51 protein-coding genes, 1 tRNA gene and 1 pseudogene (1 of these 53 running past the window's edge) are annotated in these 57,671 nt (G+C 49.7%); 29 read left to right on the forward strand and 24 right to left on the reverse strand.

Translation table 11 applies throughout. The features are described 5' to 3' along the window. Positions 1-150: 150 nt before the first annotated feature. The 3 genes from IYN85_RS00005 to IYN85_RS00015 all read right to left on the reverse strand — a co-directional run bounded on the left by IYN85_RS00005 (position 151) and on the right by IYN85_RS00015 (position 3,619). The gene (locus tag IYN85_RS00005) at positions 151-756 is read right to left on the reverse strand and encodes a DUF402 domain-containing protein (protein WP_196156815.1); all 606 of its coding nucleotides are present in this window, start codon (positions 754-756) and stop codon (positions 151-153) included. Positions 757-866: 110 nt separating this feature from the next. Continuing rightward, the gene (gene fusA / locus IYN85_RS00010) at positions 867-2,957 is read right to left on the reverse strand and encodes an elongation factor G (RefSeq protein WP_196156816.1); all 2,091 of its coding nucleotides are present in this window, start codon (positions 2,955-2,957) and stop codon (positions 867-869) included. 323 nt (positions 2,958-3,280) lie between these two features. Further along, positions 3,281-3,619 (reverse strand): hypothetical protein, encoded by a 339-nt coding sequence (locus IYN85_RS00015; protein ID WP_196156817.1) that lies wholly within the window; start codon positions 3,617-3,619, stop codon positions 3,281-3,283. Here IYN85_RS00015 and IYN85_RS00020 point away from each other — a divergent pair. Next, positions 3,618-4,199, forward strand: coding sequence for an alpha-ketoglutarate-dependent dioxygenase AlkB (locus IYN85_RS00020; RefSeq protein ID WP_196156818.1), 582 nt, complete (start codon positions 3,618-3,620; stop codon positions 4,197-4,199). The two genes, IYN85_RS00015 and IYN85_RS00020, sit on opposite strands and share 2 nt — an antisense overlap. A 23-nt stretch (positions 4,200-4,222) precedes the next feature. Here the strand turns inward: IYN85_RS00020 and IYN85_RS00025 are convergent, their stop codons facing one another. After that, entirely contained in the window at positions 4,223-4,825 is a 603-nt protein-coding gene (locus IYN85_RS00025; protein ID WP_196156819.1) for a hypothetical protein, read from the reverse strand. Between the two features lie 229 nt (positions 4,826-5,054). On the opposite strand from IYN85_RS00025, the gene IYN85_RS00030 reads away from it, so the two are divergent. Continuing rightward, positions 5,055-5,921 carry an acyl-CoA thioesterase II gene (locus IYN85_RS00030; RefSeq protein WP_196156820.1) on the forward strand — a complete coding sequence of 289 codons (867 nt, stop codon included), beginning with the start codon at positions 5,055-5,057 and terminating at the stop codon, positions 5,919-5,921. Next, a complete protein-coding gene (locus tag IYN85_RS00035) occupies positions 5,918-6,520 on the forward strand; it encodes a UbiX family flavin prenyltransferase (RefSeq protein ID WP_196156821.1) in 603 nt (200 codons plus the stop codon). Before IYN85_RS00030 ends, IYN85_RS00035 begins: the two co-directional genes overlap by 4 nt. Here the strand turns inward: IYN85_RS00035 and IYN85_RS00040 are convergent. Next, positions 6,514-7,740, reverse strand: a complete 1,227-nt coding sequence (locus IYN85_RS00040) for a multifunctional CCA addition/repair protein (protein ID WP_196156822.1) — start codon at positions 7,738-7,740, stop codon at positions 6,514-6,516. The genes IYN85_RS00035 and IYN85_RS00040 overlap by 7 nt on opposite strands. Positions 7,741-7,831: 91 nt before the next feature. Continuing rightward, positions 7,832-9,589: a conjugal transfer protein TraF gene (gene traF, locus IYN85_RS00045; RefSeq protein WP_196156823.1), complete on the reverse strand. Its 1,758-nt coding sequence runs from the start codon at positions 9,587-9,589 to the stop codon at positions 7,832-7,834. A gap of 347 nt (positions 9,590-9,936) precedes the next feature. On the opposite strand from traF, the gene IYN85_RS00050 reads away from it, so the two are divergent. Further along, positions 9,937-10,533 (forward strand): LPP20 family lipoprotein, encoded by a 597-nt coding sequence (locus tag IYN85_RS00050; RefSeq protein WP_230390364.1) that lies wholly within the window; start codon positions 9,937-9,939, stop codon positions 10,531-10,533. Between the two features lie 27 nt (positions 10,534-10,560). Further along, the gene (locus IYN85_RS00055) at positions 10,561-11,793 is read left to right on the forward strand and encodes a flagellar assembly protein T N-terminal domain-containing protein (RefSeq protein ID WP_196156825.1); all 1,233 of its coding nucleotides are present in this window, start codon (positions 10,561-10,563) and stop codon (positions 11,791-11,793) included. Position 11,794: 1 nt separating this feature from the next. On the opposite strand, the gene IYN85_RS00060 is transcribed toward IYN85_RS00055, so the two are convergent. Genes IYN85_RS00060 through IYN85_RS00080 form a run of 5 tightly spaced genes read right to left on the reverse strand, consistent with a single transcriptional unit; the run spans position 11,795 to position 18,200 of the window. Next, positions 11,795-12,643 carry a symmetrical bis(5'-nucleosyl)-tetraphosphatase gene (locus IYN85_RS00060; RefSeq protein WP_196156826.1) on the reverse strand — a complete coding sequence of 283 codons (849 nt, stop codon included), beginning with the start codon at positions 12,641-12,643 and terminating at the stop codon, positions 11,795-11,797. Between the two features lie 5 nt (positions 12,644-12,648). Next, entirely contained in the window at positions 12,649-13,428 is a 780-nt protein-coding gene (gene rsmA, locus IYN85_RS00065) for a 16S rRNA (adenine(1518)-N(6)/adenine(1519)-N(6))-dimethyltransferase RsmA (protein WP_196156827.1), read from the reverse strand. Then, the gene (gene pdxA / locus IYN85_RS00070) at positions 13,421-14,416 is read right to left on the reverse strand and encodes a 4-hydroxythreonine-4-phosphate dehydrogenase PdxA (RefSeq protein ID WP_196156828.1); all 996 of its coding nucleotides are present in this window, start codon (positions 14,414-14,416) and stop codon (positions 13,421-13,423) included. The genes rsmA and pdxA overlap by 8 nt, the downstream gene beginning before the upstream one ends. Continuing rightward, positions 14,416-15,627 (reverse strand): peptidylprolyl isomerase, encoded by a 1,212-nt coding sequence (locus IYN85_RS00075; RefSeq protein WP_196156829.1) that lies wholly within the window; start codon positions 15,625-15,627, stop codon positions 14,416-14,418. Before IYN85_RS00075 ends, pdxA begins: the two co-directional genes overlap by 1 nt. 20 nt (positions 15,628-15,647) lie before the next feature. Then, entirely contained in the window at positions 15,648-18,200 is a 2,553-nt protein-coding gene (locus IYN85_RS00080) for an LPS-assembly protein LptD (RefSeq protein WP_196156830.1), read from the reverse strand. 117 nt (positions 18,201-18,317) lie between these two features. On the opposite strand from IYN85_RS00080, the gene djlA reads away from it, so the two are divergent. From djlA to IYN85_RS00110, 6 genes and pseudogenes are all read left to right on the forward strand, one after another. Beyond that, positions 18,318-19,124: a co-chaperone DjlA gene (gene djlA, locus IYN85_RS00085; RefSeq protein ID WP_196156831.1), complete on the forward strand. Its 807-nt coding sequence runs from the start codon at positions 18,318-18,320 to the stop codon at positions 19,122-19,124. Positions 19,125-19,507: 383 nt separating this feature from the next. Continuing rightward, positions 19,508-19,870 (forward strand): annotated as a pseudogene (locus tag IYN85_RS00090) (GNAT family N-acetyltransferase); the annotation flags it as partial. Positions 19,871-19,918: 48 nt separating this feature from the next. After that, a complete protein-coding gene (locus tag IYN85_RS00095; protein ID WP_230390371.1) occupies positions 19,919-21,925 on the forward strand; it encodes a methyl-accepting chemotaxis protein in 2,007 nt (668 codons plus the stop codon). Positions 21,926-22,205: 280 nt separating this feature from the next. Continuing rightward, entirely contained in the window at positions 22,206-24,605 is a 2,400-nt protein-coding gene (locus IYN85_RS00100; RefSeq protein ID WP_196156833.1) for a GH36-type glycosyl hydrolase domain-containing protein, read from the forward strand. Between the two features lie 83 nt (positions 24,606-24,688). After that, entirely contained in the window at positions 24,689-26,101 is a 1,413-nt protein-coding gene (locus IYN85_RS00105; protein ID WP_196156834.1) for a phosphoglucomutase/phosphomannomutase family protein, read from the forward strand. 126 nt (positions 26,102-26,227) lie between these two features. Further along, positions 26,228-27,151 carry a CPBP family intramembrane glutamic endopeptidase gene (locus IYN85_RS00110; protein ID WP_196156835.1) on the forward strand — a complete coding sequence of 308 codons (924 nt, stop codon included), beginning with the start codon at positions 26,228-26,230 and terminating at the stop codon, positions 27,149-27,151. A 136-nt stretch (positions 27,152-27,287) separates the two neighbouring features. On the opposite strand, the gene IYN85_RS00115 is transcribed toward IYN85_RS00110, so the two are convergent. The 7 genes from IYN85_RS00115 to ftsY all read right to left on the reverse strand — a co-directional run bounded on the left by IYN85_RS00115 (position 27,288) and on the right by ftsY (position 32,722). Then, entirely contained in the window at positions 27,288-27,626 is a 339-nt protein-coding gene (locus IYN85_RS00115) for a hypothetical protein (protein ID WP_196156836.1), read from the reverse strand. 272 nt (positions 27,627-27,898) lie between these two features. Further along, positions 27,899-28,597, reverse strand: a complete 699-nt coding sequence (gene trmB, locus IYN85_RS00120) for a tRNA (guanosine(46)-N7)-methyltransferase TrmB (protein WP_196156837.1) — start codon at positions 28,595-28,597, stop codon at positions 27,899-27,901. 1 nt (position 28,598) lies between these two features. Further along, positions 28,599-28,979, reverse strand: a complete 381-nt coding sequence (locus IYN85_RS00125) for a DUF423 domain-containing protein (protein ID WP_196156838.1) — start codon at positions 28,977-28,979, stop codon at positions 28,599-28,601. Positions 28,980-29,043: 64 nt separating this feature from the next. After that, entirely contained in the window at positions 29,044-29,916 is an 873-nt protein-coding gene (gene rpoH / locus IYN85_RS00130; protein WP_196156839.1) for an RNA polymerase sigma factor RpoH, read from the reverse strand. 177 nt (positions 29,917-30,093) lie between these two features. After that, positions 30,094-31,056 (reverse strand): permease-like cell division protein FtsX, encoded by a 963-nt coding sequence (ftsX, locus tag IYN85_RS00135; protein ID WP_196156840.1) that lies wholly within the window; start codon positions 31,054-31,056, stop codon positions 30,094-30,096. Next, positions 31,056-31,733 (reverse strand): cell division ATP-binding protein FtsE, encoded by a 678-nt coding sequence (ftsE, locus tag IYN85_RS00140; RefSeq protein WP_196156841.1) that lies wholly within the window; start codon positions 31,731-31,733, stop codon positions 31,056-31,058. Before ftsE ends, ftsX begins: the two co-directional genes overlap by 1 nt. Next, on the reverse strand, positions 31,730-32,722 hold the full coding sequence (ftsY, locus tag IYN85_RS00145) for a signal recognition particle-docking protein FtsY (RefSeq protein ID WP_196156842.1): 993 nt from the start codon (positions 32,720-32,722) through the stop codon (positions 31,730-31,732). The genes ftsE and ftsY overlap by 4 nt, the downstream gene beginning before the upstream one ends. A gap of 76 nt (positions 32,723-32,798) precedes the next feature. On the opposite strand from ftsY, the gene IYN85_RS00150 reads away from it, so the two are divergent. From IYN85_RS00150 to IYN85_RS00170, 5 genes are all read left to right on the forward strand, one after another. Then, entirely contained in the window at positions 32,799-33,692 is an 894-nt protein-coding gene (locus tag IYN85_RS00150; protein ID WP_196156843.1) for a hypothetical protein, read from the forward strand. After that, the gene (rsmD, locus tag IYN85_RS00155) at positions 33,664-34,245 is read left to right on the forward strand and encodes a 16S rRNA (guanine(966)-N(2))-methyltransferase RsmD (RefSeq protein WP_196156844.1); all 582 of its coding nucleotides are present in this window, start codon (positions 33,664-33,666) and stop codon (positions 34,243-34,245) included. The genes IYN85_RS00150 and rsmD overlap by 29 nt, the downstream gene beginning before the upstream one ends. Before the next feature lie 60 nt (positions 34,246-34,305). Then, positions 34,306-35,739 carry a coniferyl aldehyde dehydrogenase gene (locus IYN85_RS00160; RefSeq protein ID WP_196156845.1) on the forward strand — a complete coding sequence of 478 codons (1,434 nt, stop codon included), beginning with the start codon at positions 34,306-34,308 and terminating at the stop codon, positions 35,737-35,739. A 62-nt stretch (positions 35,740-35,801) separates the two neighbouring features. Next, positions 35,802-36,284, forward strand: coding sequence for a pantetheine-phosphate adenylyltransferase (gene coaD, locus IYN85_RS00165; RefSeq protein ID WP_196156846.1), 483 nt, complete (start codon positions 35,802-35,804; stop codon positions 36,282-36,284). Between the two features lie 35 nt (positions 36,285-36,319). Continuing rightward, on the forward strand, positions 36,320-36,574 hold the full coding sequence (locus tag IYN85_RS00170) for a YfhL family 4Fe-4S dicluster ferredoxin (RefSeq protein ID WP_196156847.1): 255 nt from the start codon (positions 36,320-36,322) through the stop codon (positions 36,572-36,574). A gap of 43 nt (positions 36,575-36,617) precedes the next feature. Here IYN85_RS00170 and IYN85_RS00175 read toward each other — a convergent pair whose 3' ends face one another. Continuing rightward, positions 36,618-37,367 carry a substrate-binding periplasmic protein gene (locus tag IYN85_RS00175; protein ID WP_370592122.1) on the reverse strand — a complete coding sequence of 250 codons (750 nt, stop codon included), beginning with the start codon at positions 37,365-37,367 and terminating at the stop codon, positions 36,618-36,620. Between the two features lie 225 nt (positions 37,368-37,592). On the opposite strand from IYN85_RS00175, the gene IYN85_RS00180 reads away from it, so the two are divergent. Beyond that, a complete protein-coding gene (locus tag IYN85_RS00180) occupies positions 37,593-38,633 on the forward strand; it encodes a GMP reductase (RefSeq protein ID WP_196156848.1) in 1,041 nt (346 codons plus the stop codon). Positions 38,634-38,723: 90 nt separating this feature from the next. On the opposite strand, the gene IYN85_RS00185 is transcribed toward IYN85_RS00180, so the two are convergent. The 4 genes from IYN85_RS00185 to IYN85_RS00200 form a co-directional block, all read right to left on the reverse strand. Further along, positions 38,724-39,335, reverse strand: coding sequence for a CDP-alcohol phosphatidyltransferase family protein (locus tag IYN85_RS00185; RefSeq protein WP_196156849.1), 612 nt, complete (start codon positions 39,333-39,335; stop codon positions 38,724-38,726). After that, entirely contained in the window at positions 39,328-39,972 is a 645-nt protein-coding gene (locus IYN85_RS00190) for an ATP-binding cassette domain-containing protein (RefSeq protein ID WP_230390386.1), read from the reverse strand. The genes IYN85_RS00185 and IYN85_RS00190 overlap by 8 nt, the downstream gene beginning before the upstream one ends. Before the next feature lie 7 nt (positions 39,973-39,979). Next, on the reverse strand, positions 39,980-41,692 hold the full coding sequence (locus IYN85_RS00195) for an ABC transporter permease (RefSeq protein WP_196156850.1): 1,713 nt from the start codon (positions 41,690-41,692) through the stop codon (positions 39,980-39,982). Between the two features lie 77 nt (positions 41,693-41,769). Further along, on the reverse strand, positions 41,770-42,966 hold the full coding sequence (locus IYN85_RS00200; protein ID WP_196156851.1) for an ABC transporter substrate-binding protein: 1,197 nt from the start codon (positions 42,964-42,966) through the stop codon (positions 41,770-41,772). A 210-nt stretch (positions 42,967-43,176) separates the two neighbouring features. On the opposite strand from IYN85_RS00200, the gene glnE reads away from it, so the two are divergent. Both glnE and IYN85_RS00210 read left to right on the forward strand, forming a co-directional pair. Beyond that, positions 43,177-45,996: a bifunctional [glutamate--ammonia ligase]-adenylyl-L-tyrosine phosphorylase/[glutamate--ammonia-ligase] adenylyltransferase gene (gene glnE, locus IYN85_RS00205; RefSeq protein WP_196156852.1), complete on the forward strand. Its 2,820-nt coding sequence runs from the start codon at positions 43,177-43,179 to the stop codon at positions 45,994-45,996. 177 nt (positions 45,997-46,173) lie between these two features. Then, positions 46,174-47,169 carry a branched-chain amino acid aminotransferase gene (locus IYN85_RS00210; protein WP_196156853.1) on the forward strand — a complete coding sequence of 332 codons (996 nt, stop codon included), beginning with the start codon at positions 46,174-46,176 and terminating at the stop codon, positions 47,167-47,169. Between the two features lie 57 nt (positions 47,170-47,226). On the opposite strand, the gene yhbY is transcribed toward IYN85_RS00210, so the two are convergent. Continuing rightward, on the reverse strand, positions 47,227-47,541 hold the full coding sequence (gene yhbY, locus IYN85_RS00215; protein ID WP_196156854.1) for a ribosome assembly RNA-binding protein YhbY: 315 nt from the start codon (positions 47,539-47,541) through the stop codon (positions 47,227-47,229). An 82-nt stretch (positions 47,542-47,623) separates the two neighbouring features. Between yhbY and rlmE the strand changes: the two genes are divergently transcribed. The 10 genes from rlmE to infB all read left to right on the forward strand — a co-directional run. Further along, a complete protein-coding gene (gene rlmE / locus IYN85_RS00220; protein ID WP_196156855.1) occupies positions 47,624-48,244 on the forward strand; it encodes a 23S rRNA (uridine(2552)-2'-O)-methyltransferase RlmE in 621 nt (206 codons plus the stop codon). 45 nt (positions 48,245-48,289) lie between these two features. Then, complete coding sequence (gene ftsH, locus IYN85_RS00225) at positions 48,290-50,215, forward strand: ATP-dependent zinc metalloprotease FtsH (RefSeq protein ID WP_196156856.1); 1,926 nt, start codon at positions 48,290-48,292, stop codon at positions 50,213-50,215. Positions 50,216-50,341: 126 nt separating this feature from the next. Then, entirely contained in the window at positions 50,342-51,199 is an 858-nt protein-coding gene (gene folP, locus IYN85_RS00230) for a dihydropteroate synthase (RefSeq protein WP_196156857.1), read from the forward strand. Positions 51,200-51,205: 6 nt separating this feature from the next. Then, positions 51,206-52,552, forward strand: a complete 1,347-nt coding sequence (gene glmM / locus IYN85_RS00235) for a phosphoglucosamine mutase (protein WP_196156858.1) — start codon at positions 51,206-51,208, stop codon at positions 52,550-52,552. Positions 52,553-52,678: 126 nt separating this feature from the next. Further along, positions 52,679-53,428, forward strand: coding sequence for a triose-phosphate isomerase (gene tpiA, locus IYN85_RS00240; protein WP_196156859.1), 750 nt, complete (start codon positions 52,679-52,681; stop codon positions 53,426-53,428). Positions 53,429-53,436: 8 nt separating this feature from the next. Further along, a complete protein-coding gene (gene secG, locus IYN85_RS00245) occupies positions 53,437-53,781 on the forward strand; it encodes a preprotein translocase subunit SecG (RefSeq protein ID WP_196156860.1) in 345 nt (114 codons plus the stop codon). Positions 53,782-53,795: 14 nt separating this feature from the next. Further along, positions 53,796-53,882 (forward strand) — tRNA-Leu (locus IYN85_RS00250). Between the two features lie 400 nt (positions 53,883-54,282). Beyond that, positions 54,283-54,738 carry a ribosome maturation factor RimP gene (gene rimP, locus IYN85_RS00255; protein WP_370592123.1) on the forward strand — a complete coding sequence of 152 codons (456 nt, stop codon included), beginning with the start codon at positions 54,283-54,285 and terminating at the stop codon, positions 54,736-54,738. Between the two features lie 63 nt (positions 54,739-54,801). After that, positions 54,802-56,295, forward strand: coding sequence for a transcription termination factor NusA (gene nusA, locus IYN85_RS00260; protein ID WP_196156861.1), 1,494 nt, complete (start codon positions 54,802-54,804; stop codon positions 56,293-56,295). A gap of 17 nt (positions 56,296-56,312) precedes the next feature. Beyond that, a protein-coding gene (gene infB, locus IYN85_RS00265; protein WP_196156862.1) for a translation initiation factor IF-2 crosses the window boundary here: on the forward strand, positions 56,313-57,671 show its 5' portion. Its footprint extends 1,230 nt past the window's final position; the window shows 1,359 of its 2,589 coding nt (coding positions 1-1,359); the start codon lies at positions 56,313-56,315; its stop codon lies off the right edge, out of view.

Below are 57,671 nucleotides of genomic sequence, written 5' to 3' on the forward strand. Positions count from 1 at the left end.
TAATCTAAGAATTAGCGTCGGGCAGGCAATAACTGCAAAGAACAAACCCCATTATCAGAAGCTTTAGTTCGGAATACTGTAGTTTGGTGGGTCTGTAAGGCAAACATTGATTGACAGGGCAATGCCTTGGGAATTGACGTAAATCTTCTCTCAGCTGGTGATCTTTTCTTTTAAGAGGGGATTAACTCTGCTTATCAGAGAACCGTCAAATGGGTATTCAAGCCCGGTTATCTTGCTGTAAATCGATTGTAGCGAGCGTTGGATCGCTTCTGTCCATTCCCTGTTAATATATCCACCTCGTACCGCACGCAGGTATTCATCTTCGTCTTTCAGTTCTGTTGTCATATCTGGATGCACAATAATGTCCAGATCCAAGTCAAGAGTGTCAAAACCTGAGCAGACTCTTCGATAAGGCAGTTCAAAATTAACGTAATAACCCAAGAAGCGATTATCACATGCCCGCCAAAACAGCTGCACTGAATAGAAATTCGTCAAATTCTTAACAATCAAAACATGATTATGTTTCCATTGGGATTCGATCATATTCCAATGACCTGTCTGACTAATTTGCCAGCGTTGATTAGCGAACTCTGGATTGTTTAAATAGCCTTCGGTAATACAAAACCGACTGCCTTCTGCATACCAGAGGAGCGTTTGGTCTGACCTATCTTCTAGTACATCAACTTCGCGTATAGCCCAAGGTTTCTGCCCTATCATTTCTCGTAACTGAATTTTTTGTCCCTGTTTAAAGAGCATTGATGGTGGTGGTTCCTAGTTTGTTTCAGAGAGCCTTGAATATATGCTAAATCCAGGTAATAAAAAACCCGAGGGCTTTCGCGCTCGGGTTTCTAGAAAAGTAGGCTATCTTATTTGGCCGCTGCTTTACGCTCTTTCTCCTCAGCGATTACTTTTTCAGAAACGCTGGCAGGGCAAGGCAGATAGTGGCTGAATTCCATAGAGAACTGACCACGGCCTGACGTCATCGTACGCAGGTGACCAATGTATCCGAACATTTCAGACAGAGGTACATCTGCTTTAATGCGAACACCTGTCGCGCCCGCTTCCTGATCTTTGATCATGCCGCGGCGACGGTTTAAGTCACCAATAACATCACCAACGTGATCTTCAGGCGTGAACACGTCAACTTTCATGATCGGTTCAATCAACTGAGGCTTCGCCTTAGGGATAGACTGACGGAAAGCGCCCTTAGCCGCGATTTCAAAAGCGATTGCAGAGGAGTCTACCGCGTGGTAACCACCGTCGTACAATTCAACCTCAACGTCTAATACTGGGAAGCCAGCTAACACGCCTTCTTCCATCATAGACTTAAAGCCTTTCTCAACTGCAGGCCAGAATTCTTTAGGTACGTTACCACCAACAACTGTTGATTCGAACTTGAAGCCAGAACCTGGTTCACCAGGACGGATTCTGTAATCGATTTTACCGTACTGACCAGAACCACCAGACTGTTTCTTGTGCGTGTAAGAGTCTTCAACAGGCGTTGTGATCGTTTCACGGTAAGCCACCTGTGGTTGACCAACTTCCAACTCAACACCGTAGGTGCGCTTCAGAATGTCGACTTTAATATCCAGGTGAAGTTCACCCATACCTTTCAGAATGGTTTCACCAGAATCTTCATCGGTTTCAACCTGGAATGAAGGATCTTCTGCAACCATTTTACCGATCGCAATACCCATTTTTTCTGAACCGCCTTTGTCTTTAGGCTTAACCGCAATCGAGATTACAGGCTCAGGGAAGATCATCGGTTCCAGCGTGCATGGGTGCTTAGGATCACACAACGTGTGGCCTGTCTGTACGTTTTTCATGCCTACTACAGCAATGATGTCACCGGCGTGCGCAGTACTGATCTCAGTACGGTCGTTTGCGTGCATCTCTACCATCCGGCCAATACGCTCGGTCTTGCCGGTTGCAGAGTTAAGTACTGTGTCGCCCTTGTTCATGACACCTGAGTAGATGCGGATAAAGGTCAGGGCACCGAAACGGTCGTCCATGATTTTGAACGCCAATGCGCGCAATGGCTCATCAGTTGAAACCGTTGCAACTTCGCCAGTTGGTTCTCCTGTTTCGGAGTCGGTCAACTCTTGCGGATCAACTTCGGTTGGCGACGGCAGGTAGTCAACAACCGCGTCCAACACCAACTGAACACCCTTGTTCTTGAAAGCAGAACCACAGTAGGTTGGGAAGAAAGCCATCGTGCGGGTACCGGCTCGGATACAACGCTTGATGTCTTCCAGTGAAGGCATCTCACCTTCCATGTAAGCCATCATCAGGTCGTCGTCCATCTCAACTGCCGTTTCGATCAGTTTTTCATGATACTCTTCGACCTTGTCAACCATATCTGCTGGAACGTCCTGAACTTCATAGTTTTCAGGTAAACCAGAGTCATCCCAAACATAGGCTTTCTTAGTCAGAATGTCGACAACGCCCACGAAGTCGTCTTCGATGCCGATTGGCAGAGTCATAACAAGAGGGTTTGCCGCCAGTACGTTGCGAACCTGGTCAACAACACGGTAGAAGTCCGCACCCATACGGTCCAGCTTGTTCACGAAAATAACTCGAGCTACTTCAGAGTCGTTCGCATAACGCCAGTTAGTTTCTGACTGAGGCTCAACACCGCCAGATCCACAGAAAACGCCGATACCACCATCCAATACTTTCAGAGAACGGTAAACTTCAACAGTGAAGTCAACGTGCCCCGGTGTATCAATGATGTTCATACGGTGATCTTTCCAGAAACAAGTTGTGGCAGCCGATTGAATCGTAATGCCGCGTTCTGCTTCCTGTTCCATGAAGTCAGTTGTTGACTCACCATCATGTACTTCACCGGTTTTATGAATTTTACCGGTTAATTTCAAAATACGTTCAGTAGTGGTTGTCTTACCCGCGTCTACGTGAGCGAAGATACCAATATTTCTGTAATGTGATAAATCTGCCATGGCTGCCTAACTTATTAGTCGGATTAAATAGGCGCGGTAGTTTACAGGATCCTGAGAAAATTTTTAGTACTATTTTTTAATTTTACGCACCATATTATCCTGCGGAAGTGCCAGGATTCTGCGGTAAGTTGTTGTTATATAAAGGAAAGTTTATGGTTTCTTGTTTTGGAATGGCATTGCGGATAAGAAAAAAAATCAACTGATCGACGTTCAAATGCTGTTTTTGCGCGGTTTTTATCCGATTTCACTAAGTTTAAGATGGGGGGCAGGCGACTCTGGTGTCCCCCAAAATTAGCCATGAAGGCCCTGTTATCTGCTATTTTTTATGGCTTAGTGTTCAGCGATTTACCCAATTGCGCCTTCAGCGCTTCAAAGGTCGCCTGTTTGACTTCCTGTTCAAGCTCAATAGGTTGTGCGTCCGGTATTAAAGTTGATGAGTCCAGCGTCGGCGCTTCATCGCTCGATGGGTCCGTCGCTAAAGGCTGAGGCATGAGTTGAGACTCAAGATAATCAACAGCTTCAATGGATCCCTGGATTTTTTCATCATCTCCCTGCCAGTTTTCAATCCGGGAGACTAGTTTATCGATTACACTCTGAATTTCTTCAGCACTGGGTTTTTTTTCTTCAACCCAGCTTCGAGCGCTTTCGGCAGATGTGGACATGGTGACTCCAATACAAATTAACAATGATCAAACAGGCTTGGTGGAATTGTATCCCGAATGGAACCAGAATTCAGGACTGTTCGACTTATTGAAGCACCAGGTTGTGTGGCAGAGGCGTACAATCCGTCTGTTTGGTAAAACTCATCCAATCCCTCGACTGGAAAGTTGGGTAGGCGATGCAGGCGTATGTTACGCCTACAGCGGGCAAACCTATGTTGCGTCTGGGTGGCCAGATGCCTTACTGCCAATTGTTGAGTCGCTCAGGCGTCAATTTGGTTGGCAAGCCAACGGTGCGTTGTTGAATTATTACCGTAATGGCAGCGATAGTATGGGTTGGCATAGCGACGATGAGCCTGAGCTTGGTCCCAATCCTTCGCTTGCTATTCTTTCGTTGGGCGCTTCTCGGGAAATGCAATTGCGCAATATTGAGGACCCAAGTCAAAAGCTAAGCGTTAACCTAACCCCGAGTAGCTTATTGTGGATGCATGGTGCGGTACAGCACCATTGGCAGCATGCGCTACCCAAACGCGCACGCAGTGAAGAGAGGATCAGTGTGACATTTCGGAAAATTATTAGCTGAATATTCGGGTTCGTGGGCTGTAATCAGATGCCCGCGGCTATCTCATCAGCGTCACGATAAAGATCTGACATCTTGTCAAATATAGCGTTTTTGATGTTTTGTTTCTCGAAGTCAGACCGCGTGTGTAGTTCAGACAACTTGATGCGATGCAGGTGCAGGCACGGCGTATTTGAGTCAAATTCTCGTAGGTCGCCTTTTATCAATATTGGCAGGAATGGATCTGAGTCATCACCAGTTCGTACCATCTTTTTTAGTGCAAGGCGGATAGGCAAAGGAACGGGTTTTACCGTTTGGTTTTTGTATTTAACAATAACGAACAATCCACTTTTGCCGATCAATGCGCCCGGTACAATAAACAGACCCGTATCGCGCACGGCATTCGATGTAACATTGTGAAAGGTGTCATGAAAGGCATAGGGGTTTGGCAAAACAACCATCTTGCCGTTCTCTGAATTCGGGAAGTTAATGGTGTAGTTGGTATACACTTGCTCGACGGATGGCGAATAAACACACAGGCGTGATTCAAACCGCGTGACAAAGTTTTTCGCCAAGTCGCGTTGATTGAAATTTTCAAGGCTCCAGACCAGATCATTATTGGCCTGTTGTGTGTTGTGTGCGGCAGTCATCGGTTTACTCCATTCTTGCACCAACGTTAATATAGTGCTTCTGACGTGATTTGACAGCTAATTTGCGATTCATAATCGCATTTATGTGAAGTGGTCAACATGTCAAACGGCGTTCTTAGGCTATGTTGACAGTATTCCGACGCTTATCATCGGTTTTTGGTCAATATTTGGTTTTTGTCAAATTTTAATGCAGTTTTTAAACAGTGTTTGTAAGTTTACCGGAGTTCAGATGGCAGATGTAGTAAAGAATTTAATTAAGCTTTTGGAGTTAGAGTCAATTGGCGAAAGTAAGTTCCGTGGCCATTCTCAGGATTTGGGGTATGCTAAGTTATTTGGGGGCCAGGTCATTGGCCAAGCACTGTCGGCCGCATCCCAAACTCAATCTGAGCGCTCCGCACATTCCTTACACGCGTATTTTATCCGTCCTGGTGACGCTCAATACCCCATAGAATTTGATGTGGAAAACGTGCGGGATGGACGATCTTTCAGCGTTCGCCGCGTTATTGCTAGTCAATTCGGTAAACCGATTTTGGCGCTGACCGCCTCATTTCAGAAGGAAGAAGAAGGGATTGAGCATCAGATTGCCATGCCTAATGTTCCTGGGCCGGATGTGTTGGAACCGGAACTGAAACTGTTCCGTGATCACGCCAAGGAGATACCAGAGCGAGTGCGCAGTCAGTTTACCGCGGACCGCCCCATCGAATATCGTATTGTCGAAGCGCAAAACCCGTTTCGCCCTCGTCATGGCATTGCCAAGCGTCACATGTGGATCCGGTCGACATCGCGCTTGCCGGATAATCCACTGATTCATCAATCGATGCTCGCCTACACCACAGATTACGGCTTTCTCGAAACGGCGCTGATGCCGCACGGGATATCGATTGCACACCCGGGGTTGACGATTGCCAGCTTAGATCACGCGATTTGGTTCCACCGTTCTTTCCGTTTGGACGATTGGCTGCTTTATGTCGCGGACAGTCCGACCACCGGTGGCGCGCGCGGTTTTGTTCGTGGCCAGATCTTTGATCAGCAAGGCCGTTTGGTCGCGAGTACGACACAGGAAGGCCTCATTCGCTTGCAGGATGAGCATTCATGACGCCAATAACGCTCGCCATCACCGGCGCTTCCGGCGCTCCCTATGCTCGCCGGTTATTGCAGGTATTGCTTGACGGAGATTTTCATGTCCATTTATTGATTTCCAAAGCAGCACAAATGGTGATGGCTGTGGAGGATGGCGAAGCCTGGCCCGCGCATCACGAAAAACTGATCGCTCATATTCGGCAGACGATATCAGAAGGCGGGGCGTTATCCGTTTACGGCAAAGAGGATTGGATGAGTCCCGTTGCCTCCGGGTCCGGAGCACCACAAACGATGATCGTTTGTCCGTGCTCAACAGGGTCATTAGCGAGTATTGCCACCGGACAAAGTGATAATCTTATTGAGCGCGCCGCCGACGTGGTGTTGAAGGAGTCGGGGAAATTAATTCTGGTTGTCCGGGAAACCCCGTTAAGCGAAATACATATACAGAACATGCTGACCGCGAAAAAAGCCGGGGCAATTATTTTACCCGCTTCACCCGGGTTCTATCATCAACCGACACAGATCTCCGATCTGATCGATTTTATTGTTGCCCGCATACTCAAGTCAGCGGGTATTGAGCAATCGTTGCTAAAGCCTTGGGGGGCTGATCAATGAGCTGATTTTTGCAGTTGCTTTATCAGCCCGACGCGTTGTTGGTGCATCGCATCGCCAATGGCTTTTCCTTCAAACCCCTGTTCAACGAACGCCTGTGCGGATACCCCTTGGCATTGCTCCAGGCAGCGGGCCAGAAACGCTGCTTGAGGATACGGCGTACGTTCTAATCCTGAACGTCCCTGGGCATCTGCCTGGCAGGCTATGGCGAATTGTGCAATCCGCTCCGGTTGCCGGAACCCATTCAGGTTGTTGAGTAGCTTCACAACACTCGACGCTTTCAGCGCAAAAATATTATGGCAATGAGTATGGAAACGAGCCACATGCTCACATAGGGTGGCTGTTTTTACCGGCCATTTGTGTTTTTTGGCAATGCGCTTAATGAGGTCGGCTCCGGCACCTTCATGACCATGATGCGATGGCAAAATGTCTTCAGGCGTTAGGCCTTTGCCGAGGTCATGACAGAGGGTTGCCATTAACACATCGACGTCATCGGTAAGTTGTCTGGCGATGTCGAGTGCTTTCAAGGTGTGAATGCCTGTATCGATTTCCGGATGCCAGCGAAAAGGTTGCGGAACGCCGAACAGGGCATCCAATTCCGGAAAGATAATGTTTAACGCGCCGATTCGCTTCAATACCCTGAAATACTCACTGGGTGACGGGCTGGACAAGGCTCTCGAAGTCTCCGACCAAACACGCTCCGCAACCAGATGTTCCAGCTCGCCACTGTTAACCATCTCGCGCAGCAGCTGCTCTGTTTCGTCGGCAATGGTAAAACCAAGATGACAGAAACGCGCGCTGAAACGGGCGATACGCAATACCCTTAATGGATCTTCTCGGAATGCATCGGAGACGTGTCGCAGCTTGCGGTCTGCAATGTCCCGCTGACCCTGGAATGGATCTATCAATTTACCGTTCTCGTCCATTGCGATGGCGTTTATGGTGAGGTCTCGGCGCAGTAGGTCATCTTCCAGGCTGACGGTGTCATCGAATACGACGTCGAATCCGGTATAGCCATGGCCAGATTTTCGTTCGGTTCTGGCCAACGCGTATTCTTCTTTGGTGTTTGGGTGTAGAAACACCGGGAAGTCGGCGCCGACCTGTTGATAGCCCATCTCAATGAGTTGCTCAGGGTTTCCACCGACAATAACCCAGTCTTTGTCTTTCACGGGTAGGTTCAACAGAAAGTCGCGTACTGCACCACCGACGAGATATGTTTGCATAGTCTGTTTTTTAGTTTTGAAAAGTAATGAGCGACCAGTATAAACAAAAACGCCCCGAATTTCGGGGCGTTTATTTCGCTGAACCCTAAAGTTAGAAGTTCACCGAGAATTGCACCACGGCGCCAGCATCCTGAACTAAGGTTGTTGGGTCATCGAACTTCGGTTTAACCCAGGCTGACAGATCTAAACCGGTTCCAAAAGGTGTTAAGCCAATGCCTCCGGAGATTACAGAGCTGTCTGCCACGCTTAAGTTGGCGCGATAGCCGGCCCGCAACGCGGCCCAACCATAGGCGTTTAACTCACCACCGATACCGAGGTAACGTGTGGGCACCCCATACTTCAGCGGTTTGTTTTCTGTAATGTCCAGATCAATGGCAACTTTTGTGAACCGGGTTTCGTGTGCACCGCCAATACGTAACTTCGGACGAATGAGCAACTCTGTACCTGACTTACTTTCCAGCGTCCATGGAATGATGTCTTTCAACGCCACACCGGCACGGAGCCTGCCATAGAAATCCCAAGATTTAGCCGCACCAACGTCGATATTGGCAATTAGAGTAGAGGTGGAATTCTCTTGCAACAGGCTCATGGGGTCAGATTGAATTGTGCCGAGGTCATCTTCAAAAGTTGCTAAGCCAAATGTCTTTTCAAAAATATTGACAGATTGCAATTTTGGCGTGACACCAACGGCGACATACTCCCCTTGAATGGTGAATTGCCGTGCCAACGAAATCCCGATTTCGGAAATATTAGCACCCACGACATCCATCGTTGTTTCAAGTTCGTCCACTGTCGGAACATCAATGTCGGTGCTGCCCGTTGTTGAAAGGACTTCACCATTGAAGTTGATGACAGTGTCTAATTCAGTGTTTACATCGGCTTGTTCTGCTTCTACTACAGCAAAAAGGGTATCGAGTGTGTTTGCCCAGGTTTGCACGTCTGTTGCGTATGCTGCATCGCCAGCAGGACCGACTGCGTAGTCTGCACGATCGGGTACCGTTGCTACATGATCAGAAACATCTTGGTTTGCGGCTGCCAATTCGGTCATTTGATTTGTGGTATTGGTTGCATTGGTCGTTAAACCCACCAAATCATTGGAAACTCCACTCAACAGCGAGGCGTCGTTTGAGCTCAATGATAAATTCACTCCGACCACTGAGTTTGTCGATACGCTGAGCGCCATGCCCAGTTGTTTGCCAGGGAGAGCAATGTTAAGGATATCCATTCCCACCCCAAGTTGAAGTGGCTTGTCGTTTAACGACTCGATACCGTCAACGGCACCATCAACGGCGGTTGAAAGGTTGAGGGCCTGTGTTTTGGTTACATCAATTTGTGAATTCAAGGTATTGGTGTTGTTGGTTAGGCTTGTTGAAGCTGCCTGTAGATCCGGAATGTTAGTTGTATCATCAATCGTTCCATTATCTCCCGCATCCGCTAAAATTTGGTCAATTTCAGTCGCAATAGTGGTGATGTTGTTGCCTATATTTGTGAATACCGTGTCGAGAGATTCGGTAGAGCCACCGTCTCCATTCACTGCGACGTTAAACGCATCTACATCTATATTCTGGAAATCATCCAACGTGCCGCCGGTAAAAAAATCTTCTCCGGCTTTGATCAAACCCAGTGAGTCATCAACAAAAAACTTAACGGTGGGGAGTGTTAAGCCAAAATCTTTGCTGTCCTGATAGTCGGCCAATAATCCCGGGTTAAACTGAAATGCTCCCTGTGGGCGTGAAGAGGCAACGCCGGTATTTCCCATGGCGTTAGACGGCGCGTCGTTGCCAGTAAAAGGGGTCGCCATAGCGCTGCCAGCCAGTGCGATAGAGATAGACAGAATCGTTTTCTTCATAGGATTGCCTGTTAATTCATACATAGTCAGTGTGGTGAGTTTAGTCGGTGTTGGCGGGTAAGCCAAAAAAATGGCTGAAATTGTGTTGGATTCAAAAAAATTGCGAGAACGGAGAGTCATGGTGTCAATCGAGAGTTTCCTATGGCGAGTTACCGCCCCGTTTGCGGTCGCAAACTCTTTTTGAGCAATAGCACGGTTGACATTTAACGGCATTCATATCGTTTATGCCTTCAAAACAGCCCTTTCTCTATTGAACTGAATTTGTTTTCAAATTTGCTAAGGCTTTCAAAACCAACGCCGATAACTCTGTTAATACAGCCAATTGCACAGCACCAATGGAGTTATTTATGACAGTCCGCAATCTTATTATCAGCATCCTGGTGATGCTCATGGCCAGCAGTTGCAGCATTTGGCCATTCAACAGTAAGTCCAAAAAAGTGGATGAGATCGTGTCTCAGGTGCAGCAGATCAATGAAAAACTGCCACCGATGGAACCCATGGTTTTGCGGGTGACCGGTTATGGTGCGATAAACCCGACTGCACGGGGGCTGACTGAGGTACAGAAGCGACTTCTGGCCATGCGCTCGTCCAAGCTGGATGCCTACCGAACTCTGGCAGAACGCGTTTACGGTACACAAATAATCGGTAATTCGACGGTTGAAAACCTGGTCGTGCAAAATGATCAATACCGTGCCTTTGTGGATGCTCACATTCTGGGTGCCAAGGTGGTTTATTCGGAAGTGATGGCAGACGGCAGTTATGAAACGATGGTCGAAATGGTGATCGATGAGGGCTTCCGCAATTGTCTGGCGAATCAGAACAATGGCAAGCGCAACAATACCTGTGCATCTGATGCGGTGCACGATTTGGACTCTCTCACCCGCAGCAGTCTGTCCAGTCAGGGAGTCGAAGCGGCAGGTTCTGGCCTGTATTTCATCGAATAATCAACAACTCAGGATAGGAGAACCGCTATGATCCGCTTCATTCGCTTTACCGTTTGCGCGTGGTTACTGTTCTGCGTGTCCTATGCCCCATTTGGTTTCGCTGCGGACATGAATTTGGTTCAGGTCGACGCTGAAGGGATCTCGCCAATCGAATATAACGACGAAAACAGCGCCCGGTTGCGGGCCATGCGCAATGCCATTGAAAATGCCTCCATGCAAGTCAGTGCAAATGTACAGTCGACCCAGGTGATAGAAAACGGAAATTTAACCGTTGATTATCTGCGTATTAATTCTGCGGCAAAGGTTACCGATATCCGCATTATTTCCGAAGGCCGCGATGGTGACCTCTATCGTGTTCGGATTATGGCGAAGGTATCACCCGATCAGATCTGTGCCAATGTCATGGCCAACCATTATCGAAAGTCGGTCGCGATTACGGGTTTCTCGATGGAACACCCAGAGCATGCGACGCTGGGGCATCTTGGTGCCGTCGACCGTTCACTGGCCGCGCTATTGGTGAACGATCTGAATGGTCGCCAGGGCATTCGGGCACTCAGTGCCAATTACATGACTTTGTACCCGAATACGCCGAATGCGCCGACCCAGATTTCACCGCGAATGACCCTGACCCGGGCCGTAAGTGCGGCAAAAGATCTGGGCGTTCAATTTGTGGTTTCGGGTGTCATCCGTGATATGGCCATGGAAAACCCAGAAGCACCACGCGCCAGTAACTGGGACAAATGGCTTAAGCGGGTTGGCGTGACCAAAGCCAAGCGAACCCGACATTTTGTTTTTGACGTTTTCGTACACGATGGGTATTCCGGTGCACTGGTGTTTCAGAGCCGGTACCGCACTTACGGTTTGTGGAACGAGCGCAACAATACCGAAGTGGGCTTCGGGACCGCGAAGTATTTCTCCACGGATTACGGTCAACAGGTTCGTGTGTTGCTGAACCAAGCGGTGGCGGATATTCAAACCACCGTGCAGTGCCAGCCTTTTATGGCCACCATTGCGCAGGTTGACGGTAATCGGATATTCGTGTCCAGCGGTGCGGAAAGTGGTTTGCGTCCTGGGGACTTTCTGTCCGTGTACCGAACCAGTCAGAAGTTTGACCGGCAGGGGGATAGCTTTTGGCAAATTATCGATACCCGACTGGCCGCTGAAGTAAAGCAGGTGCAGCCCTATTACGCCGTTGCGGAAATGGCGATTGGTGTTGAGCGTTTGAACTTACAGGTGGATGATCTGGTCATGGCCTGGTAGTTCACTTCAGGCACTCAAATTCCAGCTCACTGAATTCTGTGATGGCGCCTTCTGTGTCGCAGCAATAGCGGACGTTGTTATCCATATCCATCAAGGTCATGTGATTTCCCCAGACATAACCGGTGTCGAGTCCAATAATATCTCCCCGATGCGTGTGCCCCATCAGTGCCGCCCAATGGCCAAACACAATACGGTGTTTGCGCTTATGCTTCCATTGGAACCACGGCTTCATGCCTTTCGGACCGTTATTGGGAGACGATTTGAACTTAAAATCCAGAGTGGCATCTTTCGCGCAAAAACGCATCCGTGTATAGGCGTTAACCACAAATCGCAAACGGTCAACGCCTTGTAGGTCGTCGCGCCAGCGGTCCGGTTGATTGCCATACATGGCTGCAAAAAATTCGCGACGACTTATTTTGTCGGCCAAGATGGCTTCCACTTCGCTGGCCAGAATGCGTGCCTGTTTGTCAGACCAGACCGGTGGTATACCGGCATGCGTCATGATTAATTTTCGCTCTTTGTCGCGCACCAATAACGGTTGTTTTGCCAGCCACTTCATTAGTTTTTTGGCGTCTTCATGCGCCAAGGTTTGCTTTATGTCGTCGTCTTTGGTTTTCAGTTTTAACTCATGAATGGCCAGCAGGTGCAGGTCATGATTACCCAGCACGGTTTGCGCACTTTCGCCTAAGTTTTTTACGAATGCCAGGCAGCCGATGGAGTCCGGTCCCCGGTTGACCAGATCTCCCGTCAGCCAGAGTTTGTCGACGGCAGGATCAAAATTGACGTGATCCAACAGCCGTTGCAATGGGTGCAGGCAACCTTGTAAATCGCCGACGGCGTATAACGTCATGTAGATTAGCCGCTGATGTGGTTGGCGATAGAGACAAAGTTTTCGATCGGCAAGGTTTCTGCTCTCGCGCTGGGTTTAATGCCCAACGCGGCAAAGCCGTCTTCATCGAGCAATCCTTTGAGATTGTTTTTCAATGTTTTGCGACGTTGCGCAAACGCCGCTTTAACGACCTTTTCAAAGGTCGCAAAATCGTTTGCCTGGTATTTGGGGGTTTTACGTGGAGTCAGTCTGACAATGGCCGACTCGACCTTAGGTGGAGGATTGAAGGCACCCGGTGGTACGGTAAACATGTATCGGGTTTCACATTGATACTGCATCATGATGCCCAAGCGGCCGTATGCGTTGTCGCCGGGGGCCGCACACAAACGCTGCACTACTTCCTTTTGCAGCATGAAGTGCATATCCAGAATGATGTCGGCATAGCTCAGTAAGTGAAACATCAGCGGTGTGGAAATGTTGTAGGGCAGGTTACCAACCATGCGCAGAGGTCTACCGTCTGCGGCCAGGGCTCGGAAATCGAACTGTAGGGCATCCGCTTCGTGAATGTGCAATCCGTCGTGGCGGAAAAACTGAGCTTTCAGAATTGGAATCAGGTCCCGATCCAGCTCGACCACATCCAAATGGCCACCTAACGCGTCCAACAGCGGTTCGGTTATAGCGCCACGACCCGGGCCAATTTCCACCAGGTGTTGGTCCGGTTTGGGTCCAATGCTGCCGACAATACGGTCAATAACGTTCGAGTCGTGGAGAAAGTTCTGTCCAAAACGTTTGCGGGCTTTATGCATGATAATTCTCTTTGTGTTTCGCCATTTCCCAGGCGGTGTTCAGGGCGACGAGCATGGAGCCTGTATCCGCCTTGCCGGACCCAGCCAGATCGAGCGCGGTACCATGATCTACCGAGGTTCGGATAAAGGGCAAACCCAGGGTAATGTTCACCGCGTTACCGAAGCCTTTGTATTTCAGCACCGGCAAACCCTGATCGTGATACATCGCTAATACGGCGTCGGCTTTGTCCAGGTAATGGGGTTGGAACAAGGTATCCGCAGGCAATGGTCCTCGGGTGGGGATGCCTTCAGCGTTTAATGCGGCTAAGGCGGGTTTGATGGTGTCGATTTCTTCACGCCCCAGGTGACCGTCTTCGCCCGCGTGGGGGTTCAAACCGGTGACCAGAATGCGCGGTGCCACGCAGCCGAATTCACGCTGCAACGCCGTGTGTAAAATGCGTGTGACCCGTATTATTTTGTCCTGAGTTATGGCTTCACTGACGTCCTTTAAGGGCAGGTGGGTGGTCACCAGTGCCACGCGCAAGCCTTCGGTTGCCAGCATCATCACGACTTCCTGAGTCTGGCTCTGATCGCGCAGATATTCCGTATGACCGGTAAAGGCCAGGCCGCTGTCGTTAATAATGCCTTTGTGTACGGGGCCTGTGACCAAACCGCTGGCTTTGCCATGCAGACAAAGTGCAATGGCTTTATCGAGTGTTTTTATGACGTACGGGGCGTTGGCGGCATTCAATTCACCAGCGCGGACCGATTCGATCAATGGCGTATGCAGCACACGCAACTCAGCAGGTTTTACCTGCGTGTTTTCAAGATCGGCTTCGCTGACGTCGACACAAGTGACAGGAACCTTGAGCGTTTGGGCACGTTCGCGTAGCAGTTGAATATCGGCAATGGCCACTAACGGTGCGCTGAAACCTGATGCCGCAAGGGCAAGCAGTACATCTGGACCGATGCCGGCTGGCTCTCCAGGTGTGACGACTAAACAGGACATTAGTTACGGAACTCAACAAAGGATTCAGCGCGCAACTCAGTTAGCCAGCGTTGCAATGATTCGCTGTATCGGCGCTGATACAGCTGGTTGCGTATCTGCTTGCGTAAAACATCGATACCGACATCGCTGGTTCGAACCTCTTCAACGCGCAAAATGTGATAGCCATAGGGTGATTCAAACACTTTGGAGACGCTGCCAACCGGGATGTTTTTGGCAACCAGAGCAAACTCCGGTACAAAGGTGTCCAGACTATTCCAATCCAAATCACCTCCGCGGCCTCGCGATCCATTGTCTTGAGAATAGGTGTCGGCCAGTTCAGCCATAGAGGCACCCATTTCAATTTGAGATTTTAAATCCGCAAGCAGCGCCTGAGCTGAATCTGCGTCGAACAACTCATTGGTGTTAACCAGGATATGGCGAATTTTATATTCCTCAATGTTGACGGACTGGACGTCTGTTTTGTTGCTCAATTGTGCAATATGGAGGGCGTTGTCGCGTTCCAACAGAACCGCTTCCCCGACTTTTAACACCGGCACCAGCGTGCGGAATAAACTGGGTACTTCTTCCAGCGAACGCATTCCCAGGTCACGGCTGCCATCGGTGTCGAGCAACGATGTTCCATTGTTCAGTTGAGTGAGTAGTTGTTGTGCCTGATCTTTCTGGTCGGCTTCGAAACGCAAATAACTCAGTTGGTATTCGGTATCTTTCAACGCCTGACCGGATTGACTGCTGAGGAAGCGGTCCACTTCGGCGTCAGAGATAAAGACCTGTCGACCGACAATTTGTTTCTGCACTTCGTTGACGGTTAGTTCACGTTTTATTTGCAGTCGAAACTGGGCAAGGTCACGGCCACTGTTTTTAACCGCATCAAGAAATTGTGTCAGTGTCATCCCTTGATTTTGCGCCAGCGTGTTTAAGGCATTATCAACCTGCGCATCGGGTATCTGCAGATTGCCTCGCTCGGCCAGTTGCAATTGCAATGACTCAAGAATCAGGGCATCCAGTATTTGCTTTTGCAGCGCCGCATCGTTCGGCAGCACACTCGGGTTGGCGCTGTACTGCTGTTTGATCATGGCGACACGTTGGTTCAGTTCCGCTGCGGTGACGACATCGTTATTGGCAACCACAACAATACGATCCAGCGTTTTCGCAAAGCTTCCGACACTGGTCAGTAGGGCGGTGGCGATCAATGCGTGTTTCAAAAAATTCATAGTTGTCATCTTATGGGTTATTAACGGTAATTAAACAGGCGACCCGAGTAACCGAAGTCGAGCCGTTGTAAAATGGATTCTATGGTGCCGAAGCCCGCACCTATGCCTTTCAACGTAAATTCAAAAAAATACTGCCGGTCCGTGTTCACCGGAAACAGTGACTGTTGATTAATGACCTCATCGACCGAGATGTCCATCATGGCCAATCGGACATTCCAGCAACAGCTGTCGATATCAACGCCGACCAACAGTTCGTTGACCTTGAAATCATCCCACACCAACACCTCACTGGTATTAACGGTGAAGCTGTCATCTGACGTAAAGGCCTGAGCTTTGCCGTAACCGATCAACCCGATGTTTTGCCGGATGGGCAGATAAGCGCCGAGCTTGATGTCGTGGTAAACACCGTCGATCTCTGTGTCGTCACTGTCTGTTAACTTGCCATTGTACTTGGCAAGTTCGAGCGTGGCGAACTGGTAGTTAGTGGGCTTATAGCTGAATTCGGTGTTGAATGCGGTCAACTGCTGCCAGTCATGGCGGTAACTGATGCTGGATGTGAGCGATAGGGTTTCGGTTGGGTACCACGCCCCGGAAGCGATCCAATCGCTGTATTCGGGTTGCCAGTTGTCTGTGCTGACGAGTTGGCTGAATCGTGAATCGGACGTCTTCTGCATCTCCTCTTCCGTGAGCTTGACACCTTTCTGGAGGGAAAAACTGGCGCGTGTCCGTTGTTGATCTTTCAGGTTATAGGTCAGGCTGGTGGACAGTCGTTGCAGGTCGGCAATGCGGTCGGTTCCAGAAAATCGGCTCGTGGTAAATAATTTGAAGCTATTATCGAAGGTGCCTTCTAAAATGGGTGCATTTTGTTCAATCAACGGGGCATAGGCATAGTAGAGCCTGGGTTTGAGTTCGTGGCGCCATTGTTCACTTTGGCTGGTGAGCGTCAGACCCTGATCGACACTGCCACGCCAGGCCAGTTGGGTGAATTCCTCTGCTCCGTAGGTATCGCTAAGGTCATAATCGAGCGAATTGCTCAGTTGATAGTTGGATGCGAAAGCTTCAACCGAGGGCGTAACGTACCAAGTATCCTGTTTAAAGGAACGGCTGAGTGATACTGCCCCGTGAATACGGTCAAATTGCGTGGCGGAGTCGAGCTCCGACGTCGACAGGTTATCGCGTACTTCTGTGGTCAAGTCTCGCTGGAAGTGGCTGTATTTAACCGTTTCATTGGCCTGTATACCCAACGGCAAGGTACGGTTTTTATCCGTTAACGCAACTTCCGGCGTTTTAATCAGACTATAATCGCCGATTTTGGCGGGTTTTTCATCCGCATCAAATTCCCATTGTTGTTGATTGAGCACAGACAGAGTGACGTTCTGACGAGACGTCTGAAAGCTTGTTGCAAGCGACGCCATGGTTTTTGTGCTGTCGACAACAGGTTGCGCGTATTTCCAGCTCAAGCTGTTTTTAAATCCGAAAATGGGGCGGTTGAGAGCGAAATATACATTCTGATAATCAACAACTTTAGTGGCCCCAGGGTTGAGCGCAATATTGAAATTTATGTCGCTGACCCAGCGGGTATTGAAGTCGTAACCTGTGCCCGCCAGCTGCCCCGATTGTTTGTGACTGACAGCCCAGCGATTCGGCGTATCGGTCGTCGCAGTATCGCTATCGTCTGCCGCAGGTGGCTGCAGTTGATAGTCCACTTCATTGATCCCATTGTGGTTCTGCGTTAAAAAACGAAACTCATTGCGGGCAAACCAACCTGTCGCCTTGCCGTATTGCAGCGTGACAGTGTCATCGTAATTCGGCGCCAAATGGAGATAGTAGGGAACAGAGTAAAGACTGCCCAACGTGGGGATCAGAAGTCCGGTGCGTGCCTGATCATTCAACGGAAATGAGACATAGGGAAAATACAGCACCGGCACGTTCAGTACTTCAAGACGTGGGTTCCAGGCTGTGGCCACATTGGTTTCATTGTCGATAATCAGTTTTGAGGATTTTATGCGCCAAGCGTTTGAGGTTGGTGCGCAACGGGTGAAGCTGACGTTCTCGGCCGTAAAAACCTGTTCGGACTGGCGTTCCAGCCGATCCGCATCACCGTGTAAATCTTGGTCATGCAGCACAAACTCCGCATTTTTTAGCAACGCATAATAGTTTTCCAGACTAATGGTGGCCTGCGTACTGCTGATGCCTGCTCCGGGTGTACGCAGAGTGACGTCGCCAGCCAGGTCACCGGTATTGCTTTGCTGATTGTAATCGACCTGTTCGGCATTGGCGTTCAGGTTCTTAGCCGTGATCTTAACGTCACCGCTGAACCGGGATTCAACCCCATTGCTGGTGGCTTGATCAAAGCGAAACTGGGTATCTTCTTGGTTGGGGTCAAGCGGCTGTGCTACGAATCCACCCGGGCAATAGGGGGCAATGCCGGCTTTCTCAGCGTCTGGCAGATCCTGCCAGGGTTGCCAATCCGTGATAACGACGGATTCCGCAGCAACGGGACTGTGCAGCGCCAGCAGAGCGACTAAAGTTGTGGTGGTGAACTGAATTCGATGCACAATGAGAAACGTCATATGAAAGGCGCGATCATATCGAAAATCAGGACTAAGCGCACAGTCAAAAGCTGTAATCCGTTAGTAAAATGTCAGATTTCCCGTTAATCTGACGCAATCGATCGATGGTTTAGCAGTATGAGAAATTGGACAGGTAAAATAATCGGCGGAGCCATTGGCTTCTACACAGGTAATTTTGTTGGCCTGGCGCTGGGTATCTTGTTGGGTAACGCTTTTGACCGGACAACGGCCAAACGTACGATGAACGAATTCAACAGCGAATCACAGGGCGTTTTACAGACCGTATTCTTTGAAGCCACCTTCTCGGTTATGGGTAAGATTGCCAAAGCCGATGGCCGGGTGAGCGAGAAGGAAATCGAGCTGGCGCGTCACATTATGGCGCGCATGGCCTTGAACGAGCAGCAACGGTTGGAGGCCATGCGGCTCTTTAATACGGGTAAATCCCCCGAATTTTCCGTCGAAAACAGTTTAACGGAGTTGGCCGACGTCATTGGGCGGCGCGCAACCTTAGCGCAGATCTTTCTGGAAATTCAGTTGCAGGCTGCCTATGCCGATGGCCAATTGTCAGTCAATGAGCGAGATGTTTTGCACACCATTTCAACACACCTGGGTATTAACAAGGTGCAGTTTGAAATTATTCATCAGCGTATCCGGGCTCAAATGCACTTCTCGCAGGGGTATCGTGAGCCCGCCTCACGTTCGGGGAGTGCGCATTTGAACGATGCTTATCAGGTGCTAGGTGTCAGTGCCGATGTCTCCGATGCGGAATTGAAAAAAGCCTATCGCCGGCTCATGAGCCAACATCATCCCGATAAGTTGGTAGCGCGAGGGCTGCCGCCAGAGATGATGTCAATCGCCAAAGAAAAAACCCAGGATATCCAGAGAGCTTACGAACAAGTGCAGAAAGCGCGCAAGGCGGCTTGATGGTTCCGTATTTTAAGCCGATAAATCTCAACCGCGATTTCGGTATCTGCCAGCAGATGCGGGCCATCAGCTATCAGGCAAGTTACGGGTCCCGAGTGTCCTGAGTCGGAAGTTCGCATGAATTCAGCGCGCCATTCAAGTTCTATAGCTAGGCGTGTCTCGCAGTCAATGGTTATTCCATTGGCAAGAGACAGAACGACGCTAGAGAGCTTGAATGTCACGCCCGAAGGGAGCTCATGGAAAACACTATTACGGCGTTGCTCTTCTTGAAAAGATCTCAATATTCTCTACGAAGAGCGTCTTGTACTAGCGCTTCCCATGAGCTCTGAAGCTATACGACCTTCCGACTCAGGGCACTAGATGGGTTTGAACGTGACTATGGCGACAGCTATCGTGAGCGGTTGCAGCAAAAGATCGACAACCTGCCCCAAGGCTGTTGCCACCTTTGGTTAGGCGATACGGTTGTTGGTCAGACCGAAGCTAAATGGATAGCGGACTCGACCGTTGGCTATATTAACTTGCTGGTCGTCAGCCCTGATTATCAACGCCAGGGCTTTGGAAGACTTATGGTCGATTACCTGGCGGATGTCTTTATAGCGGCTGGGAAAACGTCGATGCAACTCAGTGTCAGTCCCACCAATCGACAGGCCCTTGCTTTTTGCGCTGCTAATGGCTGGCAAGATGCTGGGCAACGTCCCAATTCTTCCATGCGTTTATACACCCGGTCCCTTTCAAAAAGACGATAGCTACTCAGAAGAAGTGGTGGTTTTTTGAGCATTGAGGTTGTTGAGACTATGCTTAAAAAACTCGCCTTTTTGCTGGAGCAGTACCCTGTGAAAATTAAAACCAAACTATTATTGTCGTTTATGACGACGACCTTACTCCCGGTATTGATCGTGTCTTTTATCACGGTTCGTAATGTAGTTGCGCAAGCAGAAAAGCAGTTTTTTGAAACCAGTCAGTTGGATATTTCTATCATTGATCAGACATTCAAAAACTTTTTCGATGTGATCGGGTTTAACGTGTCTTTCATGGCCGATTTCAAAGCTGTCAGCGCAACTAAGACCGGCAAGCTGACCACTTATTTCGGTGAACCGCAGCCACCCGCCGAAATCGCCATGAAGAACGGTGGGCGTGAGCAGGCTTTGTTTGAACTGTTCAGCGCTATCGGAGAAAACAATCCGATGCTTGGATACGTCTATATGGGTGACAAAGACGGTGGCTATCTGGAATGGCCGGGTACCTATGGTTACGGCGATTGGGACCCACGGACGCGTCCTTGGTTTTCAATGGGTAAAGAAGGCAATTACGAAATTGTTCGGCGCGACGGCTACTACTGGGAGCCGGATGACGCTGTTTATGTGTCGGTTTTGAAAGGCTATAAAAATGAAACCGGTGCTTTCGAGGGCGTTGTTGCGATCGACGTATCGCTTAAGTCGCTGACGGATATGGTGCAACGCATCAAGTTCGGCGAAGGCGGTTTTATTATGGTGGTCGAAGGCAGTGGCAATATTCTGGTTGACGGTGGCAATGTCGACAACAACTTCAAATCACTGCAAGAACTTGAAGCACCTTACTTCGCCATGATTGACGCAACCGATGAAGGGCTTCTGGAATTTGACATAGACGGTGAATCCTATATGGCCAACGTTTATGCATCCCGCGAACTCGGTTGGAAATTTGTTGGCTTTATGCCTAAAAAAGAAATTTTCGCTGCCGCCACCAACATGGCTTACACGACCATAATTGTCAGTTTGATCTTGGTTTTACTGTTTGTCTTCGCCGGTGCATACATTGCACGACGTATAGTAACGCCCATCAATCAGGTGAAAGACAACTTACGGACAATCGCCGAAGGCGAGGGTGACTTGACAACGCGCATTCAAGTCCGTTCCAGTGACGAAACCGGCGAGTTAGCGCAATGGTTCAACCAGTTTATTGAATCCACACAAACCTTAATACTGGCGATAAAAGACAAAGCGCTCAGCATGGAAGGCGTTTCCGCCAATACGAACATTAAAGCTAATGACATGACAGTGTCGGCCAATCAGCAGTTGGCGTCGATAGATCAGATTGTCACGGCAACCACGCAAATGTCCGCTGCGGCAAACGAAGTTGCAACAAACAGCGTCGATACAGCCTCCATTTCCGATCAGGGGCTCGGGGCGACCAAAGAAGGTAAATCGATCATTATTCGCAGCAGTCAAAGCGTTGAACATCTGGGCAACAGTATTGACGCCTCAAACAAAGTTATTCAGCAGTTAGCTCAGGAGACCGATAACATCACCAATATACTGTCTACTATTCAGCAGATTGCGGAGCAGACCAATCTGTTGGCCTTGAATGCGGCGATTGAAGCGGCGCGAGCTGGTGAGCAGGGCCGGGGTTTTGCGGTGGTAGCGGATGAAGTTCGCAACCTTGCCAAACGAACTCAAGACTCCACAGAGGAAATCAGTGCGATATTGGGCAAACTGGTGGACAGAACACAATCTGTGTCTCAAACCATGGCCAAAAGCTCTGAGGAATCACAGACGGCAGTCTCTCTTTCTGCGGAAGTGTTGAATGCTTTTGAAGAAATTGAAGCCGTTGTGGAGCGCATTCGTGATATGACGACGCAAACCGCCAGTGCCACAGAAGAGCAACACTTGGTGACGAAGGATATCAACCAAAATCTGGTCAACATCAATGAATCCGCCAACCAAGTATCTGCGCATTCCGATGAAGTTAAAATGTTGAGTGATCAACAAGCCGAATTGAGCCATGAACTGACGGCATTGGTTTCCCGTTTTCGTACTGAGTAACGCTCTAATGAATGCCCGGCGTCTGTCGGGCAGCCTTTTTTATCTCGATTTTCGATCCTGCATGAACCTCGCTCGTCTTGAGCTGTTTCTCTTTGCCAAAGCCCAGACTGGACCACGCCCCTCAATGGTGTGATCACCTAAGCCCATTTGGTTTGTGTCATTACCAACACGAGCGCGAGCACAAAAAAATAGAACCATTAAATAAATTGGTCTACAATTGGTCTTATATTTAGGTTTAAAAAACAATACCAATTCGCTAAACATGAAAAGGCCAACTCCCATGCAATACGGCTACTTTGATAACGATCAACGTGAATACGTCATTACCCGTCCGGATACGCCGGCACCCTGGACCAATTACCTGGGCACAGAAAAATTTGCCACGGTGATCTCCAATAACGCTGGTGGGTATTCCTTTTACAATTCACCAGAATACAACCGGGTCACCAAGTTCCGCCCTAACCACTCCTTCGACCGCCCGGGTCACTATGTGTACCTGCGGGATGATGTCAGTGGTGATTACTGGTCTGTGTCCTGGCAGCCTGTTGCGAAAAGTCTGGATGAAGCCGAGTACGTGGTTCGCCATGGCCTGTCTTATTCCAAATTTCAATGTGACTACAACGGCATTTTCGCCGAAAAAACACTGTTCGTACCGAAAGGCGAGGATTTGCAGATCTGGGATGTCCGTATCCGCAACGACGGTGATCTGCCGCGTAAAATCAGTGCCTTTTCTTTTGTTGAGTTTTCCTTCAGTCATATTGCTTCAGACAACCAGAATCATCAGATGAGTCTGTATTCTTCGGGCACGTCCTATCAGGACGGCGTGATTGAATACGATCTGTATTACAACACCAATGAATATGAAGGATGGTATTACCTGGCATCCAGCTTTGGCCCGGACAGCTATGATGGTTCCCGCGATGCGTTTCTGGGCGCGTATCGTGATGAGTCAAACCCGATAGCCGTCGAAAATGGGCGCTGCTCAAACACGGCCAAGACCTGTTACAACCAGTGTGGCTCGTTGCACAAGTCATTTGAACTGGGTCCGGGGGAAGAAGTACGGTTTGTTTTACTGTTGGGGTTGGGCAAAGGTATGGGGGCAAAAAAACGCGCTAAATACCAGGATTTCACTAATGTCGACCAAGCCTTTGCTGAGATCCGCAGCCACTGGGATGAGCGTGTGGCTAAATTCCAGGTTAGCTCGCCTCATTCCGCACTCGACACCATGACCAATATCTGGACGTTGTATCAGGCCGAAACCTGTGTGGTCTGGTCCCGGTTTGCTTCCTTTATTGAAGTCGGTGGTCGTACCGGTCTGGGCTATCGTGACACCGCGCAAGATGTCATGGCAGTGCCCCATACCAACCAGCCGATGACCCGTAAGCGCATTGTGGACCTGTTACGCGGACAAGTTCAGGCCGGTTATGGTCTGCATCTGTTCGACCCGGATTGGTTTGACCCTGAAAAAGAAGACGTTGAACCATCAAAATCGCCGACGGTGGTCCCGACCCCAAGTGACGATGACAAGATTCATGGCATTGAAGACACCTGTTCCGACGATGCACTTTGGTTAGTGCCGACGATCTGTCGTTACGTTCAGGAAACCGGAGATGTGGCGTTTTTCGACGAAGTGATTACTTACGCCGATGGTGGTGAAGGAACGGTATACGAACACATGACCCGGGTGCTGGATTTCAGCGCCAAATACGTGGGTCAAACCGGTATATGCCAAGGGTTGCGTGCAGACTGGAACGATTGTTTGAACCTCGGAGGCGGTGAGTCTGCGTTGGTCAGTTTCCTACATTTCTGGGCTTGTAACGCGTTTGTGGAGGCCGCCACCTTCTTAGGGCGGCATGAAGACGCCGCGACCTATCAGACCATGGCCGATAAAGTAAAGGACGCCTGCGAGACTCAATTGTGGGATGGCGATTGGTATATCCGCGGCATTACCGCCAAAGGCGATAAGGTCGGTACCCATACCCAGGCGGAGGGCAAAGTACATCTGGAGTCCAATACCTGGGCCGTGATTTCAGGTGCCGCTCAAACAGAGCGGGCCCTAAAAGCAATGGACTCTGTTGATGAATACCTCTCTTCACCTTACGGGCTGCATTTGAATGCGCCATCTTTTGCCACCCCGAACGATGACATCGGATTCGTTACCCGGGTATATCAGGGCGTCAAAGAAAACGGCGCCATTTTCAGTCATCCCAACCCGTGGGCTTGGGTGGCCGAAGCGATGCTGGGACGTGGTGACCGGGCGATGAAACACATTAACGGACTGTTGCCGGCAAACTTTAACAATACCGCCGACAAACGGGTTGCTGAACCTTATTCCTATTGTCAGTTCGTCATGGGGCGCGACCATGAAGATCACGGACGAGCGAATCATCCTTGGTTGACCGGTTCCGCAGGTTGGGCCTATGTCGCTACCACCAACTACATCTATGGCGTTCGTCCGGGCTTTAATGGTCTTACCGTAGATCCCTGTATTCCGAGTGATTGGGCTGGGTTTACCGTTCGACGCGAATGGCGTGGTGCGGTCTACAACATCGAGGTGCGTAACCCGAATCACGTCAGCAAGGGCATCCAAAGTCTTGAGTTGAATGGACAGCTCATTACCGGGGAAATTCCAGTGCAACCCGCGGGTACCGAGCACAGCGTAATCGTGGTGATGGGTTAATGCGACACATGCCGGGGGTTCCTGCTGGTTTCAGCGAATCCTCGACTTATTGCTGAATATGACAGCTCTACATAGGTGACAACATGATTCAATTTGGAACAGGTGGTTGGCGTGCCTTTATCGGTGAAGAATTTACCGCCGAGAACGTCCGTAAAGTGGGCCAGGCAATGGCAAATCTCATGCACAAACAAGGTGTCGCTTTTGCGCCCTTTGTAATTGGCTATGATCGTCGTTTCCTGTCCGACAAAGCGTCAAAATGGTTGGCCGAAGTCTTGGCCGCAAACAGTATTCAGGTGGAGTTGATCGACAAGCCGGTACCGACACCGGTGGTCATGTTTTGCGTAAAAACCAATAACCTGCCCTATGGTGCCTGCATCACGGCGTCGCACAACCCCGCAGACTATAATGGGATTAAGTTGTTTGCCGATGGTGGTCGTGATGCAACCGAAACATTGACCGATGTAATCGAGTCCGAGATCGCTGACTTACAAGCCACCGACATCAAACGTCTGGAATTCGAAGACGGCATTGCCAGTGGCAAAATCCAAATCATCCGTCCGTTGAATGAATTTATTGATGCCATTCTGGCGGGTGTTAATGTCGAGGCGATCAAAAACGCGAATCTGAAAATTTTGCTCGACCCGATGTACGGTGTGGCAAAAACTTCGTTACAAGCGGTGCTGATATCGGCACGCTGTGACGTCGATGTTATTAATGATCGCCACGATACAACCTTTGGTGGCCGTTTGCCGTCGCCCACGGCGCATACGCTGTTCAAGCTGTCACACCTGGTACCGGAAAAAGGCTATGACCTTGGAATCGGGACCGACGGTGACGCGGACCGACTGGGCATCATCGATGAGACCGGCCGGTTTGTGCACCCGAACGAAGTGCTGGCGTTGCTGTATTACTACTTGTTGGAGTACAAAGGCTTGAAGGGCAGTGTAGTCCGTAATGTCGCCACCACTCATCTGTTGGACAAGATCGCGGCGGATCACGGTGAGAAGTGTTTTGAAGTGCCGGTGGGTTTCAAGCATATCTCTGAAGCCATGGAAGCGGACAATTCATTGATCGGCGGGGAAAGCTCTGGTGGCTTGACGATTCGTGGTCACATCAAAGGTAAAGACGGTATTTTTGCTGGGTCGCTGTTGGTGGAATTGATCAGCGTGACGGGTAAGAAATTGTCTGAACTGCTCAGTGAGATATATGGCAAGTACGGTAATTTTGTAACAGCCTCGGGCGATTGCACATTCCGCGCGGCGGATCGTCAGCGGATTTGGGACATGGTATACGAAGACAAAAAGTTACCGGTATTCCCGAAACCGATTGCCAATGTCAGCTACGCCGATGGCGCGAAAATTACCTTTGAAAACGACTCCTGGGTAATTGCCCGTTTCTCCGGTACAGAACCCTTGCTGCGTATCTTTGCCGAGGCCGATAACGAAGAAGACGCAGAACAGTTAGTGCAGACCGTTAAGGCGTTTCTGATGCCTTGAGTAGACGAGTTAGATCAGCCTGATGCAAATCAGGCTTTACCAACATTTTCCCGTGTCGTTTGTGCATAGTGCTAGAGTATCCGTGGGTCTTTCTTAATCCGATCAACCACATTAAGGAATCCGTCTATGGCTACTCAACTTTCGACGCCGGCATCACATTCTCAGAGCGGGCTTGGTCGTTTCCTCATGGTTGCTTTCGGGTTTACTTGGCTGTGCTGGACGCCTGGCTTGATTTTGGCGTCTTGCAACAATCTGCTGATGCCTAATTTCGATACGTATCATCAGCTCTGGATTACCGGTTTTGAAGGAGCATTACATGCGACGCTGAGTGCGCTTTTCTTTTTAGGCGTCTATGGGCCGTTGCTCGGTGCTTATATCTCAATTCGATTTGCCGGTGATAGATCAGGGTTGCGGTATTGGAGGCAGCAGATCACCTATTGGCGTGTGACACCCTCTTGGTACGGCATGGTTTTGCTCTTGGTCCTAGTTATTGGTGGAATCCCATTTGTGCTTTTCACCGTCTTAGGAGGCCTTCAAGCCAGTGAGTACTCTTTAGGCTGGATCGCCGCTCTTTTTGTGATTCAGATTCTGCGCAGTGGGCTGGGTGAAGAACCTGGCTGGCGTGGTTACATGTTACCCATTTTAAGAGTTCGTTATTCAGGGGAGCGTTATATTTGGGTCATGGGTCTGATATGGTCACTCTGGCACCTGCCGATTGTCATAACGCAAACGTTACAAGCTATGGCCGATCAGTCGATGCTGCCGATAGTATTGACTTTGCTGACTGCGGTAGCCGGCAATATTATGGCGCTGATTGGAATGTCCTATCTCTACGTTTGGGTGTTAAATCGCACAGGGAGTATTTGGTTACTGATGGTATTGCACGCTGCCAGTAATGTGCTGGTCCTGTGGATGATATCATTTCTCGTCCTGAAACAAACGGCCGGTTTTGCGGTTGCGTTGATGCCGTGGTTTTGGGTGATTCTATTGCAGTGGAGACTAGGAAAAACAAAGTTTCCGGGGGAGCCGCTGACAGCTATACCGCGATAGGGAGACAGAGGGATCAAGCTGACGACAAACGCATAGCCACTCATACCTCCGAGCAATTGCGAACCATTTATGTCAGCCTCCATGGCCAGGCCCAATAGAAAAAGTGGAGCCGAGGTGCTTTCGATCATGTTGGACCTCAGCAGTACCCGGATGGAGCCGATGTGCCTGTGCCATAAACTTCCGCCCATAATGAATTCGAAATCGGCCCCATCATCCCGATACCTGCCCCCAGTTTGGCCATCATAAAAAATGCGACCCACGCGCCAGTATACATTGCGCCGAGCGTCATGCTGGTCGCAAACGACAAACCCAGAAACCGCAACAGGGCTGCAACTGTGTGCCTCGATGCGGCCAAGGTCAGGAAGTTCTTCAAGGGTACCCGGTCAATCAGCTCGCCAGCGAAGAAGATAAGTAGGCCACTGATTAAGGTCGCACCAGCGTAAGCGGACTCATGCGCGGTGGCCGAAAGACTCATCTACCCCTGAATCGAAGCACCGGGCCAGCTGATGAAGAATGACTGTACAACGTTCCCAAAAAAACAATAAGCAAAAATTCAACAGCGGCCAATATTGTCGGATCATTGAACAATAGGCTCGCAGCACAGGAGCTTTACTGATTGAGCCTTAGGCCGGGAATGTAAAGAATCTTGCCGCCCATGTTATTGATTAAACCGATGGTATTAACTTTTTGAAGCGATTGCGCCGAAGTCCCTATATGGCTCGGCGCGGAGAACCGAACTTTGCCTTGTTAGTCTACCTTGCGGTAAATAAGGTCCCAAACTCCGTGTCCAAGTTTTTGGCCGCGTTTTTCAAATTTTGTGACTGGGCGGTGGGCTGGTCGGCCATTGGTGTACTGTCCAGCACCGCTGACGTTTTCGAATCCCGGTGCCGCTTCCATGACTTCCAGCATGTGTTCCGCATAGTTTTCCCAGTCGGTCGCCATGTGGAAGGTTCCATCTGTTTTCAGTTTGCGACGCAGCAGTTCGGCAAACTCGGGCTGAACGATACGGCGTTTATGGTGTTTCTTTTTGTGCCAAGGGTCTGGAAAGAACAGCTGTACGGTGCTTAACGCCTGGTCTTCTATGCAGTCTTTTAAAATTTCGACGGCGTCTTCTTTATAGCAGCGAATGTTCGGAACCTGCTCGGTTTCAGTGCGGTTGAGCATGCGTCCGATACCCGGCAGGTGGACTTCAATACCGATAAAATTCTTTTCCGGGGCTGCAATGGCCATATCGACAAAGGAGTCGCCCATACCGAAACCAATTTCCAACACGGTGTCCGCATCACGACCGAAGGTTTCCGGAATTGACAGCGGGCCATCCGCCATGTGCAAACCGAATTTCGCCCAGTTTTGATCCAGACTCTTTTTCTGGCCGTCCGTCATACGAGTGGCGCGCATGACAAAGCTGCGGATTTTACGCTGAAAGGGTTGGTCTTGGTCGATCATGTTAATTCTCGGTTACAGTCAAATAGTAAAGGCGAAAGGCGGAATCCGCCCAACCAGCAATCATCAGAACACCACCCAGTGGGGCGATAGCACCCAACCATGGGGTGTCCAGAATAACCAATAAAAAAAGGCTGGCGCAGAATACGGATGTTCCGGCAAATAGCAAGTAAACTGGACGTTTGAACGGGGTTCTAGCGATGACGGAGAGAGTGCCAAATAGCAGTAACGCAAGACCATGGCTCATCAGGTAGCGACTGGCCGTATGCCAGGTATCCAGTCTGGCAGCACTAACCAGGTCGGCAATGGCGTGAGCACCGAATGCCCCCAGAGCGACAGATAAACCACAAAATAGGGCGCCGGCCGTTAATGCGAAACGATTCATGAACGTCTCCTAATTTCATAAAAAAAGCCGCACTGGGCGGCTTTTTGTGTATTAGTAAAAGTAATTAGAACTCGATTGTCATTACTTTTTTAACTTTATTCATCGCATTCTTTTCGAGCTGACGGATACGTTCAGCTGACACACTGTATTTATCAGCCAATTCGTGGAGCGTTGCTTTTTCATCGCTTAACCAGCGCTGTTGAATAATATCTCGTGAGCGTTCGTCGAGGTCTTCTAATGCTTCAAACAGCTGGCCATGCGCATCATCACTGTAATTGGCACGCTCTACAGCAAGCGCCGGATCATCTGCTTCATTCATCAGGTAATCGGATGGGTGAAACGCGATACCGTCGTCGTCATCGTCATTAAAACCGTCAAAGGCGGCGTCTGATGCGGTCAGGCGGCCTTCCATATCGTAAACGGTCTTTTTGTTGACTCCCAGGTCATCTGCGATGGCCTGTGCCTCGTTCTCATTCAACCAGCCAAGACGCTTTTTGGAGCTGCGCAGGTTGAAAAACAACTTGCGTTGCGCTTTGGTGGTGGCGATTTTGACAATGCGCCAGTTTTTCAAAATGTATTCGTGAATCTCGGCTTTGATCCAATGCACGGCAAAGGACACCAGACGGACACCGACTTCAGGGTTAAAGCGACGTACGGCTTTCATCAGGCCGACGTTGCCTTCCTGAATTAAATCACCCTGGTTCAGACCATAGCCTGAGTAACTTTTAGCAATGTGCACCACGAAACGAAGGTGCGACATAACCAAGCGGCGGGCAGATTCGAGGTCTTCATCGTAATACAGACGCTCTGCCAACTCTTTCTCTTCTTCAGCACTGAGTAACTCAAAGCCATTAACGGTTGTAATGTAGGCTTCAAGGTTCTGACCTGGTGACAATGTATCCAGTGCGAGTACAGGAACACTTTGGTTTAGCTTCACTCTTTCTCCTCCAAATTAGGATCGGTGAAAATCACTCGAGCCGGGCATTATAGAAAGCTGGGCCGAATGTTTAAACCCCATGAACACCATTAAAAACAGTCATGGGATATTTGCTACCTTTTTTACGTGACACTGACGCCCGCAGATCACAGACCTTGGCGGTTGTTTCCGGCAAGATTACTGCGGGTCGGTATCTTTCAGATGCCGCCAAAGCGCGATTCTGGCGCCCATCAGGCTCACAAGTATAGATGACAAAAGTAATATTCCGAATTCCCTGACATTCAACCATATAGCTGGGGCCGTGAGCCCATAGCTGGCTAAAAATGTGTCAAGTTGGTTCTGAAAATTGAGGCTGATCAGCGTTAACAGCAACCAGGCTGCCAAGCCACCAGACAGACCATACCAGAAACCCAGGTATAAAAACGGTCTGCGCACATAGTTGTCGGTGGCGCCAAGCAACTTGATAATCTGGATTTCTGCCTTGCGTGACTCAATGGATAGGCGGATTGTGTTCCCGACGATCAATAGAACGGCCGTTGCCAGAATGATACTGAGTACCTGTACGATGGACTCTATTAAGTCCAAAACGTTGTTTAGGCGTTCAATCCAGGCCAGATCGATCTGGATGTCTTCAACATCCGCCAGATCGGTCAGCATTAAAATAAGGGCTTCGAGATCGGCCATGCTCTGTTCGATCGGCACCACAACGATGCTGGCTGGCAGCGGATTTTCATCCAGTTCCAATGCGGATTGCAGGCTCAGGACACTGCGAAAACTATCCCAGGCCTGTTGTTTACTGATGTATTCCACAGTGCTGACTTCCGGTCTGGCGCGCAATTCATTAGCCAGCGCCTGGCCTTGATCGATTGTTGTGGTGTTGTTCAAATACAGCGTGATCTGACCGCCTTCCTGCCAGGCCTGCGTTTGCGTGTTGATGGCCTGTAAGGCGATATAAAACAATGTCGGCAACAACAGGGCGATAGCAATCACTAGCCAGGTCAACGCACTCGATATCGGTTGGCGAATGAGTCCCATGAGGGCCGATCTGGCGCACATCAGGTGATGGCGATACCAGCCTTTGATGTCGACTTTCGGTGCACGATTGCGGCGACGGTTGGTGGCAGCTCGGTTTTTCGCCATTAGGCGGCTCCTGAGGCGAACGGTGAAGTGATCATGCGTCCCTGCTTCAGCGACAATACGCGGTAGTTGAGGCGTGCGATCAGACCGAGATCGTGACTGGCAATGAGTACGGTAGTGCCGATGTCATTGAACTGAGCGAACAGGGACATAATGTCCCGTGACAGTGCAGGGTCGAGGTTGCCCGTGGGTTCGTCGGCCAAAATGACATCGGGTTTTTTAACCACAGCGCGGGCAATACCGACTCGTTGTTGTTCACCACCAGAAAGTTGAATCGGTTTAAATTTTTCGCGGCTCAGCAGACCTACCTTGTCCAGCGCGGCGTGTACCCGGCGTTTAATGTCCGATGGATTTTCACCGGCAACAATTAATGGCTGGGCGACGTTGTCGAACACGGAATGATTCATCAGTAATTGATGATCCTGGTGAACAATCCCCAGCTTTCGGCGATAAAAGGCAATATCTCGGCGGTTCATGGTTTTCAGTTGAATACCATCGACCCGAATTTGCCCCGATGAGGGCTTTTCAATAGCCGTGATCAATTTCAGCAGCGTGCTTTTTCCTGCTCCGGAATGACCGGTCAGAAAAACAAATTCACCTTTGTCGATATTGAATGACAACGAAGACAGGGCTTCGAACCCCCCATCATAGCGCTTACTGACCTGATCAAAATGAATCATGAAGCGTCAGAACCTAATAAGGCATCGACGAATTCGCGAGCATTGAAACGATTTAAATCATCAACCTGTTCGCCGACACCGATAAAGCGAACCGGAATGCCGAACTTCCTCGCCAGCGCAAAGATAATGCCGCCTTTGGCGGTACCGTCCAGCTTGGTCAGGGCAATACCCGTCAGGGGCGCAACCTTGGTAAAAGACTCTGCCTGGCTGACAGCGTTCTGTCCGGTGCCGGCGTCCAGTACCAGCAGGACTTCATGCGGCGCGCTGTCATCAATTTTTTTCATGACACGCAACACTTTTTCCAGTTCTGCCATCAGATTGTCTTTGTTGTGTAATCGACCTGCGGTATCGGCAATCAGGACATCCACGTTGCGGCTTTTGGCAGCCTGAACGGCATCAAAAATCACCGATGCGCTGTCGGCGCCGGTATGTTGAGCAATAACCGGAACCTGATTCCGTTCACCCCAGGTTTGCAGCTGTTCTACTGCGGCAGCACGGAAGGTATCGCCTGCTGCCAGCATGACGGACTTACCTTCTGCCTGAAAACGTTTGGTCATTTTTCCGATAGTGGTCGTTTTACCGACACCATTCACGCCGACCACCAGGATGACATACGGTGTTTTTTCGGCGTCGATGATCAATGGATGTTCAATTGGGGTAAGCAGATCGACCAAGGTATCCTGCAATGCAGTCATAAGCGCGTTGTTGTCTTTTAATTCTTTGCGTGACACCCGTTCCACCAGATTGTCGAGAATGGTCTGGGTCGCTTCAATGCCGACATCGGATGACAATAACAGCGTTTCCAGTTCTTCAAGCGTGTCTTCATCGAGTGTTTTTCGGCCCAGCAGGGCAGTTGCGATGCCGCTTGAGAAAGAGGCGCTGGTCTTGCTGAGACCTGCTTTGACGCGTTCTAACCAGGGGGTACTTTGCGCTTTCTCTGTCTTTTCTTCGCTGGCTTGCTTGTCTTTACGTTTTGAAAATCCGAACATGATGGCTGGTTACCGGTAAGCGGTTGATAAACGGGGCGCTATGCTAGCATAACGGCTCGTGAAAATGGATGGACGAATGTTTCACTTTAAACGACGTACACTCTGGATCATCATTTACATAACAATTCCATTAGTGATTATCCTGAACCGCTTGGGGCCCGCTCCGGACACTGCCGTGTCTGAAACCCCAGCACAGCGCTTCTCGCTCGACCATTTAAACCTAACCTGCCAGGCCGTTGTCTGCCAACTGCCGCTATCAGGGGCGCCGCACCTGCAGTTGAGCGTTTCGTTCAACCAAATGCCGGTGAGCCAGATTTCGGTACCGGATGTTCTATCGCTGAACATACGTCAACAAGGCGGCTTTGTGATTGGAACTGTAACGCTGGTGCCGAGCCCTGGCAACGTGCAGGTTTTGCTGTCTTTTTTGCAGCAATGGTTGCCGCAGCCGCCAGTGGGGTGGCAGTTGACGGGCGCCATTCCAGAGGGTGTTGCTGATATGATCGCGGCTCAGAACGGACCTTTCTCCGGTATTGGGATCGTGAATGAGCCTGAACCGGTTAATGGCCTGGCGACTTTGGAGGCGCCTGCGTTGGGCGGTGAGGATCAGCTCGCGTTCCTGTTGTGGATTGAAATACTGAAACAACGTCTGGCCGGCTATGACGTGCAGGCGGTATGGGACCATCGCCGATCAACCAGTTACGTCGTTTTTAACCAAACCCTGTCCAGTGACTCATTCAGTCCGGTTAAAGCTGAGGAGTTGGAGCCTGTGTTAGCGGCCTACCTGCAGTCTGCCGGGCAACGCGAACGCAGCGCTGAGCAACTGCATCGGTATGCGGTGACCGCAATGATCTATAAAATCCCGTTTGAATTTTTTGTGAACCAACCACGCCGGCTGTCACAGGTGACGGTTGAGGCTGTGGATAGAATGAGAGAATTTACCCTTGAACAAATCACGCAAAGCGCCCGCTAAAGCGGCAACCAGCACGCTGAGGATCATTGGAGGTGTGCACCGCGGTCGTAAGTTGCCGATTCCCGCGCTGGACGGCTTACGCCCTACGGCGGACCGGATTCGCGAAACCCTGTTTAACTGGCTGCAGTTTGATATTCCCGGCATGACCGTCCTTGATTTGTTTGCCGGCACGGGTGCGCTCGGGCTTGAGGCGTTATCGCGTGAAGCGAAACACGCTGTGATGGTTGAGCCTCAGGGAGCCGCTGCGCGGGCATTGATGCAATCGTTAAACACATTGAAACTCGAAAATGGTCAGGTCAAGCAGATGACCGCGCAACAATATCTGCAGTCGGCCAATGAGTCGTTTGATCTGGTGTTTGTCGATCCGCCCTTTGATCTGGATTTGTGGCAGGAAACCCTGGCCATGCTGGTCAGTGACGGTCATCTGCATTTTGGAAGTTATGTCTATGTTGAATCGCCCAAACAGGCTCATTTCCTGATCCCTGCGGAACTTCAGACCGTTAAAGATAAGACCGGTGGTAAAGTTCGGTTTCGCTTGCTGCAGATGACATAATTGACCGCTACGGTCGCGCAGAGTAAGTTACTGGTTTTGTTGTAAGCAGGAGGGCCATTCGTGTCCGTGCAACCCGAGTTTGACGCTGATAGCACGCAATGGCTGTCTGATTTGTTTAAAAAACAAAAGAAATCCTACCGTGCCAATCCCTATCCGGACCTGGCTGAGCGGCGCCGTCGATTGCGTAAGTTGAAGCAGATGTTGATCGACAATCAGCAAGTGATCTGTGACGCCATCGATGCCGATTTTAACGGTCGCGCGCACATGGAAACGCTCAGTGCGGAATATTTGCCCAGTATTATGGGGATTAATGATGCACTGCGGCACTTAAAGCGCTGGACCCGCACGCGCTGGACTTTAGCACCGATGTTATTCCAACCGGCCAGTGCCCGAGTGGTTCCTCAGCCGCTTGGTTTGGTGGGTATTATTGTGCCTTGGAACTATCCGTTGTTTCTGGCCGTAGGGCCGCTCATCGCCGCATTGTCGGCGGGCAATCATGCGATGATCAAAATGTCGGAGTTTACGCCTGCTTTTGGGGCGTTGTTTGCGGAGTTGATCACCCAAACCTTTGGCAAAGAGGTGGTGACTGTGGTCAATGGTGAGGTCGCCGTCGCGCAGGCTTTCTCAGAATTGCCGTTTGATCATCTGTTATTTACCGGATCAACGGCCGTCGGTAAGCACATCATGCGTGCCGCCAGTGCCAACTTGACGCCCGTGACGCTGGAGTTGGGTGGTAAAAGCCCGGTCGTGATCGATCGATCTATTCCCTTACGCGAGGCAGCTGAACGTTTGGTGTACCCTAAATGTTTGAATGCCGGCCAGACCTGTGTCGCACCGGATTATGTCTTTTGTCCGGAGGAACAGGTAGAGAATTTTGTTCAGCATTTCTTGAACGAGGCCAAGCGCCAATTCGCCGATACGGTGAATAACAAAGAATACTCATCCATCATCAACGCGCGGCAGCGAGCCCGCTTGATCGGTTATATCGAAGACGCGAAAGCGAAGGGTGCCAAAGTCTACATTGCTGGTGATAGCGATGACCTGTCGGACTATGGCAGTAAACTTCCGCCCATTGTGTTGACGGACGTGACCGACGACATGCAGGTGATGCAAGATGAGATATTTGGTCCTATTTTGCCGGTCATGGCGTATAAACAGTTGGATGAAACTCTGAACTACATTAACGACCGGCCACGGCCATTGGCACTTTATGTCTATGGTTACGAGGCCGCGCTGCGACCGACCTTTACTGAAAAAACCCACAGTGGCGCACTGCTGTTTAACGAGGCGCTCATTCATGTGGCAATGGATAGTCTGCCGTTTGGCGGTGTTGGTGCCAGTGGCATGGGGCATTATCACGGTTATTATGGTTTCCAGACCTTTTCCAAGATGAAGCCTATCGTCTCCAAGCAGCGTTTAAATAGCTTGAAGCTGATTTACCCACCCTACAAAAGCTGGTTAATGAACGCGATCCTGGGTTTATTTGGTCGGTAATTGCCCATCTGGCGCGTGTACGGTAACATGCGCGCGCTTTTTCAAACCTATGAGCAACCAGTATGTCGAGCACAGCGATCTACCCGGGCACCTTTGATCCCATCACCTTAGGTCATATGGACCTGATTGAGCGTGGTTTACGCCATTTCGACAAAGTGATTGTCGCGGTTGCCGATAGCCCCAAGAAAAAACCTCTGTTCAGCCTGGAAAAACGGGTTTCCCTGGCGCGTGAAGTCACACAGGGTTTTGGTAATGTTGAAGTGGCCGGCTTCAGCAATTTGCTGGTGGAATTCGCTCGGCAACATAAAGCGCAGGTCATTTTGCGCGGACTGCGAGTGGTCAGCGATTTCGAATATGAGTTTCAGTTGGCCAACATGAATCGTGTGTTGGCTCCGGATCTGGAAAGCCTGTTTTTAACACCGTCAGAACAATATTCGTTTATATCGTCTACCTTTGTCCGTGAAATTGCCTATTTGAAAGGTGATGTGTCCAAGATGGTGCATCCTATTGTTCAGCAAGCGCTGAATGAACGTTTTGCGAAGTAGTTCAACCGAATTTAAGATCGTTAGAGGATAGTAAAATGGCTTTGTTTATCACCGATGAATGCATTAATTGCGATGTATGTGAGCCAGAGTGCCCGAACAGCGCGATTTCTGAAGGTGAAGAAATTTACGAGATCGACCCAAACCTGTGTACAGAATGTGTTGGGCATTATGACGAACCTCAGTGTCAGCAAGTGTGCCCGGTCGATTGTATTCCTCATGATCCCGAGCACGTCGAGAACAAAGAGCAGCTGATGGAAAAGTACGAACGTATTATGGCCGCTCAAGCTTAAGCCATGGCTAAGCAAGCAGGCAGATGCTTCATAGCCTGCAGGTTTATTGCCCGTTACGGACGTCGGTCATGTAACGGGACATTATCTCTTCAATATCAATTTTCGTCAGCCCCTCATTAAAAATTTCTCTGGCTTGTTTGCCGATCGTATTGTTTCTAAATGAAACGAACAACTGCTTATCGACCAGGTATTTCGGATTCATTTCGACACGGTCGGCGATACGACTGACGAAAGCATTTTCGGTGGTTAAGAAATTAAAAACATTAGCGTCGATAATCGCAGTATCAATGCGATTTGTGGCGACTTTAAGTACGTTCTGTGCATCAGTGATGACCTCCTCTACGAGGATTTCACGATTGGCAATCAGCCGGTCGATTTCAGCCGTGTTGACATAATCCTGGACCACGCCCAGCCTATATTTCTTCAGATCCGTCACTTTCGTCCACTGAATCGGTGTTTCAATATTTTGCACTAACCCTAAAGGTCCCGTTCCAATCGGGTCGGAAAAAAGGAATTGGGAGGTCTGGTAAAAGTATTCCGGGAAATAGCCAATGTAGTTGTTATCGACTTGTGCGAGTCTGACAGCTCTTGACCAAGGGAAAAAATCAACGTGAAGATCATGACCCATTGCTCGGAAAGCCGCCTTGGCCACGGCAACCGACGCTCCCTGCTGTGCAATATCGGGGTCGGAGTAGGGGGGCCAGGACAATGACGTCATACGGTAGGTTTGGGCACTGACCAAAGACACAGCGCTTAGCACTACAACCGTTGCTATTCTCAGAAGCTGTATCACAGGTACACCTTATTCCTATATACAAGTAACAACTTAGTTCATTCAGCCAGTCTGGCAACTTGGTTTTTTGACAGGCTTGACAGATCGAATGGCGTTTTTTTCAAGCCGTCAGTTTTGGTCATTTAAAGTTTGACCATGTAGTCAAAAAAAGATGTAGGTGATCAAATCAAGCCGTGGTAGCCTTAGGCACCGGCTTAGTCGACTCTCAATTAACCGGAGCTTTCCATGCACGTTGAAAACGAAATAAAACTGGGATTTAAAGATGTCATGATTCGACCCAAACGGTCGACATTGAAGTCCCGGTCTCAAGTCTCCCTCGAACGAACCTATACTTTTCGCAACTCCAAACGCACCTGGACCGGAGTCCCGATCATTGCTGCCAATATGGATACCGTGGGCACGTTTGAAGCAGCTCAGGTGATGGCTGAATACAAGATGCTGACTGCCGTGCATAAACATTACAGCGTCGAACAGTGGCAGTCATTTCTCAACGACATTGATAAAAGTTTGTTGCCTCATGTTATGGTCTCGACCGGAACGTCGGAAGCGGATTACGAAAAGCTTAAGCAGATCTTGAGATTAGATGTCGGTCTTGAGTTTGTGTGCATAGACGTTGCCAATGGTTATTCAGAACATTTTGTTGAATTTTTAAGAAGGGTACGCGCCGAATTTCAACAGATCACCATTGTCGCAGGCAATGTGGTCACCGGGGAAATGGCTGAAGAGCTTCTGCTGTCAGGTGCTGATATCGTCAAAGTTGGTATTGGACCAGGTTCAGTTTGCACTACGCGGGTGAAAACCGGAGTAGGTTACCCTCAGGTTTCGGCAACCATTGAATGCGCGGATGCCGCTCACGGGTTGAATGGTCATGTCATTTCTGACGGCGGTTGTTCTTGCCCTGGTGATGTATCTAAAGCCTTTGGCGCCGGTGCGGATTTTGTCATGCTCGGCGGAATGCTGGCCGGCCACGATGAAAGTGGTGGTGAGTTGATCGAAGAAGGTGGTAAACAATTTAAACTGTTTTACGGTATGAGTTCAGATACCGCAATGGGTAAATACCATGGTGGTGTTGCCAATTATCGGGCCAGTGAAGGTAAAACGGTCAAGGTGCCTTACCGCGGCGCTTTAGCAACCACATTGATGGATATTCAGGGTGGTGTTCGCTCAACCTGTACCTATGTTGGTGCAGCTGCCTTGAAAGAACTGTCTAAGCGGACGACCTTTATCCGTGTGCAGGAGCAGGAAAACCGGGTCTTCTCTTCCTGATACAGGCCTCGGCATTAAACGGTAATCGTGACGCTCGATTACCGTTTTATTTTCAATAATTCCACAATCCAACTCGAAATCAGATTCAATTCAGTCGTGTTTCAGGGTATGAGCGCCGCCGATGACTCGGGTAATGGTGGTTATTACGCATAAGGTAAAAAACACCCAGGCCAACGGTGCAAACCAGCTGGGAAACAGACAAAAACTGAGCAAAAACAGAATTGTTTCCGTCCCTTCTGTAATGCCATTCAGGTAATAAAACCCCTTGTTCGGGTAGTGCATTGAGCTCAACTGCAAGCGTTCGGCCAGGATAGCGAACGCAAGAAAGCTGGAGCCAGTGCCCATAAACGAAAAAATGAGTGCCGCCGCGGGCAGCGCATTGGTGCTCGGGTTCGCCAGCGCAAACGCGAAGACTATTGCCGAGTAAAAAATGAAATCGAGTACGATATCCAGATAGGCGCCGCGATTGGTCGCTCTGGATAAGCGTGCGACTTCTCCATCTAAACCGTCACACAAGCGGTTCAACAGAATAAGCATCGCACCAAGAGCATAATATTCCAGAGCAATTGCAGGCAGTGCCAGCATGCCAATGGCAAAACCGGTGACGGTGATATGGTCTGCTTTGATGTTAGCGCGGTGGAAACTGCGTGCCGCAGTTGCCAGAGTGGGTTTGATGATTTTTAGCGCGCGTCGGTCAAGCATGTTGGATCTCCAGATGAAGAGTTTGGCTACCTTTTGGGATATCGTCGTGATCGTGAGTCACCAGAATCGCAGGAATATTGAGCTGCCGGATCTGATCGTAAACCCAAGGGCGGAATTGCTCTCGCAGTGCTTTATCCAATTTAGAAAAAGGTTCGTCGAGCAGAATTAAGTCGGGTTCGGAGAGCAAAGTTCGGAGTAAGGCAATGCGAGCACGTTGTCCGCCGGACAAGGTGGCTATGTCACGGTCTTGATAGTCTGCGAGCGTTGCTTGTTGCAACACCTGATGGATGCGCTCTTTTTTTTCGGTTTTGGACCATTTCCCAGGCAAGCCGAAAACCAGGTTTTCGTAAACATTTAAATGCGGAAACAGAAGATCGTCTTGAAACAAAATGCCGACCTTGCGTTGCTCGACCGGCAAGGGCCTTAAGTCCCGGCCATTGAGGTGTATCTGCCCTTGGCTGTTAAAGACGGGTGCTAACACACCGGAAATATCCGCCATGATTGTCGATTTGCCAGACCCACTGGCACCGGTGATTGCCAACAATTCACCAGTGCTCAGTTGAGTGCTCAACGGCTGAAAAAGCGGCTGATTATTTAAGAAAATCTGATACTGGTTTAATGTGAATATTGAGTTCATGTCTGGGTTATCTCATGCTTTGGCGCTCACGGAAACGCAGGGCGGGTAATAGTGTGGCCAGCGCAAAAATCAGTAATGGTAAGCTTTGCTGCCATACCGCCATTACCGCCATTAATCGGCGGTCGCTGCCTGCCGCCATAGCCACCGCCTCCGTGGTAATAGTTGAATATTTACCAGCCCCGATAAAGATTGTGGGCAGGTACTGTGCAATAGACACTGCAAAGCCGGTGGCAAAGGCATACAGTATGGGGCGCATTAAAATCGGAAACTTGATGTGCCAATAGGCAGGTCCCCGTTGTTGCTTTAACGTCAACGCTAGCCAGAAGTAGCGGTCATCAAAGTTTCGATACGGACCGCTGAGCGTTAAAAACACATAGGGCAATACGAACACCAGATGCGACCAGAGCAATGCCGTGAATTGCCCATCCCAACCTGTCTGGATCAGAAATACCTGAAAACCGAATAAAAAAGCGACTTGTGGGATCAACAGGGGGAGATAGATCAGCCAGGCAATGCGCTGAGTATTCAGTTTTTTTTGCGACCAACGCAGGCGCACTTCGTTTTCCAGTGCGAGTATCACCAGGAACAATGCAATCAACGCGGACAGTAACGCTAACCAAACTGTACACCAGAACGGTTCGTCGATCCGATTGAGTATGCGTGACCATGGTAACGTTGAAAACTGACTAGGTAAAACGTCCGGATAGCGCCAGCGCAGTGTTAAGCTCCAGATGAATGTGACTGCTGCGGATCCGGCAAAGGCTAGCGCCATCAATAGAGTCAGTGCACGGGCAACGGGGGCTTCCCAGTTTAACGTAAGTCGCGTCTGAGGCCGACAGTGAATAGCCCATTGACGAAGCCTGCGTAAAGGTGGCTCAAGCAGGTGAATAATCAGTAAAGCGATGGAAACGAGAATTAACAACCAGGTGGCGCCGGCCGCTCCGACCGTTCGATTTGTCAGGTCCGGGTCATTGAATAGTTGGGTAATCAAAACCGCGAGCGTTGGTGGCGTCGTGGGACCGGCGATTAAGGCGATGTCGACAACCGTCAGCGAAAACGCAACCACAGCAAAGAAAGGTAATTTGATTTGCTGATACAGCTGCGGGATCAATAACCAGTACCAGGCAAACCGGGTTGAGCGCCCCATACTATTGGCAAGCCACCGCGTTTTCTGGACATTCAGAGACGGTAGCACAGCGAGGGACATGAATAAGAGAAATGGGGTTTCTTTCAGTGCCAGTGTGATGATCAGGCTCACGCCCATGGGGTCCTGAAAGGTTGTCCAGTTTGGCGGAACCGGAAACCACCCGGTCATGTACTCAATCCAGCGAATTAACCAACCACTTGGCGACAATAGAAAACCAAGGCCAATCGCAAAGGCTGCGTGAGGTACGGAAAGAATTGGAGATAGCAGCCTCTCCAGTCGCTGAAACATGACAGATGGATAAGCCCCGATCAATAAAACAAAGGTGATAACAAGTGACAGCACTGAAGCGCCGATGCCGCTGAACAGTGTTTTTAGCAAGGCTGATTTATAGCTGGGGTGATTGAACCATTCTTCCCACGGTGTCATCGACAATTGATCCAGACCGATGGCCGGGAAATAGCCGAACGCGGGTAACCAAGTGCCGATCAATCCGAGAATGACCGGAATCAGGAATACGGCGGTCGTCAATGCCGGAATGGCTGTCAGCACGGAGCTTCGCTTCAGTGTTGCCATGGCAGGATCGTTTGCCCCATGTGTCACGATGAAAGGCAGCACGGACATTGCCAAGCCGTGCTGGTTTTTTATATAGGTTACTGGCTGTACCGGGTCAGCCAGGCTTTTTCAATCGCTTCAACCCAGCTTGCGTGTGGTTCCAGCAGCACGTTGGCCAAGTCTTCAGGGGGCAGTGTCGCGGCACCGTTGGGCAATGCATCAAACAAGGCTTTCTGTTGCGCTGTCAGCTTGTTCATCGCTAACACGGTAGGGTCGCCCCAGATTTCCGGATTGGCTTTTCGAGCCTGAGCTTCCGGAGACATCAGGAAATTGGCAAACACCATAGCACCCTCTGCGCTGCCTGAGTTGTATGGAATGGCAACAAAATGGGTGTTGGCAATGGTGCCGGAACGGTGAATGTGTGTGCGCACGGTATCGGGCAAGTCGCCGTTAGCAATGGCGTTGCTGGCATCGAATGGATTGAAACTGAGTGACAGATAAATTTCACTGTCGTTTAACAGTTGCTTCATCTTCGGTGCGCCATCGGTAAAAACGTTGCCTTTTTGCCACATTAACGGATGGAGTTCATCCAGATAGTCCCAAAGCGGTTGTGTCACTTCTTCGAAATTGGCTAACGAAACGGGCGCATACAGAATGTCTATGTCCGCCGTTAACTCGAGCAGGACCTGTTTGACAAAGGTCGTGCCATGAAAGGCCGGAGGTGCGGGATAGGTAAAGCGTCCGGGATTCTCTTGAGCAAAAGTCAACAACTCCTGCGCGGATTGTGGTGGTTGTTGAACATACTCTGTGTTGTGCTGAAAAACCAGTTGCGCCATGCCCCAGGGGGCTTCGAGATTATCTACCGGAACCGTAAAGTCAAAGAGAGTCGTGGGTTTATTGTCGATGTCGACTAACTGATAGTTTGGCAGGTCTTGAGTGAACGCGCCGTACAACAAACCGTTGGCTTTCATGTTGGCGAAGTTCTCGCCATTGACCCACATCAGATCGACTGCGCCGTCCTGATCCTTTCCGGCTGTTTTTTCGGATAAAATCTGATTAACAGCATTGGGCGCAACGTTCTTGACGTGTTTCACCGTCACTCCGTAGTCTTCATCAACTCGATCAGTGGCCCATTGAATGTAATCGTTTATGTGTTCGTCGCCACCCCAAGCGTGAAAATAAACTGTTTGGCCTTTTGCTTGATTCACGATGGTAGACCAGTCGGCTGCCTGTGAGGTGGTCGCTACGGTTGCGAGAGAAAGCGCCAGAATGTGCGGGTAAAGCGTTTTAATCATTCGGTTGTCCTTGCTGATTGACTGAGCTGAAAAGTATTTGAGTCGGTAAAAAAACTCGCCAGTGCAAACGACTGGCCTTACTTACGTCGCCAAGATTGATTTATGATGTCACTGATCGGGCTTAGAAGACACTGGTTGACGTTAAAAGTTCCCAAGCCTGATCGATTCTAGTTTTTCTAATTTCCGCGCCGATTGCCAGAGGATACGACTATGATGGTGCCAAAAAGCCTTCGTAAAGAACAGGAACGTTTGCAAAACGAAGCGCAGTTTGCCTCGCTCAACGAGCAGCAGCAAGCCTTGGTCATTCGGTTGGCGCTATCTAGTCCCTGGCTGCGGGATTGGTTGAAGCTGCAGCAAGACTGGAACGAGGTGTTGCGTGCTTTCCAAAACGATGAAGTTGACGTTTTAGACATCCAATCGTGCTGTGACAACTGGACATTGGATGACGAAGCTTTGGTCATGCGCGATTTACGCTTGTGGCGTAACCGGCATATTGCTCGCTTGATTGCCCGGGACATTATGGGGCTGAATGACGTGCAGCAAACGGCACGAATCGTCAGCGATTTGGCCGACCAGGCGCTGCAGGTCGCTTTACACTGGTCCTCTGCATACTGGCGCGCGAAAGACGGCGAGCCTGCCTTGTGCCCCTATTCGGGCGAGCCACAGCAATTAATAATTCTCGCGATGGGAAAACACGGTGCCCGCGAATTGAATTTATCGTCCGACATCGATCTCATTTTCGCCTTTCCCAGTGCCGGAGTAACCGCAAAAGGTCGGTCACATGAGGAATTTTTTACCCGGGTTGGACGCAAATTGATTCATTTGCTCGACGCCCGCACCAGTGATGGTTTTGTCTTTCGTGTGGATATGCGATTGCGTCCATGGGGGCAATCCGGTGCACTGGTCTCCAACCTGAAAGCGATGGAAAACTATTATCTGCAGCAGGGGCGATTCTGGGAACGTTTTGCGATGGTGAAAGCGAGACCTGTTACCGGGCACGAGTTGGCGCAGCAGGCGCTGGCCGATGTGCTGCATCCATTCGTGTATCGCCGCTATGTTGATTATCAAGCCGTGGGTGCTTTACGCGATCTGAAGGCCAAAATACAAACCGAAGTCCGACGACAAAACTTAGACCGGAACATAAAATTGGGGGCCGGCGGCATTCGCGAAGTCGAATTTGTCGCGCAGGTGTTTCAGTTAATTCGTGGCGGACAGGATGAAGAGCTTCAGAGCCGTGGAACCTGGACGGCTCTCGATACGCTGAAAACTTTGGAGCTGTTGCCCGAATCGGTGGTTCATGAGTTGATAATCGCCTACAACTATTTACGCGATCTAGAGCACCGGATTCAGGCTATTCGCGATGAGCAAACCCAGACGTTGCCCAGTGATGAGATCGATCTCGAACGACTGGTCCTGTCAAAAGGCCTAGACAGCGTTGAGCAGATGATGGCTGAGCTGGCAACTGTGCGGGCAACGGTGCAGGAACATTTCAGCCATTTAATTTCTGAACAGCATCAGCCGGCAGATGATAACCGCTATCGGCCGTTCCTTCAGGCCTGGCAAGTCGGTCAGGTGGGAGCAGAGTTCGACAACTCGCTGGCTGAACAGTTCTTCGCCTTCAAGCAGATGCCCTCTGTAGCTCGCTTAACCGGTGTTGCTGCGCACAATCTTGAAGAATTCATTCCTAAGTTCTGGGCTGAATTGGCGCGGCAGCCCGATGGCGCAGAACGTTTTACGGCGATTCTGCCAATTTTGGAATCCATTCTCAGAAGAACATCCTATTTTACTCTGTTGGCAGAAAACCCCGTTGCCATTGCTGAGTTGGTCAAACTGGTGCCTGCTTCTGAATGGATCGCTCAAACGCTTAAAGACAAGCCGTTTTTGCTGGATGAGCTCACTGATAAGTCCAGCCTCTATGAACTGCCTAACCGGCGCGAGCTGATGGATGAACTGCATCAGCAATTGTTGCGGGTGCCTGAAGATGATCTGGAGCGTCAAATGGAACTGCTGCGGCATTTTCGCCATGGTCGTGTACTTCGGGCGGCGGCTTGTGAAGTGTCCAATCATCTCCCTCTGATGAAAATTTCCGATTATCTGGCCTGGGTTGCGGAGGTTGTTGTTGAGCAATCATTGGCGTTGGTATGGCGCCAGATGGTGACACGACATGGCCGACCCAGCAAAGAAGGCGGGGAATGGTGCGATCCGGACTTTGGCGTGATTGCCTATGGGAAGATGGGCGGGTTGGAGCTGTCTTACGAATCTGATCTGGACTTGGTGTTTCTACATAACGCGACGTCGCAGGGGTCATCCGAAGGGCCTAAAGTGATCGAAAATGTGGTTTTTATGGCGCGACTTGGTCAGAAGCTTATTCATCTGTTATCGTCAGTGACGCCATCGGGAATGCTGTATGAAGTCGATACGCGACTGCGACCATCGGGCAATTCCGGGTTGTTGGTCAGTAGTTTGGCGGCTTTTGAAAAGTACCAACAGGAAAAAGCCTGGACGTGGGAGCATCAGGCGCTGGTACGGGCTCGTTTTATCGCCGGTGATACGGCCATTAAAGAGGCATTTGACCGATATCGGGAAGGCATCATCTGCCGTCAACGCGATCTCGCTGCATTGCGCAAAGATGTGATCGACATGCGTCAGAAGATGGTGGATCACTTGTCTTCCGAGGCGGACAGTTCTGCGGAAGCGCCAGTCTTTCATCTAAAACACGACAGGGGCGGCATTGTCGATCTTGAATTTTTGGTTCAGTTTCTGATTCTGGCGAATGCGCACCAGAACCCAGAGCTGGCCCGCTGGTCCGATAACGTCCGCTCAATAGAAGCCCTATTTGCGGCTGGCGTGATTACGCCAGACCAGAAGCAACAATGGTTGGATGCCTATCTCGCGTTGAGGGAGCAGGTTCACCACGCTATCTTAAGTGGGCAAAGTACCAAAATCCCCTTAGCCGAGCTGACGCCGCAACTGGTGGCCGTGCGCGAATGTCTCAACGACGCTTGGTTGCAATATCTTCATGATTCGTGACTCTTGCGGCTGCCGGCGCCGAACTGACCGCTGCAATATTCCATTGCAATCATTGCGTGAATTAGGCTTGATACCTGGCTGGTATCCATCTTTTAATATCGCATACAATAAAACAGCATACCTGTGCACTACATTCATCGAGAATCCGTGGATTCTCCGTTAGGTTAGGAATACAACATGGCAGCATTTGGCACCGTTTTTATGCCCGAAATGGCACTGGCAACATTTGAGAACGATCAATGGAGTGAGACTGAAATTGTCAAGTCAGATCGTTTGCAGTTCCACCCAGGTGCACATGTGCTGCACTATTCCAGTACCTGTTTCGAAGGTTTGAAAGCGTTTCGGCATGCCGATGGCGGTGTGTACATCTTTCGAATGGATGCCAATGTCAAGCGCTTGGCCCAGTCTACTCACCTGCTGAGTCTTCCAGCGTTTGATGCTGATCAATTGAGCAAAATGATCGTTGATATTGTAGGCCGATTTTCTACAGAGGTGCCAGAACCACCAGGTTCGATGTATATCCGCCCAACGCATATCGGTACCGAAGCGTCGATTGGTAAAGCGGCAGCACCTTCCAGCTCATCCTTGCTGTACGTTTTATTATCCCCAGTGGGTGATTATTTTGCCGGAGGTGCTAAGCCTCTGCGGTTGTTACTGGAGGAAAATGGCATGCGCTGTGCGCCACACATGGGGATGGTAAAAAGCGGCGGGAACTACGCCAGCGCCTTAGGTCCGATAGCTGATGCCCGTTCCAAAGCCGATGCTGATCAGGTTTTGTTCTGTCCAAATGGCGATGTTCAGGAGACCGGTGCCGCGAACTTCATATTAATTGATGGTAACGAAGTTATTACCAAGGGGTTGGACAGCTCTTTTCTTCATGGTATTACGCGTGACTCTGTACTGACCATTGCGAGGGATCTGGGTATGACCGTCTCTGAGCGCGACTTGAGCGTGACAGAATTACTGGAGCGGGCGGGAAAGCCAGGCACAGAGGCTGCGTTGTCGGGCACTGCCGCGGTGCTGACACCTGTGGGCACCTTGATCCATAACGGCAAAGAATACCCGGTGGGGTCAGGCGAGGCAGGCAAAACAACATTGAAACTGCGTCAATTGCTCAACGACATTCAATGGGGTAAGGCTGAAGACAAGCACGGTTGGTTGACCAAGGTTTAATCGACCGTTTTTCACGCTGAGGTAACATGACGACACAGCGTCATGTTACCGGTGCGGTCAGATATGGTCGTGGCGTTTCAGATTCGACAGTTTGGGGTTGGGTTTCTCTACTGTTCGCAGGATTAACGCAACATGGCCAATACTCTGTACCAATGTCGCTTTGGTGGCCGCAATCATGTCGGCCAACAACGTTTTTTTATCCTCGCGATCTTCTGTGACGATCTTAACCTTGATTAACTCATGGTCATTCAATGCTCTGTCTATTTCCGCGAGTACTGTATCTGACAGGCCTTTATCGCCAATCGTCACAATAGGATTGAGTTGGTGGCCGATGGTGCGGAAACGTTTTTTCTGGTCCTGACTAAGCTTCATATAGGGTAAATCTCATGTTTATTTCGTTGCATTGATCTAAATTGTACTTTAGAACGAACAAAATCACTAAAGAGGAATTCAGGTGGCTCGCCCCAAGAATAGTAAAGACTGGTTGAAAGAACACTTTGATGACAAGTATGTTCATCAGGCAAAGCAGGACGGGTACCGTAGTCGGGCAAGCTATAAGTTAATCGAAATTTGTGAGAAGGATCGATTGATTAAGCCGGGTATGACGGTTCTGGATCTCGGTTCGGCGCCAGGTGGTTGGTCTCAAGTGGCCGTTAGAATGGTCGGAGATCACGGTCGGGTAGTGGCTTCCGATATACTGGAAATGGATTCCATTGCCGGCGTGGAGTTCATTCACGGGGATTTTACCGATGAAGGCGTCTATCAGGCGTTGTTGGATTGTATCGGTGACAGCCCCGTCGACCTTGTAATCTCCGATATGGCCCCCAATATGAGCGGTAATGCGGTTATTGATCAGCCAGCGGCCATGTATTTGGTTGAGTTGGCGCTCGATATGGCCCACTCGATATTGAAACCCGGTGGCGCGTTCGTTGCCAAATTGTTTCACGGAGAAGGTTTTGACGAGTATGTTAAGACTGTGAGACAACAGTATAGTAAGGTTGTTATGCGTAAGCCGGAAGCTTCAAGAGCCCGCTCACGTGAAACATACATCGTTGCAACTGGTTTTAAAGGTTAAGCAGGCTCGCAGCGCGTCTGCGTAAGAAGGTGAAAATTGAACGATATGGCAAAGAATTTAATTCTCTGGTTAATCATCGCCGTTGTGTTACTCGCGGTGTTCCAAAATTTCGATATGTCGGCCAGCGCGGATAACATCAGCTATTCCCGGTTTGTCCAGCAAGTCGAGCAAGATCAGATAAAGTCGGTGACCTTTGTCGGGGACTCTACCATTTATGGTGAGCGCCGGGATAACGCCCGCTTTGAGACGCAAGCGCCAGCCGGAGTCGATACTTCTGAATTGAACGACGTTCTGATGTCGCACAATGTTGAAGTGTTTGCACAGAAACCAGAGCAACCCAGTATCTGGACTCAGCTGTTTGTCGCGGCGTTCCCAATTTTGATTATTCTCGGTGTTTTCATGTTTTTCATGCGCCAGATGCAAGGCGGTGGCGGTGGCAGTAAAGGCCCGATGAGTTTTGGTAAGAGTAAGGCCCGGTTGCTTAGCGAAGATCAGATAAACACAACGTTTAAAGATGTAGCAGGCGTTGAAGAAGCCAAAGAAGACGTTCAAGAGCTGGTGGAGTTCTTGCGTGATCCTGGTAAATACCAGCGCCTAGGCGGCAAAATCCCCCGTGGAGTGTTAATGGTTGGTCCACCGGGTACAGGTAAAACCTTGCTGGCAAAGGCGATAGCTGGTGAAGCCAAGGTACCTTTCTTTTCGATTTCCGGTTCTGACTTTGTCGAAATGTTTGTCGGTGTCGGTGCGTCGCGTGTTCGAGATATGTTCGATCAGGCTAAAAAACAGGCACCCTGTATTATATTTATTGACGAAATTGACGCTGTTGGTCGTTCTCGGGGTGTTGGCATCGGTGGCGGTAATGACGAGCGTGAACAGACGTTAAACCAGTTGCTGGTTGAAATGGACGGCTTTGAGGTAAACGATGGCATTATCGTCATCGCGGCAACTAACCGACCAGACGTATTGGACCCAGCTTTGCTTCGCCCGGGACGCTTTGACCGACAGGTTGTGGTTTCCTTGCCCGATATTCGCGGTCGTGAGCAGATTCTCAAAGTGCATATGCGAAAAGTACCGGTTTCGGACGATGTTAACCCGAAAGTTATTGCCCGCGGCACACCTGGTTTTTCAGGGGCGGACTTAGCTAACCTGGTGAACGAAGCGGCTTTATTTGCTGCGCGAATTAACCGACGAACGGTGACGCAAGAAGAGTTCGATAAAGCGAAAGATAAGATCATGATGGGTGCTGAACGGAAATCCATGGTGATGAGTGAAAAAGACAAAGAAATGACGGCTTACCATGAGGCTGGCCATGCCATTGTCGGTCGACTCATGCCGGAACACGATCCGGTTTATAAGGTCACCATTATTCCGCGTGGTCGGGCACTCGGTGTCACCATGTACTTACCGGAAGAAGATAAAGTTAGCTACAGCAAACAGTATCTTAAAGGCCGAATCGCCTCTGCCTATGGCGGGCGCATTGCTGAAGAACTGGTTTATGGCGAAGATCAAGTCAGTACTGGTGCTTCAAATGACATTATGCAAGCGACTAATATGGCTCGTAACATGGTCACTAAATGGGGTCTGTCGCCAATGGGACCCATTCAGTTTGAAGAAGAGGAGCAGTCTTACCTCGGCAGTCAATCCAGTCGCAGTCATATTTCCGATGAAACTTCGCAGCAACTTGACAAGGCCATCCGCGATATTGTCGATGAGGCCTATACTACGGCGACCAAAATCCTCAAAGAGCACCGTGCTGCTTTGGATCTGATGAAGGACGCACTAATGGAATATGAAACTATTGATGCAGCGCAGATCGATGACATTATGGCTGGGCAGAAGCCCCGTAAGCCAAAAGGTTGGGATGATCGGAACGGTCCGACACAAGAGGCCGAGTCTGCGACAGAGAAAAAAGTGGCCGATGATACAAAAGATGTCTCGTCAGGCACCCAGACAGATGGAACGGCAGAGTAATTGATCAGTGGGTAGTTCTGGAAGAGTCGGCCATTGTGCCGACTTTTTTATTGGATTTATGGTATGGTACCGCCCGTTGATTCGAGTGAGTTCTGTGGTCGGGGCCGGCCGGTTGTTGAGGTATTAATGACGGATTTTTTTTCATTTCGTGATCGGCAACTCGCCTTTAATCAGACTCACGTCATGGGTATTTTGAACGTAACACCAGATTCTTTTTCAGATGGCGGGCAGTTTCTGCGCAAAGAGCAGGCATTGCAGCAAGCTCAAGTTATGGTTAACGACGGTGCCGCGATTATCGATATTGGTGGCGAAAGCACCCGGCCCGGAGCCGAGCCAGTTTCATTGGCAGAAGAAATGGATCGTGTGTTACCCGTCGTAGAAGCGCTTGCCCGTCAAGTTGACGTTATCATTTCTGTCGATACCAGCTCCCCTCAGTTGATGTTGGAAGCCGCCTCACTGGGGGCGCATCTGATCAACGATGTGCGGGCTCTTCAGCGTGATGGAGCCGTCGAGGCAGTGGTCAAGTCGGATATACCTGCATGTTTAATGCATATGCAAGGTCAACCAGAAACCATGCAGGACAGTCCAGACTATGACGATGTGATTGCTGATGTGCGTCGATTTTTCAAACGACGCATTGAACAATGCGATGCTATGGGTCTGGATTCTACAAGATTATTGCTCGATCCCGGTTTTGGGTTTGGTAAAACTATTGAACACAATCTGACATTACTGAATCGTCTGCCTGAAACTGCATTGGAAGGTTTGCCTTTGCTGGTCGGCATGTCACGTAAAAGCATGATTGATCATGTTCTGCAGCGCCCGGTTGATCGCCGTTTGTCCGCCAGTATTGCGCTTGCAGCAGCAGCAACTTTGAAAGGGGCATTCATAGTTCGGGTGCACGATGTGGCAGAGTCAGTGGACGCCGTAAAAATGATGAATGCAGTGAAGCATGAACGAAATATATATGGAAATCAGGAGTAAGTAAGCGTGGCAAATGGAAAAAAATATTTTGGAACCGATGGCATTCGTGGTGAGGTAGGTAAGGGTGTCATAACGCCTGAGTTCGTACTTCGTCTTGGTTGGGCTGCCGGTCGGGTATTTAGCAAGCAAGGGCGCGGTAAAATCTTAATTGGGAAGGATACTCGCATATCCGGTTATATGTTTGAATCCGTGCTAGAGGCCGGGTTGGCAGCGGCGGGTTGCGATAGTTTGATGGTCGGGGTGATACCTACCCCCGCGGTCGCCTATCTGACCCGGGCATTTCACTGTGATGCTGGTATTGTTATATCTGCGTCGCATAATCCGTTTTACGACAATGGCATTAAGTTCTTTTCGGCAGACGGCACCAAATTGCCAGATGAGATCGAATTTGCCATTGAAGCCGAACTCGACAAGCAGATCGTAACGGCTTCCAGCGAATTGTTAGGCAAGGCCCGCAGAATTGACGACGCCCACGGCCGCTATGTCGAATTCTGTAAATCAACATCGGGATACCTGAACCTTGAGGGGCTCAATATCGTTTTGGATTGTGCTCATGGGGCCACCTACGATGTCGCGCCGAAAGTGTTTCGTGAATTGGGCGCTACTGTTCAGGTTATCGGTGTTTCCCCTAATGGTCAGAATATCAACGAGCAAGTCGGTTCAACACATCCGGCCGCCTTACAAAAGGCTGTGTTAGAGCATAACGCTGATCTTGGTATTGCGTTCGATGGAGATGGCGATCGGTTGTTGATGGTTGATCATCAGGGCCAGGCTGTTGATGGTGATGAGTTACTTTTCATATTAGCGAAGCACCTTAAACAGAAAGGCAAGCTGGACGGCGGCATCGTTGGCACCTTGATGACTAACCTTGGGTTGGAAGTGTCTCTCAAGAAGCTGGGGCTTGAGTTAGTGCGGGCAAACGTCGGTGACCGTTATGTCATGGAGCAGCTTAACGAGCGCAATTGGATTGTTGGCGGCGAGAATTCAGGTCACCTGGTCTGCAAGCACGTGACATCGACCGGTGATGGCATTGTTGCGGCGCTGCAGGTATTGTGCGCCTTGCGTGAAACGGACCAGACATTGGCGCAGGCTAAGACCGGTATGCGCAAATTCCCTCAGGTTATGATTAACGTCAAGTTGGCGAAGAAGCTTGATGTGTTAGCCTTGCCCGCTGTTCAGGAGGCGGTTGCGCGAGCCGAACTTGAGTTGGCCGAATCTGGACGGATATTGTTGCGGCCGTCAGGTACCGAACCCGTTGTACGGGTGATGGTTGAAGGGGAGGATGTTACTCAGGTGAAGTCGGTTTGTGGCTCCCTCGCTAAACAGGTTGAACAGGCTGTTGCCAATACGTGATTTATCTAATTGGTTGATTTGATAGATATTTTTTAATGAATCTGTGTGCTTTTTTACGGTAGAGAGCTTGCTCCGTTCCGGTAAGTTAAGTACACTCTGCGCCCGCTCGAAGGAGGCGAAATAATTATGCGACGTACATTAGTTGCGGCTAACTGGAAAATGAACGGTAACAAAGCATCGAATGAAGCTTTGTTGGATGCCTTTAAAAAGGGCTTTGACGGATCCGCCGATACGGCGATATTTCCGCCCGCGCTCTATATTCCGCAGTTGGCTGAAAGTCTGAAAGGTACTGATATTGCCTTTGGTGTACAGAATGCTTACTTCCAGGAGAGTGGTGCTTTTACCGGTGAGCTAGCGCTTTCCATGGTAAAAGAGTTTGGCTGTCAGTATGTGTTGATTGGTCATTCCGAGCGTCGAGAAATTTTCGGTGAAACTGATGCGTTGGTTGCCGAGAAAGTTGCAGCAACCTTAGCAGCAGGCCTAATTCCGATGCTGTGTGTCGGCGAAACATTGGCCGAACGTGAATCCGGCGTGACTGAGACTGTCGTTAAAACACAGATTGATGCTGTGTTGGCTAAAGTGGGTATCGCCGCGTTTGAAACAATTGTGGTTGCGTATGAGCCAGTTTGGGCTATCGGAACGGGTAAGACTGCAAGCCCTGAGCAAGCTCAGGAAGTGCATGCCTTCATACGTCAGTTACTGGTTGCCGAAGACGCTGCTGTAGCTGCGAAAACTCGAATTTTATACGGTGGTAGTGTGAAAGCTGCCAGTGCAGAAGCGCTGTTTGGCCAGCCTGATATTGATGGTGGCTTGGTTGGCGGTGCTTCACTGATTGCAGACGAATTCGTTGCAATCTGTAACGCTGCTCAAGGGTAATTTTTAAGATGGTATATGAGAATCTCGTACTGTTGGTTCACGTTCTTTTGGCAATAGGTGTTATTACCTTTGTCTTGTTGCAGCGTGGCAAGGGTGCGGAAGCAGGAGCTTCCTTTGGTGGAGGTGCTTCGCAAACTGTTTTTGGATCGTCAGGAAGTGGTAACTTTTTGACTCGAACCACTGCGATACTGGTAACCGGTTTTTTTGTTACCAGCCTGGCTCTTGCGCTTATCGCAAGACAAAAAGCCGATGGTTTGAATGAAATTAAGATTCCAGTGGTTGAGGAAACTGCATCTGAGCTGGATGTGCCGGTCTCCGGTGATCCAGCTGACAGTGCACTGCCAACTGAGTAATCATATACAGAATTGCCGACGTGGTGAAATTGGTAGACACGCCATCTTGAGGGGGTGGTGGGCTTTTGCCCGTGCTAGTTCGAGTCTAGTCGTCGGCACCAATTAAAAAGGCCTGTTTACAGGCCTTTGTCTTTTTTAGTCAGTGGCATTGGTTGCATGACAGTGATGCTGCCTTTATAATTCGCGCGTTTTTTGGTCAGGCGTCGTCGTAAATGAGGCGATGTGTGGCAGTCAACGGGTGTTTGACCCCGGGGCAAAAGTGGGTTTTGTGCTTTTGTCTGCACGTTTCCGGATGTGCACCAACTCTCCTGAGGGGATTGTTGGCAAAAGAATTATTTTAAAACCCCTCTTGCAGGGGTTTTTTCGTATTGGTGCTCACGAAAGAGTGCGCTGAGATGGGCAAAGGCATGATTTGAGTTCTTCAGGTCACGTCCGAGATGCCCATTTTTTGTCATTGTGAAAATCAACAATGGCTTGAATGAACAAGTTGGACAGAGAGTTGTGGCAAAAGTAAACGAATTAACAGATTTAATTGAACCCGTTGTTGTAGGAATGGGTTTCATTTTTTGGGGGTTGGAATACTTACCAAGTGGCAAGTTTTCGACCTTGCGGATATACATCGACCATGAAGATGGGATTAACGTCGATCATTGTGCCGAGGTGAGTCGCCAAATCAGCGCCGTTATGGATGTTGAGGATCCCATTTCTGGCAATTATAACCTCGAAGTGTCGTCACCAGGTATGGATAGGCCGTTATTTAATCTTGAGCAATATGCTGCCTACATCGGCGAGTGGGTCGAGATTAAATTGCGATATGCGTTTGAAGGTCGTCGAAACTTTAAAGGCGTGATTACCGGTATTGAAGATGGCGATGTAACGATTGTGGCTGATAACGAAGAATTTTTGTTGCCACTAGAGAGTATTGATAAGGGTCGGATTATTCCGAACTTCAAATAATTTGAAAAATAAATTAAGCACTAGAGCAAAGTTCGCTCGCAATGAATGGAAGGGGCTGAAACGATGAGTAAAGAAATTCTCCTGGTCGTAGATGCGGTAGCAAATGAAAAAGGTGTATCACGCGAAGTTATTTTCGACGCGATGGAGCTGGCATTAGCAACTGCTGCAAAGAAGCGATTGGATGACGAAGGAGAGGCTGACGTTTACGTAGTAATCGACCGCAAAACCGGCGAATACGAAACCTTCCGTCGTTGGGAAGTGACTGATGATAGTGAAATGGCATTGCTGGGATCGCAGTGGACAACTCAGGAAGCGCACGAAGTCGATAAAAACCTGAAGCCCGGCGATTTCTACGAAGTACAGATCGAGAATGAAGATTTTGGTCGTATTGGTGCACAGGCGGCGAAACAGATTATCGTGCAGAAGGTACGCGATGCAGAGCGAGCTCGAATTGTGGACGCTTACCGTGAACGAATCGGAGAAATGGTCTCCGGTACGGTTAAAAAAGTGACCCGAGATGCTTTGATTATCGATCTAGGAAATAACGCAGAGGCCGTATTGCCACGCGATCAAATGATTGGCCGTGAAATGTTTCGTTTAGCCGACCGTGTTCGTGCCGTACTGCAGTCAATCAAAAGTGAAGGTCGTGGACCACAGCTGGTATTGAGCCGTATCAGCAGTGAAATGCTGGTGGAGCTTTTCCGAATTGAAGTACCTGAAATTCAAGAAGAACTGATCGAAATCCGATCTTGTGCCCGAGACCCTGGTTCCAGAGCCAAGATTGCTGTTAAAACCAATGATGGGCGTATCGATCCAGTGGGTGCTTGTGTTGGTATGCGTGGATCTCGAGTCCAAGCGGTTTCCAATGAATTGGCGAATGAGCGTGTCGACATCATCTTATGGGATGACAATCCGGCTCAATTGGTGATCAATGCGATGGCGCCTGCCGAAGTAGCGTCAATTGTTATGGATGAAGACACCAACACCATGGAAGTGGCTGTTGCTGCTGACAATCTGGCTATCGCTATTGGGCGCAGTGGGCAGAATGTTCGTTTGGCCGCGGAATTAACAGGTTGGACAATCAATGTCATGACCGAAGATGAAGCTGGTGAGCGAGCGGAACAGGAAGTAGGCCAGTTAGTGACCAACTTCATCGAGAAAATGGATATCGAAGAAGACTTGGCTGTCGCCCTGGTAGAGGAAGGGTTCACAACGCTCGAAGAAGTGGCCTATGTGCCAATTAACGAAATGCTCGAAATCGAAGGTTTTGATGAAGATCTGGTTAACGAACTTCGTCAGCGGGCAAAAGATGTGTTGTTAACGCAAGAGTTGGCAACGGAAGAACAGCTGGATTCAGCCGAACCTCAGGAAGATTTGTTAACGCTTGAGGGTATGAATGAACATCTTGCACTTGTGCTGGCCAGCAACGGTATCGTCTCTATGGAAGACGTCGCAGAACTGAGCATCGATGAATTGATGGAGTTTAGCGGCCTGGATGAAGAGATGTCAGGTAAATTAATCATGGCCGCGCGTGCGCCGTGGTTCGAAAATGAATAAGCGGGAAGGGGACCTTAATGTCAGAAGTTACAGTTAAAGAGTTAGCCGAATCTGTCGGCACTCCCGTCGACAAGTTACTCACTCAGATGAGTGCAGCGGGTTTACCGCATAAAAAAGAATCCGATACTGTCAGTGACAATCAGAAGCAAACGTTATTGTCGCATTTAAAGAGCAGTCACGGTGAAAGCAGCTCAGAGCCAAAAAAAATCACGCTGAAGCGTAAAGTGACCACGACATTGAAATCCAGTGGTGGCACAAAAGGTAAAACGGTCAGTATTGAAGTCCGTAAAAAGCGTACTTACGTCAAGCGGGATGCGATTGACGCTGCTGAAGTCAGTCCGGCTGTTGCTGCCCCAGTTGCTCCAGTTGAAGATGATCGAGCAACTCGTCGCGCGGAAGAAGATGCGAAACTGGAAGCTGCCCGTTTGAAGGCGGCTCAAGAAAAGCAGGCAAAAGAAGCTCAAGCAGAAGCAAAAAAAGCCGAACAGTCTGTTGAAAAACCTTCCAAGCCCGTGAAGAAAGATGTCAATGCTAGTGCTCCAGCTGACGTAGCCGACGCTGAAGCGAAGATGGCAAAAGAAGACCGAACCTCGGAAAAGAAAAAATACGCCGCGAAAGAGCGTGAACCCGTTCGTCGTGTTGAAGATGGTGTTGCCGAGACTGGACGTAAAGCCGGTCACAAGAAAGTGGGTAAGAAAAGCGAAGTGCAGCGTACTTCGACGCATCGCACCGGCAACAAGCATCAGCAAATGTTGGACGCGCTAGATGACGATAGTTTTGGCCGACGACGTCGACCGAAGAAATCCAAAAAGGCCCTGGAGCATCAGTTTGAGAAGCCGACAGCGCCTGTTGTTCGTGAAGTTGAGCTTGGTCAAACTATAACGGTTGCGGATCTGGCATCGAAGATGTCTGCCAAGTCTGCTGAAGTTGTCAAAATCCTGTTTAAGATGGGGGTTATGGCGACGGTTAACCAGATTTTGGATCAGGATACTGCCATTTTGGTCATTGAAGAGATGGGTCATAAGTACCGGATCGTTAATGAGAACGCACTCGAAGATACGATGATGGAAGTCTCATATGACGGTGAGTTGGGGCCTCGTGCTCCAGTTGTTACCGTCATGGGTCACGTTGACCATGGTAAAACCAGCTTGCTCGATTTCATCCGTAAGTCACGTGTGACTGCTGGTGAATCCGGCGGTATCACACAGCACATTGGTGCTTATCACGTTGAATCCTCTCGCGGAATGATTACATTTCTGGACACACCAGGACACGCTGCGTTTACCGCTATGCGAGCGCGAGGGGCCAAAGCAACGGATGTCGTTATTCTTGTGGTTGCCGCCGACGATGGCGTTATGCCGCAAACATTGGAAGCC

This window comes from Reinekea sp. G2M2-21 (assembly GCF_015687175.1).
Taxonomy (GTDB): Bacteria; Pseudomonadota; Gammaproteobacteria; order Pseudomonadales; family Natronospirillaceae; genus Reinekea.

Excerpts from the sequence above, each read along its gene's own strand:
- IYN85_RS00005 (WP_196156815.1), bottom strand. The coding sequence starts at position 756 with ATGCTCTTTAAACAGGGACAAAAAATTCAGTTACGAGAAATGATAGGG.
- fusA (WP_196156816.1), bottom strand. The coding sequence starts at position 2,957 with ATGGCAGATTTATCACATTACAGAAATATTGGTATCTTCGCTCACGTA.
- IYN85_RS00020 (WP_196156818.1), top strand. The coding sequence starts at position 3,618 with ATGGTGACTCCAATACAAATTAACAATGATCAAACAGGCTTGGTGGAA.
- IYN85_RS00015 (WP_196156817.1), bottom strand. The coding sequence starts at position 3,619 with ATGTCCACATCTGCCGAAAGCGCTCGAAGCTGGGTTGAAGAAAAAAAA.
- IYN85_RS00025 (WP_196156819.1), bottom strand. The coding sequence starts at position 4,825 with ATGACTGCCGCACACAACACACAACAGGCCAATAATGATCTGGTCTGG.
- IYN85_RS00030 (WP_196156820.1), top strand. The coding sequence starts at position 5,055 with ATGGCAGATGTAGTAAAGAATTTAATTAAGCTTTTGGAGTTAGAGTCA.
- IYN85_RS00035 (WP_196156821.1), top strand. The coding sequence starts at position 5,918 with ATGACGCCAATAACGCTCGCCATCACCGGCGCTTCCGGCGCTCCCTAT.
- IYN85_RS00040 (WP_196156822.1), bottom strand. The coding sequence starts at position 7,740 with ATGCAAACATATCTCGTCGGTGGTGCAGTACGCGACTTTCTGTTGAAC.
- traF (WP_196156823.1), bottom strand. The coding sequence starts at position 9,589 with ATGAAGAAAACGATTCTGTCTATCTCTATCGCACTGGCTGGCAGCGCT.
- IYN85_RS00050 (WP_230390364.1), top strand. The coding sequence starts at position 9,937 with ATGACAGTCCGCAATCTTATTATCAGCATCCTGGTGATGCTCATGGCC.
- IYN85_RS00055 (WP_196156825.1), top strand. The coding sequence starts at position 10,561 with ATGATCCGCTTCATTCGCTTTACCGTTTGCGCGTGGTTACTGTTCTGC.
- IYN85_RS00060 (WP_196156826.1), bottom strand. The coding sequence starts at position 12,643 with ATGACGTTATACGCCGTCGGCGATTTACAAGGTTGCCTGCACCCATTG.
- rsmA (WP_196156827.1), bottom strand. The coding sequence starts at position 13,428 with ATGCATAAAGCCCGCAAACGTTTTGGACAGAACTTTCTCCACGACTCG.
- pdxA (WP_196156828.1), bottom strand. The coding sequence starts at position 14,416 with ATGTCCTGTTTAGTCGTCACACCTGGAGAGCCAGCCGGCATCGGTCCA.
- IYN85_RS00075 (WP_196156829.1), bottom strand. The coding sequence starts at position 15,627 with ATGAATTTTTTGAAACACGCATTGATCGCCACCGCCCTACTGACCAGT.
- IYN85_RS00080 (WP_196156830.1), bottom strand. The coding sequence starts at position 18,200 with ATGACGTTTCTCATTGTGCATCGAATTCAGTTCACCACCACAACTTTA.
- djlA (WP_196156831.1), top strand. The coding sequence starts at position 18,318 with ATGAGAAATTGGACAGGTAAAATAATCGGCGGAGCCATTGGCTTCTAC.
- IYN85_RS00095 (WP_230390371.1), top strand. The coding sequence starts at position 19,919 with ATGCTTAAAAAACTCGCCTTTTTGCTGGAGCAGTACCCTGTGAAAATT.
- IYN85_RS00100 (WP_196156833.1), top strand. The coding sequence starts at position 22,206 with ATGCAATACGGCTACTTTGATAACGATCAACGTGAATACGTCATTACC.
- IYN85_RS00105 (WP_196156834.1), top strand. The coding sequence starts at position 24,689 with ATGATTCAATTTGGAACAGGTGGTTGGCGTGCCTTTATCGGTGAAGAA.
- IYN85_RS00110 (WP_196156835.1), top strand. The coding sequence starts at position 26,228 with ATGGCTACTCAACTTTCGACGCCGGCATCACATTCTCAGAGCGGGCTT.
- IYN85_RS00115 (WP_196156836.1), bottom strand. The coding sequence starts at position 27,626 with ATGAGTCTTTCGGCCACCGCGCATGAGTCCGCTTACGCTGGTGCGACC.
- trmB (WP_196156837.1), bottom strand. The coding sequence starts at position 28,597 with ATGATCGACCAAGACCAACCCTTTCAGCGTAAAATCCGCAGCTTTGTC.
- IYN85_RS00125 (WP_196156838.1), bottom strand. The coding sequence starts at position 28,979 with ATGAATCGTTTCGCATTAACGGCCGGCGCCCTATTTTGTGGTTTATCT.
- ftsX (WP_196156840.1), bottom strand. The coding sequence starts at position 31,056 with ATGGCGAAAAACCGAGCTGCCACCAACCGTCGCCGCAATCGTGCACCG.
- ftsE (WP_196156841.1), bottom strand. The coding sequence starts at position 31,733 with ATGATTCATTTTGATCAGGTCAGTAAGCGCTATGATGGGGGGTTCGAA.
- ftsY (WP_196156842.1), bottom strand. The coding sequence starts at position 32,722 with ATGTTCGGATTTTCAAAACGTAAAGACAAGCAAGCCAGCGAAGAAAAG.
- IYN85_RS00150 (WP_196156843.1), top strand. The coding sequence starts at position 32,799 with ATGTTTCACTTTAAACGACGTACACTCTGGATCATCATTTACATAACA.
- coaD (WP_196156846.1), top strand. The coding sequence starts at position 35,802 with ATGTCGAGCACAGCGATCTACCCGGGCACCTTTGATCCCATCACCTTA.
- IYN85_RS00170 (WP_196156847.1), top strand. The coding sequence starts at position 36,320 with ATGGCTTTGTTTATCACCGATGAATGCATTAATTGCGATGTATGTGAG.
- IYN85_RS00180 (WP_196156848.1), top strand. The coding sequence starts at position 37,593 with ATGCACGTTGAAAACGAAATAAAACTGGGATTTAAAGATGTCATGATT.
- IYN85_RS00185 (WP_196156849.1), bottom strand. The coding sequence starts at position 39,335 with ATGCTTGACCGACGCGCGCTAAAAATCATCAAACCCACTCTGGCAACT.
- IYN85_RS00190 (WP_230390386.1), bottom strand. The coding sequence starts at position 39,972 with ATGAACTCAATATTCACATTAAACCAGTATCAGATTTTCTTAAATAAT.
- IYN85_RS00195 (WP_196156850.1), bottom strand. The coding sequence starts at position 41,692 with ATGGCAACACTGAAGCGAAGCTCCGTGCTGACAGCCATTCCGGCATTG.
- IYN85_RS00200 (WP_196156851.1), bottom strand. The coding sequence starts at position 42,966 with ATGATTAAAACGCTTTACCCGCACATTCTGGCGCTTTCTCTCGCAACC.
- glnE (WP_196156852.1), top strand. The coding sequence starts at position 43,177 with ATGATGGTGCCAAAAAGCCTTCGTAAAGAACAGGAACGTTTGCAAAAC.
- IYN85_RS00210 (WP_196156853.1), top strand. The coding sequence starts at position 46,174 with ATGGCAGCATTTGGCACCGTTTTTATGCCCGAAATGGCACTGGCAACA.
- yhbY (WP_196156854.1), bottom strand. The coding sequence starts at position 47,541 with ATGAAGCTTAGTCAGGACCAGAAAAAACGTTTCCGCACCATCGGCCAC.
- ftsH (WP_196156856.1), top strand. The coding sequence starts at position 48,290 with ATGGCAAAGAATTTAATTCTCTGGTTAATCATCGCCGTTGTGTTACTC.
- folP (WP_196156857.1), top strand. The coding sequence starts at position 50,342 with ATGACGGATTTTTTTTCATTTCGTGATCGGCAACTCGCCTTTAATCAG.
- tpiA (WP_196156859.1), top strand. The coding sequence starts at position 52,679 with ATGCGACGTACATTAGTTGCGGCTAACTGGAAAATGAACGGTAACAAA.
- secG (WP_196156860.1), top strand. The coding sequence starts at position 53,437 with ATGGTATATGAGAATCTCGTACTGTTGGTTCACGTTCTTTTGGCAATA.
- nusA (WP_196156861.1), top strand. The coding sequence starts at position 54,802 with ATGAGTAAAGAAATTCTCCTGGTCGTAGATGCGGTAGCAAATGAAAAA.